The organism is Bradyrhizobium sp. UFLA01-814, from assembly GCF_046718885.1.
GTDB classification, from domain to species: domain Bacteria; phylum Pseudomonadota; class Alphaproteobacteria; order Rhizobiales; family Xanthobacteraceae; genus Bradyrhizobium; species Bradyrhizobium elkanii.
This window is the reverse complement of record NZ_JAQOSR010000028.1, coordinates 1-57,671: the sequence shown is the minus strand read 5'-3', so window position 1 is coordinate 57,671 and position 57,671 is coordinate 1. Positions and strand designations below refer to the sequence as shown.

36 protein-coding genes and 7 pseudogenes (1 of these 43 running past the window's edge) are annotated in these 57,671 nt (G+C 57.0%); 10 read left to right on the top strand and 33 right to left on the bottom strand.

What is annotated here, in order from left to right; all coding sequences use genetic code 11:
* Positions 1–70, bottom strand: partial view of an acyl-CoA thioesterase gene (locus PMN64_RS11460; protein WP_411780768.1) — the beginning only. Its footprint begins 842 nt before the window's first position; 70 of the gene's 912 nt are visible here — the first part of the coding sequence; it begins with the start codon at positions 68–70; the stop codon falls past the left edge of the window.
* A gap of 946 nt (positions 71–1,016) precedes the next feature.
* Between PMN64_RS11460 and PMN64_RS11455 the strand changes: the two genes are divergently transcribed.
* On the top strand, positions 1,017–2,228 hold the full coding sequence (locus PMN64_RS11455) for an aminotransferase class I/II-fold pyridoxal phosphate-dependent enzyme (protein WP_411780767.1): 1,212 nt from the start codon (positions 1,017–1,019) through the stop codon (positions 2,226–2,228).
* A 741-nt stretch (positions 2,229–2,969) separates the two neighbouring features.
* Here the strand turns inward: PMN64_RS11455 and ectB are convergent.
* The 5 genes and pseudogenes from ectB to PMN64_RS11430 form a co-directional block, all read right to left on the bottom strand.
* Positions 2,970–4,229 carry a diaminobutyrate--2-oxoglutarate transaminase gene (ectB, locus tag PMN64_RS11450; RefSeq protein WP_411780770.1) on the bottom strand — a complete coding sequence of 420 codons (1,260 nt, stop codon included), beginning with the start codon at positions 4,227–4,229 and terminating at the stop codon, positions 2,970–2,972.
* Positions 4,230–5,566: 1,337 nt separating this feature from the next.
* Positions 5,567–6,703: an aspartate kinase gene (locus PMN64_RS11445; RefSeq protein WP_411780766.1), complete on the bottom strand. Its 1,137-nt coding sequence runs from the start codon at positions 6,701–6,703 to the stop codon at positions 5,567–5,569.
* Positions 6,694–7,731 (bottom strand): aspartate-semialdehyde dehydrogenase, encoded by a 1,038-nt coding sequence (locus PMN64_RS11440; protein WP_411780765.1) that lies wholly within the window; start codon positions 7,729–7,731, stop codon positions 6,694–6,696. The genes PMN64_RS11445 and PMN64_RS11440 overlap by 10 nt, the downstream gene beginning before the upstream one ends.
* Entirely contained in the window at positions 7,728–8,195 is a 468-nt protein-coding gene (locus tag PMN64_RS11435) for a hypothetical protein (RefSeq protein ID WP_411780764.1), read from the bottom strand. The genes PMN64_RS11440 and PMN64_RS11435 overlap by 4 nt, the downstream gene beginning before the upstream one ends.
* A gap of 381 nt (positions 8,196–8,576) precedes the next feature.
* Positions 8,577–8,726: pseudogene (locus PMN64_RS11430) on the bottom strand (IS630 family transposase); the annotation flags it as partial.
* Between PMN64_RS11430 and tnpC (PMN64_RS11425) the strand changes: the two are divergent.
* A pseudogene (tnpC, locus tag PMN64_RS11425) lies at positions 8,722–9,612 on the top strand (IS66 family transposase); the annotation flags it as partial. The pseudogenes PMN64_RS11430 and tnpC (PMN64_RS11425) sit on opposite strands and share 5 nt — an antisense overlap.
* Before the next feature lie 71 nt (positions 9,613–9,683).
* On the opposite strand, the gene ltrA reads toward tnpC (PMN64_RS11425), so the two are convergent.
* Complete coding sequence (ltrA, locus tag PMN64_RS11420; protein WP_411780763.1) at positions 9,684–10,937, bottom strand: group II intron reverse transcriptase/maturase; 1,254 nt, start codon at positions 10,935–10,937, stop codon at positions 9,684–9,686.
* Between the two features lie 777 nt (positions 10,938–11,714).
* Here ltrA and tnpC (PMN64_RS11415) point away from each other — a divergent pair.
* Positions 11,715–13,027 (top strand): annotated as a pseudogene (tnpC, locus tag PMN64_RS11415) (IS66 family transposase); the annotation flags it as partial.
* 145 nt (positions 13,028–13,172) lie between these two features.
* Here the strand turns inward: tnpC (PMN64_RS11415) and PMN64_RS11410 are convergent.
* Positions 13,173–14,066: a LysR family transcriptional regulator gene (locus PMN64_RS11410; RefSeq protein ID WP_411780762.1), complete on the bottom strand. Its 894-nt coding sequence runs from the start codon at positions 14,064–14,066 to the stop codon at positions 13,173–13,175.
* Between the two features lie 1,376 nt (positions 14,067–15,442).
* The gene (locus PMN64_RS11405) at positions 15,443–16,285 is read right to left on the bottom strand and encodes a hypothetical protein (RefSeq protein ID WP_411780761.1); all 843 of its coding nucleotides are present in this window, start codon (positions 16,283–16,285) and stop codon (positions 15,443–15,445) included.
* Between the two features lie 724 nt (positions 16,286–17,009).
* On the opposite strand from PMN64_RS11405, the pseudogene PMN64_RS11400 reads away from it, so the two are divergent.
* Positions 17,010–17,993 (top strand): annotated as a pseudogene (locus PMN64_RS11400) (IS630 family transposase); the annotation flags it as partial.
* A gap of 335 nt (positions 17,994–18,328) precedes the next feature.
* On the opposite strand, the gene PMN64_RS11395 reads toward PMN64_RS11400, so the two are convergent.
* From PMN64_RS11395 to PMN64_RS11355, 9 genes and pseudogenes are all read right to left on the bottom strand, one after another.
* Positions 18,329–19,591 carry a methylaspartate ammonia-lyase gene (locus PMN64_RS11395; RefSeq protein ID WP_411780760.1) on the bottom strand — a complete coding sequence of 421 codons (1,263 nt, stop codon included), beginning with the start codon at positions 19,589–19,591 and terminating at the stop codon, positions 18,329–18,331.
* A 38-nt stretch (positions 19,592–19,629) separates the two neighbouring features.
* Complete coding sequence (locus PMN64_RS11390; RefSeq protein WP_411780759.1) at positions 19,630–21,060, bottom strand: aldehyde dehydrogenase family protein; 1,431 nt, start codon at positions 21,058–21,060, stop codon at positions 19,630–19,632.
* 691 nt (positions 21,061–21,751) lie between these two features.
* Positions 21,752–21,889 (bottom strand): hypothetical protein, encoded by a 138-nt coding sequence (locus tag PMN64_RS11385; protein WP_411780758.1) that lies wholly within the window; start codon positions 21,887–21,889, stop codon positions 21,752–21,754.
* A gap of 210 nt (positions 21,890–22,099) precedes the next feature.
* Positions 22,100–22,330 (bottom strand): annotated as a pseudogene (locus tag PMN64_RS11380) (ATP-binding protein); the annotation flags it as partial.
* Between the two features lie 461 nt (positions 22,331–22,791).
* The gene (locus tag PMN64_RS11375; protein WP_411780757.1) at positions 22,792–23,673 is read right to left on the bottom strand and encodes a 3-keto-5-aminohexanoate cleavage protein; all 882 of its coding nucleotides are present in this window, start codon (positions 23,671–23,673) and stop codon (positions 22,792–22,794) included.
* Between the two features lie 647 nt (positions 23,674–24,320).
* The gene (locus tag PMN64_RS11370; protein ID WP_411780756.1) at positions 24,321–25,973 is read right to left on the bottom strand and encodes an AMP-binding protein; all 1,653 of its coding nucleotides are present in this window, start codon (positions 25,971–25,973) and stop codon (positions 24,321–24,323) included.
* A 1,005-nt stretch (positions 25,974–26,978) separates the two neighbouring features.
* Positions 26,979–27,251 (bottom strand): DUF3551 domain-containing protein, encoded by a 273-nt coding sequence (locus tag PMN64_RS11365; protein ID WP_411780755.1) that lies wholly within the window; start codon positions 27,249–27,251, stop codon positions 26,979–26,981.
* Between the two features lie 251 nt (positions 27,252–27,502).
* The gene (locus tag PMN64_RS11360) at positions 27,503–27,823 is read right to left on the bottom strand and encodes a hypothetical protein (protein ID WP_411780754.1); all 321 of its coding nucleotides are present in this window, start codon (positions 27,821–27,823) and stop codon (positions 27,503–27,505) included.
* Positions 27,824–27,918: 95 nt separating this feature from the next.
* On the bottom strand, positions 27,919–28,692 hold the full coding sequence (locus PMN64_RS11355; protein ID WP_411780753.1) for an SDR family oxidoreductase: 774 nt from the start codon (positions 28,690–28,692) through the stop codon (positions 27,919–27,921).
* A 1,213-nt stretch (positions 28,693–29,905) separates the two neighbouring features.
* Between PMN64_RS11355 and PMN64_RS11350 the strand changes: the two genes are divergently transcribed.
* Positions 29,906–31,156 carry an aminotransferase class I/II-fold pyridoxal phosphate-dependent enzyme gene (locus PMN64_RS11350; RefSeq protein WP_411780752.1) on the top strand — a complete coding sequence of 417 codons (1,251 nt, stop codon included), beginning with the start codon at positions 29,906–29,908 and terminating at the stop codon, positions 31,154–31,156.
* A gap of 52 nt (positions 31,157–31,208) precedes the next feature.
* Positions 31,209–31,604: a helix-turn-helix transcriptional regulator gene (locus PMN64_RS11345; protein WP_411780751.1), complete on the top strand. Its 396-nt coding sequence runs from the start codon at positions 31,209–31,211 to the stop codon at positions 31,602–31,604.
* A gap of 78 nt (positions 31,605–31,682) precedes the next feature.
* Here PMN64_RS11345 and PMN64_RS11340 read toward each other — a convergent pair whose 3' ends face one another.
* From PMN64_RS11340 to PMN64_RS11315, 6 genes and pseudogenes are all read right to left on the bottom strand, one after another.
* Positions 31,683–32,543, bottom strand: a complete 861-nt coding sequence (locus tag PMN64_RS11340; protein WP_411780749.1) for a MaoC/PaaZ C-terminal domain-containing protein — start codon at positions 32,541–32,543, stop codon at positions 31,683–31,685.
* A gap of 778 nt (positions 32,544–33,321) precedes the next feature.
* Positions 33,322–34,143 (bottom strand): Crp/Fnr family transcriptional regulator, encoded by an 822-nt coding sequence (locus PMN64_RS11335; protein WP_411780748.1) that lies wholly within the window; start codon positions 34,141–34,143, stop codon positions 33,322–33,324.
* A gap of 233 nt (positions 34,144–34,376) precedes the next feature.
* On the bottom strand, positions 34,377–34,913 hold the full coding sequence (locus PMN64_RS11330; RefSeq protein ID WP_411780747.1) for a recombinase family protein: 537 nt from the start codon (positions 34,911–34,913) through the stop codon (positions 34,377–34,379).
* A gap of 113 nt (positions 34,914–35,026) precedes the next feature.
* Complete coding sequence (locus tag PMN64_RS11325; protein WP_411780746.1) at positions 35,027–35,221, bottom strand: hypothetical protein; 195 nt, start codon at positions 35,219–35,221, stop codon at positions 35,027–35,029.
* A gap of 66 nt (positions 35,222–35,287) precedes the next feature.
* A complete protein-coding gene (locus PMN64_RS11320) occupies positions 35,288–35,818 on the bottom strand; it encodes a helix-turn-helix transcriptional regulator (RefSeq protein WP_411780745.1) in 531 nt (176 codons plus the stop codon).
* Between the two features lie 607 nt (positions 35,819–36,425).
* A pseudogene (locus PMN64_RS11315) lies at positions 36,426–37,109 on the bottom strand (restriction endonuclease).
* A gap of 330 nt (positions 37,110–37,439) precedes the next feature.
* Between PMN64_RS11315 and PMN64_RS11310 the strand changes: the two are divergent.
* Positions 37,440–38,027, top strand: a complete 588-nt coding sequence (locus tag PMN64_RS11310) for a hypothetical protein (protein ID WP_411780744.1) — start codon at positions 37,440–37,442, stop codon at positions 38,025–38,027.
* A 627-nt stretch (positions 38,028–38,654) separates the two neighbouring features.
* On the opposite strand, the gene PMN64_RS11305 is transcribed toward PMN64_RS11310, so the two are convergent.
* The 5 genes and pseudogenes from PMN64_RS11305 to PMN64_RS11285 form a co-directional block, all read right to left on the bottom strand.
* Positions 38,655–39,578, bottom strand: coding sequence for a hypothetical protein (locus tag PMN64_RS11305; protein ID WP_411780743.1), 924 nt, complete (start codon positions 39,576–39,578; stop codon positions 38,655–38,657).
* A 729-nt stretch (positions 39,579–40,307) separates the two neighbouring features.
* Complete coding sequence (locus PMN64_RS11300; RefSeq protein WP_411780742.1) at positions 40,308–41,693, bottom strand: hypothetical protein; 1,386 nt, start codon at positions 41,691–41,693, stop codon at positions 40,308–40,310.
* A gap of 67 nt (positions 41,694–41,760) precedes the next feature.
* The gene (locus PMN64_RS11295; RefSeq protein WP_411780740.1) at positions 41,761–43,023 is read right to left on the bottom strand and encodes a hypothetical protein; all 1,263 of its coding nucleotides are present in this window, start codon (positions 43,021–43,023) and stop codon (positions 41,761–41,763) included.
* A gap of 629 nt (positions 43,024–43,652) precedes the next feature.
* Positions 43,653–43,892, bottom strand: a pseudogene (locus tag PMN64_RS11290) (sacsin N-terminal ATP-binding-like domain-containing protein); the annotation flags it as partial.
* 32 nt (positions 43,893–43,924) lie between these two features.
* Positions 43,925–44,104, bottom strand: a complete 180-nt coding sequence (locus PMN64_RS11285; RefSeq protein ID WP_411780739.1) for a hypothetical protein — start codon at positions 44,102–44,104, stop codon at positions 43,925–43,927.
* Positions 44,105–44,476: 372 nt separating this feature from the next.
* On the opposite strand from PMN64_RS11285, the gene PMN64_RS11280 reads away from it, so the two are divergent.
* Positions 44,477–45,673 carry a hypothetical protein gene (locus PMN64_RS11280; protein WP_411780738.1) on the top strand — a complete coding sequence of 399 codons (1,197 nt, stop codon included), beginning with the start codon at positions 44,477–44,479 and terminating at the stop codon, positions 45,671–45,673.
* 324 nt (positions 45,674–45,997) lie between these two features.
* Here the strand turns inward: PMN64_RS11280 and PMN64_RS11275 are convergent, their stop codons facing one another.
* Positions 45,998–46,453, bottom strand: a complete 456-nt coding sequence (locus PMN64_RS11275) for a hypothetical protein (protein ID WP_411780737.1) — start codon at positions 46,451–46,453, stop codon at positions 45,998–46,000.
* 701 nt (positions 46,454–47,154) lie between these two features.
* Here PMN64_RS11275 and PMN64_RS11270 point away from each other — a divergent pair.
* The gene (locus PMN64_RS11270) at positions 47,155–47,688 is read left to right on the top strand and encodes a hypothetical protein (protein WP_411780736.1); all 534 of its coding nucleotides are present in this window, start codon (positions 47,155–47,157) and stop codon (positions 47,686–47,688) included.
* A gap of 897 nt (positions 47,689–48,585) precedes the next feature.
* Here the strand turns inward: PMN64_RS11270 and PMN64_RS11265 are convergent.
* From PMN64_RS11265 to PMN64_RS11255, 3 genes are all read right to left on the bottom strand, one after another.
* Entirely contained in the window at positions 48,586–50,835 is a 2,250-nt protein-coding gene (locus PMN64_RS11265; protein ID WP_411780735.1) for a di-heme-cytochrome C peroxidase, read from the bottom strand.
* A 69-nt stretch (positions 50,836–50,904) separates the two neighbouring features.
* Entirely contained in the window at positions 50,905–52,275 is a 1,371-nt protein-coding gene (locus PMN64_RS11260; protein WP_411780734.1) for a hypothetical protein, read from the bottom strand.
* Positions 52,276–52,386: 111 nt separating this feature from the next.
* On the bottom strand, positions 52,387–55,584 hold the full coding sequence (locus tag PMN64_RS11255; protein WP_411780733.1) for a hypothetical protein: 3,198 nt from the start codon (positions 55,582–55,584) through the stop codon (positions 52,387–52,389).
* A gap of 913 nt (positions 55,585–56,497) precedes the next feature.
* On the opposite strand from PMN64_RS11255, the gene PMN64_RS11250 reads away from it, so the two are divergent.
* Positions 56,498–56,686, top strand: a complete 189-nt coding sequence (locus PMN64_RS11250) for a hypothetical protein (RefSeq protein WP_411780732.1) — start codon at positions 56,498–56,500, stop codon at positions 56,684–56,686.
* The last annotated feature ends 985 nt before the right edge of the window (positions 56,687–57,671 follow it).

Sequence of the window (57,671 nt, the reverse complement as noted above, 5' to 3'; positions counted from 1 at the left end):
GGTCGAGGACGTCAAGCAGATCGATCAGGCTGCTCGACGACATTACCGTGTTTCCGGCTTCTTTCGGCATCACTTCCCCGCCATGGCACGGTCTCGAAACCGAGATTCCAAATACTTCGAGTTTGGCATTAACCGGACCTCAATAACGTTATTGGCCTTTTGAGCTCAAGTTTCATCCGTCTTCTTCACCGCTCACGTCAGATAAACGCCAGTTGGCGGCGCCGCACTCAATCTAGTGCTGCTGTATCAAGGTACTGAGGTGGACAAATTGAGACGTTTCATTTGAACTTCCTGTTTAGGGGACGCATGGCTCGACGACAGATACCCGTTCAAACCGCTCGCTCAGATTGAGCGAGTTCTAGGAGGACGCATTCCGCCATCTGCCAACTGCGCGAATACCAAGTGGCCATTAGAACGATAGTGCCGCTCGATACGTTCGGAGAGCTCGTTCCGTTGATCTTGGATGTCCAGCTGAGGGCCACCCAGTGGGCTCATAAGTGTTTCTGTTCACCGCTCGAAGGTCGTCATCGATGAGATCGTGGCGCGACGGGCGACGGCCATCCAACTAAACGGCTTTCACCCTGGTCCGCATCGCCCGGCTGCGCCCTTTGCACCGAGATGCAAATATTCTGCGCCCCGATCAACTACCAACCCTAGCAATTGATCTAAAAGGGAGAGAAGTGTATCACGCATCGCTGACGTGCACCGGCCAGTCAAGCGCACCGGAAAGGAACCAGCATGCAAAAACAATCACAACCTATTCTCGTCAATGGCGCTGATCCACACGCTATTTCCTCACTCGTACGAAATGCTGCGTGCTCGGATCTGCTGCAGCAGCAAAACGCCTTTCTCGCAGACGGCCTCTCCGCCAGATCATCGAGCGTGCCTCGATGTTAGCTATCGCGACGGCCATACAGCCAACGGGGAAATGATTGGGTCTGCTTTAAGGATAATCCGGCAACCCTTGCGCCACAATGGCATCGATAACTCGGATTGTAGATCGGCGGAGAGCGCACGTGTTGGCCCAACGGACGTTCATGTTCAGGTCGTCGGACACCGCCGCGGCGAGGAGCGTCGCAAGAGCAGCTGCCGCGAGCGGCAACGAAATCATCGATCTGACTGCCGGAGAGATCTGGAGCGATCTCGCGCCATCTGTGCGTGAGGGCGCGATCGCCGCAATTAGATGTAATATCAACCGCTACACTGACACGCTCGGTCTGATGGAGTTGCGCCATGCGCTTGCCCGCAAGATTTCTGCGGAAACCGCCCAACCTTGGTCAGCTGACGAGGTCGCGGTGACGAGCGGCGCCAAACAGGCGCTCTACAATGCAGCCATGGTTCTTCTGAACCCCGGTGACGAAGTGCTGATTCCCTCTCCGTATTGGACTACTTTCCCAACCCAAATCGCCCTTGCCGGCGGCAAGCCCATCTTTGTTGATACCCGCCATAGCAACTATGTGCCTAGGGTTCCTGATCTCATTGCAGCCATCACACCAAAGACTAAGGCGATTGTGGTCAATACTCCGAACAATCCGACCGGTACGGTCTACGGTCGCGACACCCTTGCTGGCATCGCTACACTCGCCGTTGAGCGAAATCTCTGGATCATTTTCGATGAATGCTATGGGGCTTTCGCTCATGCCCCATATACCCATGACCCGATTGTCTCGGTGGCGCCACGGGCGCGCGACCGCATCTTGATTGTCAATTCGTTTTCAAAATCGTTGGCCCTGACCGGCTGGCGAATTGGCTATCTCGCTGGCCCGAGCGCTGTGATCGGTGCGGTTAAGGCGCTGCAAAGCCATACAACCTCTAATCCCAATGTCATCGCGCAGCATGCGCTGCTTCATCATCTGGAGACCAGGAGTCCAATCTTCGAATTGCGATTGCAACGCCACGTCGCCAATGCACGAGCGCTCGGGCTGTCGATCCTTTCAGCGCTGACATTGGTACCCCACCCGGCAGCGCAGGGCGGATTCTATTTCTATCTCGATCTCAGGGGTTTGCAGCAGCGCACCCAGGCCAATCGCTGCGAGCTTGACGCCGATAGCGTCGTCAACGCGCTGCTGATGGACGCTGGCGTTGCAACTGTCTCTGGCACAGCCTTTGGCGACCCCACCGGAATTCGCCTCTCCTACGGCATCGATCTCGAGTTACTCGACAAAGCCTTGCGGCGCTTGACCGCAACTCTGAACGAACTGACGTTCTGCTTTGCAAGATACTTGTAATTGAGCGAGGTATCATCGTGTCCGCCAAGCCAAACCGTCTATTGCCGTACCATTCGGCTCGAGCCTCGAGCGCGCGACTTCTTACCAAGCACAGGCAACGCTCCGCGGCCTTGCGCGATGCGCTTGTTCGCAAGATTTCCGCGCAGACTGCGCCATACTGGTCGACAGACTAAATCGCCATGACGAGCGCAAAACAGATGCGAGTGATATGTCGTCCAATACGGGGCATACCTGCCTCGCCGGGGATGACGCGTAGTGCGGCTTGGACACTAGGACCTGACGCTGACAAAGATACGTGGTGCGCTTTACGCAACCGCCGCCGAACACCACATGTCGATGCCCGGATAGTTCGCGCCTTGCATCTCCGAGTACCATCACGAGTGACACCGCGCTACCACGATATGAGTCACACGCATCGTAGGCACTATGCGGTTCTCGCGCCCGACAGCACTTGGAGCCAGTAGCGGTGATCAAACGATGCGCGATCTCTCCGCCGCAGGCTCGATCGACTACACGCAGCACGCCAGGAACGGCGGATGACTGAAACGTACTTGGCGAAGCCATCTATCGTCAGCACCACGCCAGTTCCGTCCGACGAGGCGGATTGCGCTCTCCGTGCCGCGCGAATGCAGCGCCGCCGCCGCGACACGCGGCGCGCAGAGTTTACTTCTCTGCGGCTATCTGTCGCGCGACCGCGCGCAACTCGTCTCATCTGGATGAAATACCACGCAAGCCAATTCATCACGGATCGACTTTTTTCAATGTTTCCGTCAACGACTCTTCGAATATATCAATTCCTCGAATTAGTGTTTCGGAGTCGATCGTGAGTGCGGGCAGAAATTTTATTACCTCATCAGTGGATCCGCATCGTTCAATAATTAACCCCTTCTCGAACGCCTTTCGTGCCGTGGACGCTGCTATCTCTGCCGTTTGACAATCAAATCCCAACACCATGCCTCGCCCTCGAACAGCAAATCTGTTGCAGTGACCGGATGCAATACACTCGAGTCGGCGCCGCATAAATTTTCCCATCCGCTCCACTTCCTGCGATAATTTCTTGCTTCGCCAATATATATCTACAGCGGCGGTCGCAGTCACAAGTGCGAGATTGTTTCCTCGAAACGTACCGGAGTGTTCTCCCGGCTGCCACGCGTCGAACTCCTCCTTGATCAATAACATTGACAATGGGAGACCATACCCGCTCAGTGATTTCGATAGTACGACAATATCTGGCGATAACCCTGCGAACTCGAAGCTAAAGAATTCGCCTGTCCGACCACAGCCCATCTGGATATCGTCAACGATGAAAAGGGCATCAATATCTTTTGCCGTGGCCTGAATTGCTTCCAACCATTCCTTGCGAGCAACATTTATCCCCCCTTCTCCCTGCACAGTTTCGACGAGAATGGCAGCGGGATGATCGACGCCACTGCTCTCGTCCGTTAATACCTTTCGCAGATAGCCCACCGTATCAACGCCAGGCCCAAGATAGCCATCATAGGGCATGAAAGTTGCACCAAACAACGGAGCGCCGCTGGCCGCGCGATAAAATCGATTACCGCTTACAGCAATCGCGCCCAAACTCGCACCATGATATCCATGCGTGAATGAAATGATATTTTGGCGTCCGGTGATTTTGCGTGAGAGCTTCAATGCCGCTTCGACAGCATTGGCACCAGTTGGCCCAGTGAATTGGAAACGATATTGCATCCCTCGTTCGCGAAGTATGACGGAGCTGAACGTCTCCATGAACTCAATCTTGGCGGGAGTTGCCATGTCGAGCAAGTGGACCACGGCATCCGACGCTAGATACTCAGTAAGAGCAGCTTTGATCTCGTGATTGTTGTGGCCGTAGTTCAACGCTCCGGCGCCGGAGAGGAAGTCAATGACCTTTCGGCCAACCTCCGTCTCTATGATGGAGCCGCGCGCTCGACTGAAAATGGCCGGAAATGTACGCGAGTATGAGCGAACATTTGATTCCAGGTCTTCCAAAGACTGCATACCAAGCGACTCGCTAGTCATTTGATCCATGGTCGCCTTCCTCCAAGTAATTTATTCAAAGCAAGCCTGCTGCTCGCGGATTTCGCCGGGTGTGGACTCGGTGGTCGGAGCGTGCGCACATTTCGGCGCAGCTCGTGTGGCATTAACCAGTCTTCCTGAGATTGCTCCACTCACTTACCTGAGAACCAGGAGCGAGGAACCTACCAATGCCCGTAGTCTTCTGTCGTTCACAGTATTCAAGTGCGTCTTGGTGCTCCGGCCACTCGCCGCAGAGCTGGAATCACTTAGTTATCCATCAAACTCTGCAAGAGTGCCTCACCGTGATAGCGCGGCTCTGGGATGAATACCGCTCTTTCGCTGAGGGTGCCGAAGGGATACTCGCACTTCAATCACGCTCGCCATTATGGTGAGCCGCGCGCAATCGTCCATTACGGCCGAGAACGATGCCAGGTTCGCGCAACCGTTTACGGAATCGGCGAACAGACTTTCCTCGGCGTTTCCTCAATCTTGGGGACCTCGATGGTCGGCCCCGGCATAAGCTGTGATAGTGATGATCCTTCGGTACTTGCCACGATCGATCAAGTTGAAATGCGTTCGCCAAGAAAGGCGGACTATTACAAGTCTGGCGAGCGCCGTATGGAACGATGGCGTTGCTGGACTGACGGGCCTCGTAAGAGGGGATGGTCAGCGTCGGTGGGACTCTCGGCGTGAGTGACAACGGAAGGCGCTCGACATCCATTCATCGCCGACAAGATCCGCTCATTGAGATGGCTTTCTGGCGCCAGGCCAAGCTGCCATCAATGAGTAGACAAGAAGCGGCGGGATCCGGCCGCATTGCGGGCTAAACGAGCCCACAGCTCCGGCCGGCCCCCGCCCAGGTACCGCAAATCAATCACTCCCGCGCCTGCCGGTGACCACGTCCTTCGCTCGCTGGAACTTCTTCGCTTCGCAACCCGGGACGTCGCCTGATAAGAGTATAATCCGTTCTCGGACACATCAAGGCAAGTCCTGTCGGCAAGATGATGCGCGCCGGAAATCACTGATGTAGTCTGACGATACCGAACGCGACAAGATCCGATCCAACCGAAACGATTGATGCTTGCCGATGAATTCGCGATGCCTGAATGCGAGCTGGCGCTATGGTTCGAGTTAGTGGCCAACGATGGTGAATAGTTGCGCATTACGAGTTTGCGGGCCTAAGGCGGCATGAGCACCGGGCGGGTGAGTAAGCGAACTTGAGCGTCTTCGCTTCCGCGAACCCGGACAGGAATCGAACGATTCGGCCTTGGCCGCAGAGATCACTGGACAGCTGAAGCCAGTACACACCCTCAAAACGGTCAGGAACTGAGAAGCAAAGAACTATAAGGCGAACGCTGCTTATTGGCTTTGGCGATGAACTTTGTGTCTTCTTCGGGATATAGTGTCCCGTGAATACGCTTGGCCAAGTCGACCGCCCTTTCAAATTCGTGCTCAAGGTGATGACGTGGCTCTCCAGGTCCAATCTCGCTTACTAAAGTGGCTGATTCAATTGAACTCGGAAGTGGGCCGGTCCGTTCAAGTCTTTGGATTGCGAAATCAGCGTCGCTGGTGAGGCACACACAAGCATCCCCGCCTTGAGTCGTCAGCGGGATAGCGCCAACTTCAATTTGATCTAAGTTCGAACAAGCTAGATCACGGTCGCTCACCTCATTGTAGCAGAGCAGCGTCGCATCACGAGCCACCACAACGGAGTGAGCCTCTCGCCCGTGGCCCACCCGCGTGCCAGCGAACTCCCCATCGCCTTGCAACGACTTGCAAATGATCGAGACGCCATGTCGTTCCGCGTACTCCACCGCGCGGTGATGCAGCACCTTTGCGCCATGTTGAGACATCTGAGCAGTAGCCCGATATGTCAGTTCGGGGATCAATCGCGCACCAGGAATGATATAGGGATCTGCAGTGTACACGCCGCATACATCTGAGTAAATTTCACAAGATGGACAATTCAATGCGGCAGCAATGACCACTGCCGTCAAATCAGAACTGTTTCTTCCCAACATGGTCAGTCTTCCCGACCGATCAATTGCTTGACCGCCCGTGACTATGACAATGTCATTATTTTTAAGCGCCCTGAAAACAGGCGTTGAATCTACTTCTTCGATTGAAGCACGACCGAAATCAGAATTCGTGCTAATTCCCAATGAATAGCCGCACAGTGACGCGACAGGGATGTCAAGCCGGCTGATAGCAGCCTCCAGCAAACATGCGCTTAGCATCTCTCCCGTGGCAAGCGCTGCATCCAAAGCTGATGGTGGCGCGCGATTGTTGACATCAAGCATCACTGCTTTTAGTTTGCCCGTCGTGCCGGACATTGCACTGACTACGGCGACGATTTTGCCCGCACCTCGTCGCCTCGCTATCTGCGAAGCCACTCGGCCATAGTCATCGGGCTCTAGGAAGGACGCCCCACCGAACTTCAGGACCGTTACGTGCATTTTTCACCTACAAGCCGGTTACGAACCGCTAGTTCTGCAATCTGAACTGCGTTGAGTGCGGCTCCTACCTGCAGATTGTTCGCAACCACCCACATCCAAAGCCCTCGGCCATCATCGGGATTTACTCGGATGCGGCCGACATGAACATCGCCATGATGTTCCAGCAGACGTGGTGTCGGATAGGGGCGGCAACTTGCGTGATCATAAAGCTGGATACCTTGCTCGCGCGACAGGAGTTCACGCACGTAATTCAGCGAAACGCACTCGCTAGACTCGATGTAGACGGCTTCCGAGTGCCCGTTTGTTACGGGAACGCGTACGCAGGTTGCGGTCAGCTTCAGTTCCGGCAAACTAAATATTTTGCGCGATTCCTGGATCAGCTTCCGCTCCTCGAGCGTCACCCCGTCGTCGGACAACTCGCCCACTTGAGGTATCACGTTGAAAGCAAGCGAGACCGGGAAACGCTGGCTGGATGACTCATCGGTTCCATCCAGTACGCTTTTTGAACCGGTCAGCAATTCGTTGATGCCCCTCAAACCTCCCCCGGAGGCCGCTTGGTACGTAGTCAACACTATCTGACGAATGGCGAGTGCTTGGACCAGCGGACGAATGGCTCGCACCAACTGTATTGTGGAACAGTTTGGATTTGCCACTATCCCACGATTTGGCCGCGAGGTCAGCGCGCAGGAGTTCACTTGTGGGACAATGAGCGGCACATCGGGATTCATTCTAAACGCGTTTGAGTTGTCTATCACCAGTGCGCCGCTTGCTGCGAACCGCGGAGCCCATTCCAGGCTGATCGCTCCGCCCGCCGAGAAGAAGACCAAATCGAAAGTAGCATTACTCGCGCCCTCGATCACGTCCACAGGCCAAGCGCCTCCCCGAAACGTTATTTGACGCCCGGCTGAGCGCGATGACGCAATTAGCCCTAGCTGCGAAACAGGGATGCGGGACTCCTCCAACAGCTTGATCAGCTCTGCGCCGACGGCGCCGGTTGCTCCTACAATGGCAATCTTAAGCGGGCTCATGATGCGATGCTCCACCCTGGCGACACCGCGAAAGATCTTCGCCTTGTCAGACCAGCAAGAGTAGAAAACAGTTCGGACACTTGGTCGAAAACATGGCCCTCGCCCATTGAGGGCACCGTTTGCCTAGTGCGAACTTCTTCTTCTCTGGTGATCTCCAGGTTGGAGCCACCGATCACTGGATACCTAATAAGATGTCTCCTGGCCTCTTGCAGCCTATTCAAATCCTCGTATCCATTCAGACTTCCGATAATGCTCGCGTCCGCATCAGGATTCTTCGACATATATAGACGAATTCCTCGATCGGCTTGTGGCCGCTCTCGGTTAATGACCTTACAGCGAACGAAACGCAGTTCATACTCGCTAAGCTTATTTGCCACGATATGGACATCACACTCGGCCATGCCGAGCAAAACAGGTCCATTGTTTGAAGCTTTCTCAAGAACTATGGCCGGCATCTCGGACACTGGGACTCCTCGAACGTCTTCTCATGGATGTTCATAGGTGGCGCGACGCAAACTATCTGGAAGGCCGAGTTTTGAAACTGCCGAAATTGATAGTTGAATATCGTTGTCCCGGAACGACATCGCTTGCTCAAAGAGTCCAAGCGAGATTATCGCCACGGACGATTCAACCTGCCAAAATGGACCGGGGCGAGTAGAAGGTCTAGCCGGGAGCATTCCCGACCGATCCGGCCCTAACCGAGAATGCCACGAACGAAAGGCGTGGCGCGCCGATAAGGACGCTCGATGACATGATCTTGCAAAAGCGCTCGGTGCGTACTGAGAAGGAGCAAGTGTCTTAGCTTAGAATGTGTACGCCCGTCTCGTGGACTACCGGTCTCAGACAATGCGCTCTGCCTTGGGGAAGTGAACGTCGGCGAGTTCACGCATACACGCGGCAAAGTCGACTGCGGCGCGGCTGTCGGTGACCTTGACCTTGCGCCAAGGCCGATGCGCGTCGAGGAAGATGAACAGGCTCGTCGTGCCATAGCGCTTGCTCAAGCTTGCAAAAGATGCGCAGTTCGGTCGATCGTCGGAAAAGCTTGACGCTGATCAGCTCCAGCTTGTTCTGGAGGATATCGATCAGGCTGTCGCGGCTCTCGAAGCAGCCGAGGACCGCGCCAATCCCAAAACACGCGAGAAGAGAGCTGCCGAGCGCAGGGCCAATCATGGCAAGCTGCCGGAGCATTTGCCACGCATCGTCGAAACGCTGATGCCGACTGCAACCTGCTGCCCGTCCTGCAAAGGCGATCTCGTTGAGATTGGCCGCGATGAGAGCCTGAGGCTGGACGTCGTACCGGCGCAGTATCGCGTCATCGTCACCTGCCGGCCCAAACTGGCCTGCCGCGCCTGCCAGGGGGTCGTTCTCCAGCACGCTGCTCCCGAGCGACTGATCAGGGGTGGATTGCCGACCGAGCGGCTCGTCGCACATGTGATCGACGCCAAGTATCATTGGCATTTGCCGCTTTACCGCCAGGCACAGATGCTGGCGACCCACGGTATCGCCATCGACCGTTCCACGCTCGCCTTTTGGGTCGGCTATGCCGCCCAGGAATTGAAGCCCTTGTGGCATCGTCTGCGCAAGCTTCTACTCGAGTCCCCCAAGCTCTGTGTCGATGAGACCCCGGCGCCGGTGCTGGATCCGGGGCGCGGCAGGACCAAAACGGGCTACTTCTGGGCGCTCTCGCGCGATGACCGGCCGTGGGCCGGACCTGACCCGCCTGGCGTGGTTTACGCCTATGCACCCGGCCGCGGCGCCGTTCATGGCTTGAGGCTGCTCGAAGGCTACCGCGGCATTATCCATTGCGATGGCTATCAGGCTTACAAGACCATGACCCGAGAGACGCGTGCGGACGCCCTGTCCGGCACGCTCGCGTTCTGCCGAGTAGGCGGGGGTGTTGCCATCCCCGCCCCTCACAGACCCGGACGAGCGGATTACCCGCATCCGGTTCTTCACGCGCAAGCTTCGCTCACGAGACGGCATATTGGTGGACGATCTTGGCTGTTGGCAGCGGGTATCGCGCGAGCATGGCTCGGAAGCGCGTCCACGGCAGATTGCTGTGGCGGCCACGCCGTGCGAGCCATTTCCTCCATATCCGCGTGACTTGGTGGTGGTACCATCTGATGCGTCGGCCGTTTCCGGAGATGCCGTAGTAGGCGCAGTGCCCCCGGATCACCCGCGACAGATGGGCGTGCTGCTCCCGGAATGGACAGTGCAGGTTTTGCCGACACCATTCCATCACAGAAGCCAGCGCGCGTGCGGTCTTTTGCCGTTATCTGACGGACGACATTCTTGCCTTGCCTCGACAGACCCCACACGTGGGTGAAGCCAAGGAAGTTGAACGTGGTCCCCGCCGTCGCAGGATGACGCCCGCCGAGGCGTTTGAACCGGAAGTCTACGAAGCGGGTCTTGGTCGGATGGAGTTGAAGCCCATACCGATCAAGCCGCTTGGCCAACACGTTCAGCAATCGCTTGCCGGACAGGTGGTCCTCAAAGGCAATCACCGCATCATCAGCGTATCGAACCAGTTGGCACCGCCCCTTGAGCCGCGGTCGCGCCACATACTCGAACCATTCGTCCAGCACATAGTGCAGGTAGACGTTTGCAAGCAGTGGCGAGATCACGCCGCCTTGGGGTGTTCCACCAGTCGTGCGGCGCAGGATGCCCTTTTCGACCACCCCCGCCTTCAGCCATTTATCAATCATCCTCCGGACGACACCGTCCGTGACTCGCTGGTCGAGGAATCGGCGCAAGTGTGCGTGGTCGATGGTGTCGAAGTATTTCGAGATATCGACGTCCACCACCCAGCGCAGCCCTTGTTCCATGAACCCTGTACGTAGGGCGTGCAGAGCGTCATGGGCCGATCGTCCCGATCGGAACCCGTACGAGCACGGCAAGAAGTCCGTCTCGTAGATCGGCTCCAGCAGCAGGAGAATCGCCCGCTGCGCCACCTTGTCTTCCAGTGTCGGGATGCCCAGCGGCCGTTCGGTGCCATCCGCCTTGGGGATGTAGTGCCGTCGCACCGGCGGCGCGATGTAGCGGCCGGATTTGATGCGCGCCAGGAGATCATCAAGATTGACGTCCAAGTTCGCCTCATAGTCCGTCGCCATCATGCCGTCGACGCCGGGCGCGCCATCCTTGCGCGTCAGACGATAGGCCTCGAGCATCCATTCACGATCGATCAGGTGATGCAGCGAGGTCAGCACCCGCTCAGGATGTTGCCTCGCCAGATCGGCTATCCATTGTCGTTTCGTGGACAGGTTTGTGGGACTCAGCGTTCCCTCCCGTGTTTCTCGTCAATGGGTCTTAACGCGTGGCGGCTCCCTTCCCTCCAGCGGGTCCCGGTGAGCCCAGTTCCCCGCCTTCCTCGGTACTACGAAGCCGCTACGACTTCCCGCCGCGCGTGTCCCTCAGCTTATGTCTTCGCCTCGGGATTCCACATGCCTTGGCGTTTCGTGTTCGCGTCTGCGCTCCCGATGTTCGCCAAGTCGGTCATCGGGCCCGGAGCATTGTTCAGGCCGGTGCTCCTGTCCGGCCGATTCATGTGGACACAAACGGGACCTCTCAGGTTTCCTGGTGGCCCATCCCGTACCTTTGCCCTGCTCTGAGACCCCGGCCGAACCGGTAAGCCTGACCATAACGGCTTTTCCAGTGCTGCCCCCGGATCCAACACGGCGAAGGCTTCAGCACGACCATGATTTCGAGGCTGCCACAGGGCTTCAGTACCCGCTGTCTACGCTTCACGAATGACGTTGCCGCCACCCATGCAAGACTCGCTTCCGGCTGGCGGGCTCCGCCTTTGCCGTGAGGGCGTCGATCCCTCTGGGTCACGTTGAAAGGTTTCAGATCACATTCTTCCTCCTTTCCAGGACTTATCCTGACGCAAGCTGGTCGCATCTGCGCGGCGCCAGTTTGTGAAGATCGAGCGCGAAGCTTCGCCGGCGCCCGCTCCGGTTGCGGCCTGTACGGAAGCCAGCCAAGACGCGACAGCTCCGGAGGGCCGGGCGGAGCGCGCACGCAAGCGCCGCAACAATCGCGGAGCACTACCGGCGCATCTGCCGCGGATCGAGGTCGTGGTCGATATCGACGACAAGACCTGTCCCTGCTGCAAGGGCGCCTGCATCAGATCGGCGAAGACAAGAGCGAGCGGCTGGACATGGTGTCGGCGCAGTTCCGCGTTGTCGTCACCCGACGTCCCAAATACGCCTGCCGAGCCTGCGAAGATGGCGTCCTGCAGGCCGAGGCTCCGGCCCGGCTGATCGAGGGCGGCATGCCGACGGAGGCAACCGTCGCCCAGGTTCTGGTGTCCAAATATGCCGATCATCTGCCGCTCTACCGGCAGGCCCAGATCTATACCCGCCAGGGCATCGCTCTCGATCGATCGACACTGGCGGACTGGGTTGGGCATGCCGCCTTCCATCTGCGCCCGCTGCATGAGCGCCTTCTCACGGTGCTTCGCGCGAGGTTCAAGCTGTTCGCCGACGAGACGACGGTGCCGGTGCTCGATCCCGGTCGAGGGCGCACCAAGACCGGCCAGCTCTGGGCCTATGCCGCCGACGACAGGCCCTGGGGCGGCCTCGATCCGCCCGGCATCGCCTATGTTTATGCACCCGACCGCAAAGCCGAGCGGCTGTTCAGCCATCTTGCCGGCTTCAAGGGCGTCCTGCAGGTCGATGGCTACAACGCTTATCCAAAGCTTGCCGAACGTGGCGAGGTCGAGCTCGCCTTCTGCTGGGTGCACATGCGGCGCAACTTCTACGAACTCGCGACAGCCGGACCCGCTCCAATCGCGAGCGAGGCGCTGAAGCACATCGCCGCATTCTACGCGATCGAGAAGGAGATCCGCGGCCGCAGCGCGGAGGAGCGTCGCCTCGTGCGGCAGCAGAAGAGCCAACCACTGGCCGACGCCTTCGAGGTATGGCTGCGCGCCAAGCTGGCTCTCATCAGCCAGAAGATCAAGCTCGCCGAGGCCATCCGCTACGCCCTCTCGCGCTGGCAAGGCTTAACGCGCTTCATTGATGACGGCCGCATCGAACTCGACAACAACACGGTCGAACGATCAATCCGTGGCATCAAGCTCAGTCGCAAGAACGCGCTGTTTGCCGGATCCGACGGGGGCGCCGAACATTGGGCCGTCGTCGCAACCTTGGTCGAGACTTGCAAGATCAACAACGTCGATCCGCTCGCCTATCTCACCGACGTCCTGGCAAGGATCGTCAACGGGCATCCAAACCGCGACATCGACCAGCTACTGCCCTGGGCCTACCGAGCTCAAGCCTTCAAAGCCGTGGCCTGAGAACGACGCTTACCCTCCACCGGTCTTCGCGAGATCAGATCTACACTTGCGTCCGTGCATTCGCATTTTGGTGTGAAGAAGAGCCTCTGGATGTCTTGAGCACGAACTGGCTGCGCTGCGCGGTTCGCCTGCATCCATGTCGGGATCAGCTTTGACTGCCGCCCTCACTGTTGGACCAACCGGCAACAAACGTTCGGATATGTTGGTGCATCACTTTGGCCGCAGGCGCTAGGCTTTCTTGGCATAGCGAGGCGAGCACAATGACTCGACTTTCTAGTGGGTATAGCGGAAACACTTGGACCGCACTCTTATAGCTGATGAGTGCCAGTTGAGGCATGACGCCTATTCCAAGCCCGCTCTCGACAATTGCAAGGATGGCGGCATCGTCGATTGCCCGCGCGCCGGATCGAATCGGGATTTTGTGCTTAGCTAGAACCTGCTCGGCTTCCTTTCCATAGTCTTGTAGCACGACATTGTGGTCGGCCAACTCAGGAACCGTGAAATATGCTTTACCCTTTGGCGCGAAGCCCAATGGCGCGATACACATAAGCGGGTCCGCATACAGTGGCGTTGCGTCTAACCCGGGCGGCACAGGGAATATAGTAAAGCCCAGATCAACCTGGCTGTTCGTGATCCATTTGGCAACATCGTCGTACCCGCCTTGCTCGATGGACACCTCTATCTTGGGGTAGCGGGCAGCGAACGAGCGGATGATTTTCGGCAGCCACGCGACGCTGACGCAAGTGAACGCGCCGATGCGCACAGTCCCCGACTCAAACCCGAGAAGATTCGCTGCCTGCTGTCTCAACTTATCCTTGCACTGCAGCACCTCTCTCACTGTCGGCAGCAGGGCTTTACCTCCAGCGGTTAGGCGAGTGCCGCTGCGATTTCTGCCAAAGAGTGTAAAGCCGAGTTCTTGCTCGAACGACGCAAGCGCATGGCTAACCGCTGACGGCGATAGATTCAGCTGATTCGCAGCTGAGGCAAAGCTACCGCGGTCCGCGATCGCAACAAAAACCTCGTAAGCATTTAGCGACATGGTACCTCATCTAGGGACGAATAATTAGCGCTTTAAGGCCCGCAAGATCTACGCGCGATGAAACGTTCGAACCGCGTCTTAAGATTGAGTAGCGCGCCGGAGGTGACGCGGCGTTCGGACTCGCTCTCGGCAGACGCTGCGTTTGTTAAAAACGGTTGCATCCACATACAAAACCCAATTCGTCTTTTGTTCATACAACACAGGCCTGCGGGTGTAGACGACCGTACTAGTCATCGATACTGCCTAACACAAGCCGCTCTTCGCCGACGAAGCGAAATGAGCTGAGCAGCTGTCTCGCGGCCGACGCCCCCGCAGTTCGCGCAAGATCGATGCTCTCAAGTTCTCTGACAGAGAATGGTCACGAAGTTATGGTACGCAGATAAAGTCTGGTCTTACCTTATCACACCCCACGCGCATAGGTACCGGCGGCAGTGATGACAGAGCCGCGCCACCAATCTGCTTGTGGTATCGACGTTCCAGCGTGAACCGTTGTTGCTGGAGGCGAGAGCATCACTCTGGTCCAACGTCCACGTCCCCGCCGCGAGCGCGACGCCATAAGCTAAGGGCTGAATCGTGTCGGCGCGCGTATCCAGGAGCGCACCGGCCTGGTCGCTGGGACCAACCTTTGAGGCGCGCTTCTCTCGGGATGAGGACCTCGACGGGAGCACCACGGCGCTGCGACTGTTTGGCATAGCCTAGATCTCCAATTCCCTACGCGCGAGCCCAACTATCCACATGCTCGGGTCAGCATCCAATTCTGTACCTCTCGATTAGATCGAACGCCTTTGTGGCCCGCGACCGAGCAACTCGATCAGGCATTTATCAAACGCCTACTCAAGCGAATGGTGAGGAATGTCCGGCGTACCCACATGCTCGCGTTGGTAGACCGACCTTGCAACCGAACCACCAAATTCGATTTCAGGCTGCCGCGGCGACGTGTGCACCGTCCTCCGCGAGATGGAGCGCCGGGAAAGGTACGTATGTCCTCCACCGAGGACAAGAACATCGAGCTCCACTTCGCGTGGCATGCCCGCCTGGCGCTGTCATTTTCCCTTAGTTCGTGCGAACTCGGACCGCACTGCATCAGGCACAATCCCTCAACCGCACTTGGTACGTCGCGTCGGCAACTCGCCGACGGGCTTGAGTTCCCAGGCTGACGTGAGATGGAAATGCCGAGGTACCGAACAAGTTCAAATGCCAAGTCCAGCATCACAGGAGTTCCTTAGCTACACAGAAGACATACGACAAAATCGACGTCGCTCCACCTGCACGGGTCTTTGTGCGCGGTTCCACCGACAACTCCTGCGCAACGCAGAAAGGTGTACTGCGCTCCCTTTGAGACGGCGGGTAATACCCAGTCACAACGATGTCCGAGTTTAAGTCCACCAAAGAACGAGATCCGGCCGCGCAAACCCAAAAAAGCTGTTCAGCAGGAGGCGACGCTTTCCGTTGCCAAATTGTCGAGTGACTCCGTGAATGAAACCACCGTCGATCAGCGCGGCATCCCCGACGTTGAGCTTAAAATCGTGGGAAGGTACAGCCTTGAGATAATCTGTCGAATAGGGGTAGCCCGTGGTTTCAACACTCTGCGACTTTCGGTCCGCGACCGTCGGCTTATGGCTCCAGATCCGCAGGTTGCCACCTTCCTCGGGCATACTGGGATAGAAGTTGAGCGCTACGACGATGTTGTTCGCCACCGCAGCAAGTTCGTAACCGTTCCCGGCACACAGGACTTGAGCGACATCGTCGTGGGGCTCCAAAGCATACGTTCCGGTTCCAGACCACCAAAGCGCACGGCAAACATTGGCCTGACCGTGCTCTGAACGAGCCAGCCGCAACTCAATGCCATGACCGCTAAGCTCGCGTTTCAACGCGTCGAATAGTCCGCGCACCGGATCAACTAAATTGCCAAAAAGGGCGTCGACGAACGGTCGCGCAGTTTCCGACTCAGCGAAATAGGTGGCTGCATCCTTCTTGTAGTGAGATGCGCCGATATACTGTCCGGGAACGCCATCTTTGCGCTCCTTGCGACCGGGATTGCGAATAAAATTCGCGGAGATCTCCTCAGCGACTTCGATGCTGAAGGCTCGCTTGATGTGTAGACCGGTGATCTCCCCTTTCAACATTGAGACTATCTCCGCGGTGCTAATCGATCCGGTTCGCTCCCTGAGTGCGACTGGCGCGATTGACGACACTTGAGATGCATGGGCAGTTTCCATTGGCGTGATCCTGTCGTGCGTGATTGAGGATGAAGATGCAATGATGAGTTGGCAATGGCTATCGGGGGAGTATCCGTCACAAAAAGCCGTGATGCGATTAGGAGGATTGTCTCGTAAAGGCAGCATTATGCACGCAAGCTGCGTTGTTCGATGCATTTGGATTCCGCTACGAGGCAGATGTTTTGCGACGAGGCGATCGTAGTGTCTTGGAGTTTGGCTGCCTTTTGCTCGAACACTTTCCGCAAATCGCCAGTCAGACCACATTTGCTTGACGCATGTATTCCGGAATGCCTTCCCTCGCTTACCTGAGAAACGCGAAAAGCGAACCTACTAAGGCTGGTAGCCTTTGATCCAGGGGTCTGTCTGCATACCGACGTGTAGATGCGCGTCGTCGGTGTCGGGAAACTGAATACCTTCAGTGCTTCGAATAGTCCCTAGTTTGCGACCGACCGCGCTGTCCTCACACGTACGGGGCCGCTACGCTGATGCCGAAAGGCATCGCAAATAAGATTGCGGAGACCGGGAGCCGCGATTGTTGATGAGCGACGAGCGCGCTCGTGTTGATCAGACTCGCCAGCAGCTCTGCAATCGCATTTTGGTACCACTTGGTCTTAATACCGCAACAAATCAGCCTAGTGAGCGAGCTGACCTAGTGTCCTGTTCTGCAAGTTCGTAGCATGGTTATTGCATTGGTTTCGAGTATTCTGATCGAGGGGGATACCCGATGCGCACCGGACGGCCGAAGGCGACGCTGACAATTTCGAGCGCCAAACGCACGCAGCTCACGGCCATAACACCGTCGCGCTCGCTCCCTGCGACGCTGACGCTGCGGACATAGATCGTGCTGGCCTAGGAACGTGAGCCGAGCAATGCCATCGTAACGACGCGGCCTGATGTTGACTCTTATACGATCGCCAAATGGCGCAATCGCTTCATCGGAGATCGGATCGAGGGGCTCTGCAACGAGATGCGTACTGGCAGGCCCCGCACGGTTGAGGATAAGGCTGCGGCCGATCACCTAGACACTCGCTCGCAAGCCCAAAGCCCCAACCCATTGGAGCGTGCGCGCCATTCCAAGGAGACGGGCATTGCCAAAACCACCGTTCATCGCCTGTTCCAATTCTTCGGGCTGCAGCCTCACCGTACCCGCAGCTTCAAACTCTCAACCGGTCCCTTCTTTGTCGAGAAGCTGCGCGACACTATCTCAATCCGCGGCCGTGGTGCTTTGCGTCGATGCGAAAAGCTAAATTCAGGTCCTCGAACGAACCCAGCCCACGCTTCCTATGGAGTTCGGCTACATCGAAGGCGTCACCCACGACTACCAGCGTCATGGCACGACCACCGTGCTCGCCGCCTTTTGCGCGCTCGATGGCGCAATCATCATCTCATTGCAAACCCCGCCATCGTCACCAGGAGTTCCTCGCCTTGCACCACATCGAAGTAAGTGCCGCCCCAACTGGACATCCTGGACATCCATCTCGTCGTCGATAACTACGCCACCCACACGCATCCCAAGGCTTGCCCGACGCCCGCGTTGGCACATTCACCCACACCAACCTAGGCCTCCTGACTTAACCAGGTCGAACGCCTCTTCGCACTCATCACCCAACGCGCGATCGGGCGGGCATCGTTCGAATCTACCGCCGGCCTGGTAAAAAAAATGTACCCATTTATCCGCACCCACAATGCAGATGCTCGCCCCTTCGTCTAGACTGCTACTGCCGACTTTATTCTCCAGAAACTCACGCAACCCGGCGAATTTTTAGGACAGGACACTAGCGACCAAGTGCAAAACGTCCTCCATCGAGATACGCTATCGACCGAGCTCGACAGCGATCCGACCGACTTCCCCGATCGACGAGCCAGGATCACACCCGCCTAATTCGTGGGCCGTCGCCGCCTTACCATGCCGGTAAATCGAGAGTTTCTACTTCTACGCTACTAAGAACAGGAACAGTGGCAATCCGCGAGAGTTCACACGAGTTGTGGGCGTCGTCACGGGCGGATGTGCATCTATTGACACCGCTCATGATCGTTACCCATTCAGTCGATCAGACTGAGCATCTGCGCGACGCGCAATACGCGATGCATTTCGTTGAAAACAATGCTGAAACCTTCATCAAAACCCATGCCTGGCTTGGCCAGTACCTGCGTGACCGTGGTGGCAATGCCGACGTTGGCGGTAGCGCGCGCGGACAAATCCGTTTCTGTGCAGCTACCGCCCAAAAATGGCCCGACGCCGTGTTTATGACAATCCAGTATGGCGTCGATGGTGTTGTGAAGGGACCCGAGATCCGGCGTCTTAATGTGCACCATATCTGCCGCTCCAGCCTCTGCAAACAGATGCACGTCATCAGCAGTGTTCGCCCACTCGTCGGCGACGATGACCACCTTACAGCCGCGACTTCTGAGGGCGCGGCGCAGGGTACCTAATGCTTCGATCTGCGCGTCCCGGCCACCAGCATCCAAGGGATGTTCGATGCGTAGCTGATGCGGATAGGCCGCGGATTCGAGCCGCTGGATGATCTTCGCAGTCAAGTCTATCGAACCGGCAGCGCACGCGCCGATCAGGCCGTAAACGTCAATGTGGATTGCTGGATGATAGTGATCCGAATTGCGCAATTGCGCAATTCGTCTATTCACCCAACGAATGTATTCTTCAAGCTTTTCTCCATCGACACCAACCAGGTCTGGCGTGTTGATCAAGCCGTGCGGCAAGACCGGGACGTTCTTGGGAATCATCTTGTCGACATTCCTGTAACGCTCGTCGCCGCACTGGCCGTATATCGGCACGATCGCTAACGGCCTCTTGATCTGCCATTCGTCCTTGATTACTTGCGCCATCAGATGATGACCCGCAACGTGAGCGGCAGCATCGAGCAGCGCCTGTGACATTCCATACGCGGCTGCACGTGGGGATTGCAACGATTCATCAATAATCTTTTCGGCAAGTATCGCCATTTGACGAAAAGATCGGACTTCCAAGCCCTTCAAACGTGGCGCCAATTGTTGTTCCATCTGGGTCGCCAATTGATCCGCGTGGAAACGCGGCTCACGGCCGCCGACCCCTGTGTATTGCACGCTTGCGCAATCGCCCTTCGCTACATATCCGTCGCTTAGCACAAGCATGACGGACACTGACTCGGAGGGCTCACGAATTGCCCTGAAGCCGGGCGTTTGTGCTTGACCAATGTAGGCTGCCCCCTCGCTCTGTGCGCCGGCCTTAATTGCTGCTTGGTCGTCGAAAAAGAATGAGCCAAGGCCTGGACTCGCGAGCACTTCTCGGATTGTTATCAAGTTTGACATGAGCGTTAGGGATTTTCCGGATTTTTCACATTGGAAGGTCAGCTCGGTGACTGGCTGATCAATCGAAGATGCATATAAGCAAGTACGCCTTCCGTCCCGCCTTCGTATCCGTATCCGCTGTTGCCAAGTCCCCCTAAGGGAACATCGGGTTGAGAAAATGCAGTTTGATTGACGCCAATGTTCGATGCATTTAGACGACGCACCAAGTGGTCACGTATACCGATCGAATCGGTGAAGACGTACGCGGCAAAAGAATATTCTCCGGCATTTGCCAATTCGACAGCGTCATCGATCGTCCCAACAGACTGGACCGTAGCAACAGGGCCGAATGGTTCTTCGAGCAGGATCTCGGCGTCCTGTGACACGGACGAAAGTACCGTCGGCTCAACATAGAAGCCAGAACGATCGAGCCTCTTGCCACCGGTGTTGATCACGGCGCCTTTGGCGACGGCATCCTCAACGAGATGTAGAAAAGACGCTACACGTCCAGCGTGGGCCACGGGCCCGAGCGTCGTGCTGTGCTCCCCGCCATGCCCAAGCTTGTAGGTCCTTGCTTTCGCGACAAGCGCATCAACCAGTGCATCGTGAATCGAATAATGCGCGAGGAAGCGCGTGGGCGCCACACATGACTGGCCCGCCGACCCAAATTTCGCGGGAGCTATGACTCGCACGACGTTCTCAATATCTGCATCGTTCCAAACGATTACCGGCGCGTGCCCACCCAACTCAAAAATCGGGCGAATGAGGTTTAGCGCGGCTAGTGCTGCGAGCTGCTTGCCAACGCTCGTGGAGCCGGTGAAAGAAACTGCCTTAACCAGAGGGGACGCCATCAGTTGCCTGCTGACGGCCGCTGGCTCACCGAAAATCAGATTGACGACGCCATCCGGCATGCCAGCGTCCACCAGCGCTTGAACGATCGATCGTGCAGTGTAGGGTGTGAATTCAGAAGCCTTTAGAACTACCGTGCAACCCGCGGCCAACGCGGCGCCCAATTTGCGACCGATCACCACAGCGGGAAAGTTCCACGGCGTAATCGCGACGACTACCCCCAAAGGGGTGGGTACAGACAACCGGGTGCTGCCAAGGACGAGGCCTTGATGGACCTTCCCGCTAATCCGGCTCGCCTCCTCGCCATTCCACGCCAGCGTTTCGATCGTGCGTCGAAGCTCACCTATGGCGTCGGCCTGCGTCTTGCCAGATTCTTGGACAAGCCCCGTCGCAACGTCTTCGATCCGCTCCGCCAGCAGGGCTGATGCTTCCTTCAGTATTGCCCCTCGTGCTTGGCCCATCTGCATGCTCCACGCTGGGAAAGCGCGCTGTGCAGACTTCAGGGCGGCCTGGACCTGAGCCGCATCTGCCAATGTCACGACACCGACCGCCTGACCGGTTCCTGGATCGATGTTAGGTTGTGAACCGGATTTGCCCACCTCCCATTGACCGTTAATAAGAAGATGCACATCAATGCTCATCTTGAGTCACTAGTCGTTTCGTCCGAATCCAGAAATCCATCAAAAAGGCGTCGGACCAGACGCGGGCAGTTAGTGCGTAAGGCGGGCAAGCGCGCAAGCGCGAGACTTTCTTCAATACGTGCGGGCGCCTTACCTGCAAGCGTCATGGCATCTCCCGTCGACCGGCAACGGTAGCCATCCAGTGCGCCCCGCCCGGGCGGTAATGGTTCGGCCTCGCCTCGTGATCTGTTCCACAAGTGACTCCCAGGACTCGCTACCCCAAGGCCCCATGTCCTTACGAATCCGTCACCGCATCAAAGCAAGCGGCGTGCCGTTATCGACCTCGTTACGAGACTTGCTTGGAGAAGGTAAAACTGCATGCTTCGAGCCGTGCCCGCGGAATTCTTGCAGCATGGTGTCCGCTTCCGGACATAGACATCTGGAATCGAACATGGCGGACACGACAAGACGGAACGTCGAATGACGACCGGGGCCTCTCGTGCCAAACGCTAGCACAATGTCCCCAAGTATAGGACAAACATCGCCAGTGCGACGGACACTTCGGAGGGCTCACCATATCAGTGAGGGTGCCGCAGGCTCGCGTTGATGAGTTGCGTTCGCGGCCGTACGGACAGATCACAGCTCCCAAACAGCGGGCCCGCCGCCCGTTGCCTGTTCACTATTCGCAGCCCGCGAACCGCATGGTCGGCTGCTACGCCGCTTCGCAGATCGCCTCGGCATCGATCGGGGCGTTCTTTTTTCGCTTCTCGAACAGTTTTACATAGGCGGCCGGGATCAGCCGAACTTCATGGCCGAGCTGAGTGAGCTGACGGCTTAGTGATGTACTCAACCACAAGCCTCGAGGTTACCGTGCAACTTGGCTGCGCTGCGGAGAACTCCAGCAATCTGCAGGGCATCGTACTCGGCCACGCGTCTGCAACCGTGCAAAGTTGCACATATCATCCAAAATAGGCTTGGAAGGAACCAACCCGACGCGCGACCGGGATCGCGTCGCAAAGGATTTCGATCGCGCTGTCGAGCACTGCGGCCTATCCCGCGGCTACATAAGGAAGCAAACCCCTATTGCTTTGCTCGAACTGAAGCAAGCAGCCCGCAAAGCGCGCCCCTCACAGTGCTGTAACAAGCGGCTTGCGTTCTTCTCCGATTTGGCATGTAATGCGGCTGGCTTTTGCAGAAACCCACTGCGACGCTTCTCATTCAACCGATAACTGTGGCTGCGGATTGAGATGACGTGGCTGTGGTGCATCAACCGATCGACGATCGCCGTGGCGTTATGCGCGCCTCGCGCCATTGCCTCCTGCAGCCAGTTTTATGTGAACCAGTCCACCCCTTTGCGGACGCGTTGAACTGGTGGGCGTCGTCCATCTTCGACTGTAGCAGTGTCCGCCGAAACCCGAAGATCGACGAACAGATCAGCCCCCCGTGGCGCCGCCCGCAGCCGCTGCTTGAACTCCAGACGTTTGACTCCCGCATAAGATCCATCTCGAGCACCTCGTCCACGCTCCGCTCTACCCCGGACAGCGCCCCTCGGCCTAGCGGCACCATCGGGGGCGATACGACCCCGTTGAAGATAGACCGTGCAGGCCACGCGTGGCCTGCTGAGCGCACGCGAAGATGGTGGTCAAGACGCGGCGGTATGTCGGTAGCTGACGCCGATAGTCCTCACTCCCCAAAGTCCGACCGATCGCGGTCGCCTCTCAGATGCGAACTTTGAAATGAGCTTTGGATATTTCAAGATACTTTGAGCGCGAGCTTCTCGCGCATCTCATCCGGACTCATCACGCGTACGCCGATCCTCTCAAGAATCTCGACTGCCCTCTGCACGAGCTCGGAGTTGGTCGCTAGCCGACCGCAGGAGAGATACAGATTGTCCTCCAATCCCACCCGCACGTTGGCGCCAACCAAGGGCGCTAAGGCCACGTATGGAAGCTGCTTCCGACCGATCGAGAAGGCCGAGTACATGGCGCCCGGCGGAAGCTGATGCACCAGCGCCATCAGAGTGCTGAGATCGTCGGGCGCTCCGTAGCGAATGCCCAAGCAAAGTTGGATTAGCGGTGGATTGTCGATAACCCCTTCCTTGATCAAGTCGTGCACCTGGACCAGATGACCAGTATCGAACACTTCTAGCTCAGGGCGGATCCCAAGCTCTTGTACGCGCGCACATATCGCGCTCAGCATTCCCGGCGTGTTGGCCATGATGAATTCACCAGAGCCGAAGTTCATCGAACCACAGTCCACCGTGCAAATCTCGGGGCGCAGCTCTTCCACATGTACCAGCCGCTCGATCGCACCCGGCATATCCGTCCGCGGCTCCGGCGGCAGAGGAGAGTCCGGCCCGCCCAACACGAGGTCACTGCCCATGCCGGCAGTTAGGTTGAGCACCGGGTTTACGTTTGACTTGCGGATCCGCAGCACCACTTCCCGAAAAAGCGTCGGATCCCGCGAACCTTTTCCGGTTTCAGGATTCCGTACGTGGATGTGCACCGCCGCTGCTCCCGCCCGCGTCGCCTCGATCGCCGCCTGCGCAATCTGCTCTGGGGTTATCGGCACATTCGGCTGCTTCGCGGGTGCAGCCCCCGTGACTGCACAGGTGATGAATACCTCGGAAATCATGCAATCTCTCCTTTCGATGATAGTTTGATCTGTCCAAAAGCCAGATCGGCGGTTTTCTCGATTTTTTGTAGTCGGCAACTCCATTGTGTATAACGCTCGCGCCCTAAGGTGTGATTGCCCCGGCGACGGCATGTGGCCAATGAAGGCGTCCGAATCCGATCGCATGATGCCGGTTGCTCGGCACACGTGGTATCAGGTCTCGACCTTGGCTCCTGTGCAAGTGCTCTATCCGACTCGCGGATGTCCATTCAGACTATCTCTTCAGGCCGGGCACGTACTCACGAGTCCAGCTTTCGTTCATGGCTCTCGTGACGAGCAACGCGTTATTTCAGTTCTCGCATTGTAGCCGCCGCAGAACTTGCTGCGCTGGGTGGCCGTATTTTTCGCTTGGGAAGGTGTGTTGATTTTATGACCGCTGAATGGATCGCATAACGGCCGATCTGCGTGAAGGCATGCTCAAAGCCACAGACGCTTTCAAGATTCGCTAGATTAACATTATCGATTCATGCAGCTAGCTTGGCTAATCAGAAACAGGCTGGTTTGAGTGCCCCAATAGCGGAACATCAGCGGCGTCATGGGCTCCCTTTATCGCTTGAAGTATCGAACCGGCAACTTCGCGTTTGCGCGAACAAGGATAACAAGTCGCTTCAGCGCCAACGCTTCTCTTCAGTGTCGTAGGCGCCGGCAAGCGGATCTCCCACGGCCATCAGCTCACGTTTGAGCACTTTATTGCTAGTGATGGTTCTAGGAAGCATTGGAGTAAAGGCAATGTAACGTGGGACCTTGAACGCAGCAAGATTCGCACGAGCATGCTCAAGAACGCGCTCCACCGTTTGATTGTCTGGCGTGACGCCTTCTCTCATTTGGACGTGAATCTTCACCTCCTCGCCGCGCTTCGCATCAGGAACGGGAACGGCGGCCACATCCACAATCTCGGGAATTTCGCGAATGACCGTCTCCACCTCGCGTGCAGCGATGTTCTCGCTCGAGCGTCTTATCATGTCCTTTGTGCGCCCCACCAGCCAATGAAAGCCGAGTTGATCGCGATGCATAAGATCACCGGTTTTGAACCATTCGCCTTCAAACAATGCGGCATTTGCGTCCGGCTTATCCCAATACCCCTTGAAGATCCCGCGCCCCCTCACCCACAGTTCGCCGACGTCGCCAACTGGCGTGGGGCTGCCATCCTCGTTCATCAGCCGCAGCGCCCGAAAGGGTGCGCAAATCCCCACCGAACCCGAGTCGGCAAGCTCGTCGAAATCGTTCGCCATTCGTGTACCAAAGCCGATCTCGGTCATCCCGTAAGCCTCCTGGGTGCCCACTCGAAACCGCTTCCGAAATTTGCGTACCGTATCGGGACTCCATCCCCAATTAAGGGTCTGTTTCAGGCATGTTGCACCGTCTTCGTTGGCCGCCTCGGCCTGGCGTGCTACTAGTTGGGGAACCTGGCACCACTCGATCCGGTGCTGCTTGACCCAACCGATGAAGCGCGTTGAGCTGAGTTGCGGGCCAAGGTAGAGCGTCCCGCCCTGTCGATACGAGTTTAGAAGATGCGTTGGCGGATCAATATAGAAGAAGGGCTGCGCTGACAGATATCTCCGGTAAGACTGCACGTCCCAACACGCCCCCTGGAACGAAAACACGCCAAAGTAATCGTGCGTCAACATGCATCCCTTCGGAAAGCCCGTTGTCCCCGAGGTATATTGAATGTTCAATAGGTCATCGGGCTGGATATCCTCCTCCACCGGAGAGTCATCGACGCCGTTGAGCAATTGATTGAGGTTAGTGGTTGTCCCGCCGGAGAGCTGTCCAACGGAGATTACTCGCTCTTTGTCGAGCTCTTGCGGCCAAGGTTCCATAGCCGAAAACACTGACCAGGCGGACTCATCGACCACGGCGAACTTGGCCTGGGTATCGCTGAGAACGTATTCGATCTCCCTCGGCGTGTAGCGCATATTGATCGGGATCATCACCGCACCGAGCTTGGCGATCGCGAACCATAAGACCGGAAATTCGATGCGATTGGGCAGCATCACCCCAATGTGATCGCCCTTGCGTATGCCGAATTCATGCAACGCACGTGCATACCTGTTGGACGATCGATCCATTTCGGAGTACGTCGCGCGCTCGCCGCGGTCGAACACGTCAATTGCCGTCGTGGAGTCGTGCGTCCTCGCCCGCCTTGAAACCAGCTCTCCGATCGTGATGGTTTCGTATGCTGATTCCAGCGCCTCGGTTCTGCGCAACACGTTTGCGACACGCTCTTGCAGTTCGGATTTTGTCAATTTTGTAGGAGTCATCCTGGAAAACCTTAGGATTGATGGGACATCGGCAGGTCGAAAACGAGCACAACGTTTCCATATGACGCTCGGGGTTACCGAACAGGAGCCAGCGCCACGGGCGCGGATTTCCGGCCCTCTGCCTACCCCTCAGGATGTGCATGCCCGAGACACTAATGTTGATCAGTGCCCCTCACCGGCTCGAACGTGCCAACGCGGGCCTCAACCGCATCGATGTCGAGCGACACTAACGCAGGGGGATGCGGTACTCACCTTGGTGACTCGGTGTGGCTCCTGTGATCATCCGAAGTTTGGTGATCTTTTTTTGGATAGTGGCGTTTATCCTGCACTTGAACGAAGCATAAGTCATGCAACGGATTAACTGCCCTTGCCATCGCTTCACCTTGTCCTATGACGATGAGCTGCTTCATAGCCTATATTCTATATTGCCCGTTAGTAGTCGTCGGTACATCATCAACCGCAATCGAGCTACTCCCCACTCTGGTGGGGTTGGCCGTTTGAAGACGCGGTGTTGACAGGCATCGGCATTCAACGGCGGCAAAGCAATCGGAGGCGCGTGAACGATCGCGGTTAGGCAATCCACATCGGCGCGTAGCCCTCCGCATCGCATTGAGTCGAAGGTCGGTCGGTTGCGGCCTAACAGGCAGGGATAAACCCAGCTCGGCACAGGTCTGAAAGCTGTCGCCATCGGTCGGTCCCTTGATGGACCACCGCATCGATCCGGTCACAGCGCAGGACCGCCAGATCGGTCATGGTCTTTCAGCGGCCGCCAGGAGCGTTGGCGGGAAGTCTCGCCGCGCAGCGCCCATTCCCGCAAGGTAGCCATATCGTCCTGGTCCCTCCCAGCCGAGCAGTATTCGACTAAAGCAATGCTGCTGGTCCTTCGACCGGTTGCCCTGCTCATCGCTCCACCACCCTGTTCGAGGGCCAATTGGTCGGCATGCCCCCATCAATCGCCGTTACCGGGCCCATCTCTCAGCTTTCCGGTTTCAGTGACCTGCCGCACTAACGCGATTGCCACCAACGTTGCGCAAAAGCGTACACTGGATTGATATTGCAATAACCACCTGTACCGGACGCACTGGCCATGCACTGGCTATAGGTCGAGAACTGGCAAGTGCCCGGATATCCCCCCCAGGCACGTCCTTGCAAACAATAAATGTCCTGTCGAGCCGGAAGCGCGTATCCCGCTCGATCTCGTGCAGCGGCGGTCGAATGCGATCCAAAGCTAACTAGGACGGAAACTGCGATCGCAACGATGAACAGAAGGTAGCGCATGACACTCTCCATACCTTAAATCCAATTTTCTATAACTTTGTTGAAGTCTAAAGGATCCAAATTGCATGTTCTTGCGAATCACCGACCGCGGTTCGGTGGCGGCAGATTCCGTAAAATGAAGGTAAGCGTGGGGCTGGTTTCCGGAAGCGAAGCGAACGAGCGCATTCAAGTGGAGACCTCGGGCAGAGCAGCGCGAAAGCAGCCGCAATCAGCGCCACGAAGCTGCGACAACGTCAGCAGGGTTCGGTGCATTATTCCTGCCCGATGGATAATCCTGCCACACTGATGGAAATAACGCATTTTTCCAGCAGCTCAAACGCTTGAGGTGCAGGCTTGCTGCGATCGTGATCCGTCAGGGGCGTTTCCGCGACTGCAAGTGTTTTTCCCAGATCAAGATTTAGCCGGCTAAGCCCCCTCATCTCCTCGACTGTGATGCCAGCAGTCAAACAAGCAATGTGGCCGCGCGACACGGCTTGCGGCTGCGGCCATCGCGGCGGACCTCTCGCAAGATAGCTATGCGAAATTCTTGCGACATCATTCCTAGGCGGATCCGGATCACTGGTGAGGGTCACCTGAGAATCGGTCTCAATAGCGCGTGGTCCGGACGAGTGTCGACCGTCGCTGACGCCGTGCTTCTGTGGTCAAGACTCAGCCACTCGGCGGCACCTCACATCGCGTCGGCGTCCACAACGAAGACGTGACCTGACATCCGCGTACCCAGATCCGACACCAGGAAGAGGAGCATGGCGGCGATATCATCGGGTCGCACGGGTATGCCCATAGACGAAGCGGCGAGCAAGCGGGCGCGAACCTCCCCAGGCTTGACTGCCTTCTGCGCCGCTGTCTCGGCGATGACGCGCTCCATACGGTCCCCTTCGACGAAGCCGGGGCAGATGACGTTGACACGGATTCGTGAAGGGCCCAATTCCTTCGCGAGGCTTTTGGTCAGACCAATGACGCCCCATTTCGACGCATTGTAGGGCGAACGCCGCGCGTTGCCTTCGAGCCCTGATGTCGATGAGATGTTGACGATCGCGCCGCCACCCGCATTGCGCATAAAAGGCGCGGCGAGGCGGGCGAGGAGAAAGTGGCTCGTCAGGTTGATCGCCAGCGTACGGTTCCATGCCTCAAGCGCGATCGTTTCGGCGGGCTCGATGGGGCCTGCTATGCCTGCATTGTTGATCAGGATGTCGAGCCCGCCCAGCCGCTCGACGGCGCCGGCAAAGAAGCGCTCGGTAGCGGCCGCATCAGCAAGATCACAAGAGGATGCGCCAATGGTGGCATGATGTCGTTCCAACTCCGCGACCTTCGCCTGATCCATGCCACACACTTCCACCCGGGCTCCCGCTTCCGACAGAGTCTCGGCAATAACTCGCCCAATACCGGATGTCGCCGCGGAAACGATCGCTCGCCGGCCGGCGAGGGAGAGAGAAAGAGCCATGGCCCTGCTCCAAGTTAGGTGAGAGATAGGATGTTAGGCGATGTCATAGAGGAGTTGCAGCCGCAGCTTGAAGTCGTTCTCTAAGCCGGCCTGCTGGCCTAACCAGCCCCCGTGGCGGCAACCGTCCGCTCTGACGTCTCCCGAGACCTAAGCCTCCTTTTTCCCGGCCACTTTGCGGCGTTTGCTGTTTGCCAGTGCGCTCGTTTCGCGCCAACTTCGCCATGTAGAAAAGGCGACTGAAGTGGAGCCAGCGCCCGATTACACCAGATCTTGACCTGCGCGTCCGGCCCCCGCGTGACGGAGACAACCGTTGATCAAGCATCTCACCATAATGGGAAGCTCGAACGTCGCAGCGCGCAGCTCCTCATTCGCAGCGCGAGTCGAATGGAGGTGCGCACACAGAAACAACTCGGTGCACAAATTCTCGGTCATGCCTATCCAAGATTTTAGTTGTCCTCTTTGTTAGTGGCACAGAGACGTGTAATGGACTGGTTTTCGCCATTTTTACAGTTTGTCTCCTATCGAGATGAACTACGTTCGAGCCCACGGCAAATTGCTGAACTGTTGGTACCTCACAAGAGGCTCGAGACAACTACCTACTCTGATGAGGAAGACGTCGGTAGCAAGCGTTGCTTCCTGCCGGCGCGCAAAGCCTTGCCAACGAGGTGATCGACGCGTGCATTGCGGACTGCACCGCGGCACCTACTCCGGTCAACCGGTGGGCGGCGGATCTTTGGCGAAGTCCCTGGCGGAGGAGCCAAGTGGTGCCCTTCCCCGTCGTCCTCTCCTCAATCGACAATCACCGGGTCACGGCGATTTCACATCCGCCAGCGTTATGCCAGGACGTGCGCCTCGAGCGTGGTTGGCGCATCGCTGGTAACTTCAAGATCGCTAAAGCGCAGATGATCGGATTCGGCCGACACACGCTACTGACAATACCATGGGCGGTTCTCAACATCGTCCAAACTGCGTTCAGCCGGAAGCCAAGAGCTATCGGTGGGACGCGGCTACAGCAGCGCTTCTCACGCTCACCAGGCAGGCCTATTTGATTTGGTAGCTGCCCAAGCGGGTAACTAATGGTTTAGCTCGATGGTGAACTGATCGAACTGCCCGTACGATTTCTACAGAATCTCCAGTCGGCCCAATCTCGCTAGGCGTCGCTGTTGAGTGGGGCGCAGCTGAGCGGTCGGCTGCACATCCTTGAGAGGTCAGAATGGCGAATGAAATGCACCATCGGATCGCTCCATCCGATGGTGGTCGGCCGATTGAGCACGGTCGGATCAAAGCCCGGTATTTTGATGCAGCTCGAACATCCGGCCTCATGACTATCCATGGACGTGGACGCACGAGTCCCCAGGACGACAGCCCGCTTGACAGTTGCCCGCAGGTAATTGATTGCGTGCGAAGCTCTTATCTAGGTCTCGACAATCATCCGGTGATCATCGCTGGGGCGATCGAAGCCATCGAGGCGCAGCGTTCATTGCACTGGTCCTGGGCCCGAGCCCAACTCAATTGCGATCTTCTGCGAGAACTTGAAGAACGCCTTTCCGAGATGTTCTGCGCGCGCGCGCTTGCCTTATCCAGTGTCACGCTAGCCAATCTGGTGGCGATGCCCATCCTTGCTTCGGGCCAATTGACGGGCGGAACGAAGCCAGTCCTGGTGTTTGATAGCTTTGCACACATCTCGCTCGCCTGCCAGGCGATGGCCGATGAAACGCGCGTGGAAATCGCCCACAATGATATCGACGCTCTCGAACGCCTGTGCCGTGAAAATCCCGTGGTCGCCTATATATGCCACGGTGTTTATTGTATGGGAGGCTATTCGCCCCTCAAGGAATTGCGCCGCCTCCAGGAACGTTATGGGCTCTATCTCTATATCGACGATGCTCACGGCTTATCGATCTTCGGGCGCCATGGCGAAGGATTCGCGCGCTCTCAATTTCCGCAAGAGCTCGGTGAACGGACGATCATAGCAGCCTCGCTGGCCAAGGGCTTCGGTGCATCGGGCGGTATTTTGATGCTTGGAACCGCCGACGGCGAGTCGCTGTTTCGACGTTATTCCATTCCTGGTGTGTGTTCGCTGGCACCCAACGTGGCGGCGATTGGCGCGGCGCTCGGGTCGTGCAAAATTCACTGCTCGGCAGAACTCGGTCAGCGGCAAGAGCGACTGGCGCAACGCATCGAGCACTTTGACCGTCGTATCGCAACCCCCGGGCAAGGCAATTCACTGCCGATCAGAACAATCGCCATCGGATCGGAGGCCAATGCGATCGCAATCGCAAGAGGGCTTCTCGATGGCGGATTCTATACCTTGGGGACGCTCTCCCCACTGGTCGGGCAGCGGAAGGCGGGGATTCGAGTGTGCATTACGGCGGAGCACGAGGCCCGCGACATAGAGCGGCTATGCAAGTGCATCTTGGAAAAAGTAACAGAAACAACCGGAAAACCCTACCCTTTGAGATGATCGCTGATTTTGCCAGCGAATTCATGGAGTCGCCCAAACGGGGGGCGTATTAATGCACGGTAGTCGCATACGGCAGTCCCTCGAGGTCCTGGTAACTGGACAACGAAGCATCTCAACTGCTGAAGACCGGATGAGCCGGATTATTCAGTTCATCTGCAGCAACCTCGCCAGGGATAGACTTCGTGCTCTGCATGCAGCGAAGGAGTTCAAGTGCTCCTCGCGCACGATTCACAGAACCTGCGCTGACAATGGAACGACTTTCAGAAAGTTGCTTATGGAGAGCCGCCTGTCCGTTGCCGCCTATAGGTTGTCCATGGAAGAGGAACGCATCTCCGAGGTCGCTTACTCGTCCGGGTTCGCAAGCTTGCCTCACTTCTCTCGGCTGTTCAAAGCCCGCTTTGGCCTCACTCCAAGCGACTACCGAAGGATATCTGCAAGGAAGACGTGAGCTGGCAGGCTCAATCGTTCGGATCGTTATGCCTCTGAGGCGATAACGCACGTCGCGGTTCTAGCGGGCTCGAAACGTTTAGCCCAGCACCGTCTGCCCGTTCCTGACAACGGTAACCCGGCGCTCTCGAACATGACCTTCAAACGAAATCGAATTGCCGTCCTTCCATAGATTGATTGTGACGGTCTCGCCCGGGAACACCGGAGCCGAAAAGCGGACGCGATGAAGACGGAAAGCAGAAGGATCGTAGTCGGCATACGTTTGCAGAACGGCCCTGCAGGTCAGGCCATATGTGCACATCCCATGGAGAATTGGCCTGGGAAAACCAGCCTGACGCGCGAATTCCGGATCGCTGTGCAAGGGATTTCGATCACCGGACAGACGGTAGATCAGGGCTTGGTCGGGCCGTGTCGGAATATCGACTGACTTGTCGGGCGCTCGGCGGGGTACCTGGTGCGGCTCTGGTATTCCTTCCGATGGTCCGCCGAAACCGCCGTCGCCCCTCGCAAAGGTCGAAGAAAGAATTGTGACGATCTTGTCATCATCGCGATCCCTGACGACGATTTCGCTCTGAATGATGGCGCCTTTCTCCTTGCCCTTGTCGTACACGCCGCGCACGCGCGCATCCGCAGTTACGCTGGCCATGACAGGGATTGGCTTGTGAAACGTGATATCGCGGCCGGCATCAACGATCATGACGCGGTTGAGGTCGATGACTCCGGGTCGCGCCCCCCATACACACACCGAAGCAAAGGTCGGAACCACCTTCAGGGGCTTGGATGTTGCAAATGCCTCGTTGACAAATTGCAGCTCCGCTTTGTTCAGAGGATCAGATCCCATGCCTATACCAAGCGCATAGAGCATTACCTCACGATCACTCCACGAATAGGGAGCGGCATCGTTTTTGAGATCGAGTACGACTGGATAGTTGATTGGCATCAGCCCTTCCTTATTGCTTTTCTCGGCCGACCAGCAACGGCGGCAACGCTTTTCCCATCACCGTACCGAAGGCGTTACAGTCTCGAGGTTCGACGCCAGAGACGTTCCGCCATTCAGTATCTCTCAAGTATAGCTGCTGCTCGACTGGTTGTTTGTCTGAGAAGGACAAGAAGTCCAATTTCGTCGCATGTCAGCGCCAATCCTTCCTTCCCCATCGGGGCGTCCTCGGCGCCTACATGATACTGTCCTCGCAAGCATGGCTGGCGCATTTGGCTCGCCGGGTAATAGGATCCGGAACTCGCAGGACGGATTCCAACCCATCACTTCGATCCTCGCCAGTCTGGCGTAACTCGCGCTGGCGGCAGGGACATGTCTTGTCCTCGATATCGATATCGATGTCGATGAAGAGCTCGATCCGAGGTCGGTCCTACCGCTACATCGACGCGCGACGAATGAAGCGCTCGATCCGCGGTCGTAAAATCACCATCAGCTTGCCGCATTGAAGAGAGCGTCTAAGGGCGGCTTACCCAGGGCCACGTGATTGCGGAATTATTCGTCACGAGCCCCCTCCAACTCAGTCGCGAGTGCCTGCATGAATTGACACGCCGGAACAACGGAGGGCGGAATATTTTTGTTCAGATGCGATTCAACTGCCTGGAAATGTCCACCGATGCATGCGACTGCACAGACCAATGCTCCCCGCGCAGGTGGTACTGCGGTTGGCAGTTTGTCTCCAGATTAAACAGGAGAATGAAGCAGGGCGCTAGAAGCGGTGTGTTTAGCAATTTGTCCGTTCCGCCGACCCCCGGGATTCACGACAGGCATAAGCGTCCGAAATAAGCTTGTAACAGCCACATGCCCTTTGCTCGAGCCCCTTGCGTTCATCGATCTGCAAGACACCGCGTCTCTTGCGAATCAATCCTTGTTCTTCAAACCTGCTCAAGGTCTCCGTAACCCCAGCGCGGCGCAATCCCAAGACGGACGAAAGGTATTCATGGGTAATTGGAAGCACCTGAGCGTCGACAGCGTCACTCGCCAGACACAGCCAGCTGGCGAGCCGTTTTTCGCGACCGTGGCGGACCCCGCACAAACCTGTCTGAGCGCAATGCAAGGCGAGCGCTCGATCATACCGGGAAAGATGTTCTCCGATTTCAGGACGCTCGTTCATCACGAGACGCAAATCCGCTACACGGATCCTGTGCGCGCTTCCGGAAAAGAGCACCATAGATTGATAGGTCGAAAGGTACCCTCCCACTAAGAGCGAAGCGCCAATAGCACCGCGATATCCTATTACCGCCGTTTCTAGAATGCTTCCCGCCGCGACAATCCTTAGCGAGACGAGGCCCGACTCGATAAAATAGATGTGTTCAAGTTTCCTTTTCGGCTCTTGCAGCACCATGCGTTCTCTGAGGATGATCGGCTCGAGGAACTCCCCTATCGCCGCGAGATCTTGAAGAGAAACTCTCGCCAGAATCGCGTTTTTGACAAAGGAATGCGTATTGGGACGGCGAAGCATTTGCTGTGTGCCGGACACTCGCTTGAGAGCAGCATCTCCGGAGCTGTCAAGCGCCTCCAGGGCGGCGGTGACGTGGTCGGTCATAGTGCGGTCCGCCTCCCGGCGATCTGGATTTCTCCGGTCAAAACGCCACTTAGTCTAACAGCGGCTTACATCTTAATTAATGCATTGGGTCGCGTGTGGACGCTCAAATCCCGCGTTCGATAGGCGCTGTGCGACGGCTCCAACCGCCCAGGACATGAGCACATCGAGTTTAGCGATCGGTCAGCCTTGCGCATCCGCCCGCGAGTTTGCGAGCAAGGCGTCGGGCTGCCGTATCAAATTCTGTTCGCGATCACAGCGAGAGCAGCGCAAAATTTCGCAGTGTGGTTTGCCGGTAAACTCCGGATTTCCAAGAATTCCACAAACGTTGCGAGGAGCTTGCCATCCTCGATGGTCCTCGACTCGACGAGGCTTTTGGCCGCTTCGTTTCCGCGCTGGAAGGGCTGGCTGACTGCACTGGACCAGTGCTCAGATCGTCGCAACTCACCCCCGATCCGCGAGCAACAAGAAGAGCGATAGCTGGTGCGGCCGTTACCCTCGCGGAACGCGACGCGTGTGACGATGAGCACGTCACCGGGGTCGAGAGCAGCAATCGCCGGCTTAAGTTGGTCGCGGTCTGACTTGGTGCCGGTGACTTTCTCGGCGAAGACTTTCTGGGCTCCCGCCTCCGTAAGCTGGGCGTCGTAGTCCTGCTTGGCGGTCGAGACGCGGATTCTGCACCGCGATTTTGTACCAGTCGAGAGCCCGGGAAACATTGGCGCCTTTTTCGGGGCAGAACGCATGGATTGCGCACCACGCTCAATGCGCAGCAATCGGCGTGTCTCTCTCGAAGGTGAAACCGGTAAGGCCAATATGAAAGCGATAGCCGCTCGTTGCCGCAATCACGACGATGACTGGGAGCGCAACAAGCCCAGCAAGATGATTCCTATTCAGCTTGCCCGGGTCGCTTGAACCGTTCGGGGTCATAGTGAAGTTCCGCCTTTCCTGACATGATTTCGGGAATCAGCCGCAACGCACTGTCGATGACCTGCGAACGGTTCATGCCGAGCTTGCGGCAAACGCCGTCGAGCTGGTCGAGGCGTTCTCGGGAGAGGCGCACCGAAATTACACGTTTCGTCATGCCCACACCCTACGCCCAGATAGTTAAGCGTTCCTTAAGGATGTAATACGCCAGCCGCTGCCCTAGCTAGAAGGTGCCAACCGGAAAGTCTTCCCACACGAGTCTTATTTCAGCGGGCACAGCAGCGGTCTGGCTCAACCTGCTTTCAACCGCCTTCAAAAACTCGGGCAAGCGGCTCTGCACGACCTTCACCTGCTCGGCGGTGGTCGGAAAGTTGCCGCGGGCAATATCGTCGATGATCTCGCGGGGAATCGTGACCTGGCAGGCCTGCCCCTTGTAGCGGACTGGAAAAACTAGATCCCAGCCGGCGCCACGGATCACGGTGCGCAGCGCGCTGGAATACTCGAGCTCCAGCTTCCGAAGTCGAACACCCGCGCCTAGCCCACGCTCGACGTCCTCGGGGATGAACATCACGCCCTTCTGCTCGAGCGACGCCACGATGGAGAGCAGGTTCCTTTGCGACGGCTCTATGCGCGTGTTGCTCTCAAAGTTGGCGATCGTCGCGCGCGACACCTGCGCAGCCAGCGCTAACTCATCTTGCGACCAGCCGACCAGCGCACGGGCGGCGGCGCACTGACTTGCGGATATCGAGTTCATAGGCACCTAGTTAGCCAATCCGCAAACATTGTCATTTTACATAGTTATACACAATGTAGAACAAAAATATTATTCGACGGCTTTCTGCCGGTAGCGTTGGCGCAAATTTGGCGACGCCATCTGCTGTCGTCAGGCGGCGCAAAAGCGCTGGCAAAGTGTGTTGTCCATGCTGGCGCCGCTCCTTAACGGCTCTCCTGCTAACACTGGGTGCTGTTGTTCGGCTTACAAGGCGAGCAACCACGAGATCCGCCTGATTGAATCGCTCGCGGTACCCTCCTAGCGGCAACCCGTCAGCGCTTCCAAGAACAGGTCGCCAACAAAGATGCCGGGGTCGCGAGAAAGATCCAAGCGCTCCAGCAATAGAGCAGGTCTACCGATACCTGACTGGTCAGCGGACAAATCACGGATCCTTCTGAGACAGCGGCGGCGTCTTCTCCATACAATCGATCAGTACCCGCAGTGCATCATAGTCCGCTTCACTTACCTTGGTATCAAACATAGCGGGAGCCCTTCCCTCGATACGATCATACGGCACCACCACGCGGCTACTTCCGGCGCTGTCACGTCCGAGCGCGCTGCACCGGTGCACGTTGCCTTCGCATTCACCTCATAGAAGCGTTGGAAGCTCAGCGTGCCATGCCACGAGCGTATCCATGTCAACCAAGAACAGTTTTTTCGATAGCTCGGCCGACTCTCTCGCTTCGTCGGTAAATGCGGATGTCGTCACGACATAACCACGAAACGCGTTCTGCTCCTCAACAACGTCCTTGAACTGCTGGATAGCCGGACGGCCTATCTTGTTATCCGTCGCGTTTCACTTGCATTGAACGATCATCAGACCCTCAGGATGGATCGCAAAGCCATCAACACCAAAGTCATTCGACTTCCGTGTCGCCCAATCCTCGAAACCCGCTGCGTCGAAGAAACTCATGGTATGACGTTCGAATAGGAACGGGTCCATGCCGAGCAAGTATCCCCGCAGCGCCAACTCATCTGGGGGTACAGCAAAGCGAGTCGGATCCATTGGCTGATCCTTCATCGCGGTCTTCATTTGCGCGCTAGCCCGACGCAAGCGCTCGTCCTGTACTATGGCGTCAATGATTTCAGCGATGTGAGGGCGCGTCTCAGGTGAGGTAACCACAGCCTCGATTATTGAAGTGATGCCTGCCGCCCCGAGAAAGACTAGCAGCAAAACGGGAACGCCCAGAGCTCCACCGAAAGCCGCTATACCAGCGGCTTGTCCCCCAACCAAAGGAATGGCAGCCAACGTCGCCGGCAGCGCGATTTTCATTGGCAACGGAAGGTCTGAGTTACGATAATTTGAAACGGCCTCAGAAATACTCTTGGCAATCACTACAATTGCCGTCCGCGAGCTAATCAGCTCGTTTAGCTTCCTAAACTTCTCGGCGGGGCGCAGATCACTAGCAACGACCGCACGCGAGTCGCTCAACCATTGTATGGCGAGGACTCGATCTTCCTCCCGTGTCGTGCGTCTAATAGCTGATGCGAAGCGATCAACAAGCCACTTCCTTATGCCGTCTGTAATTGCGTTGAACATAGCTGCGTCCTAAGGTCGTCTTTTCATACAACAGCACTTGACGCACTTGCGAGGGAAATCCGGATGAAAACGGCATTTGTATTGGCGCTCCTGGTCATTGCCCCCACGACCGTTCGCTCAGAGGAATCCTCAGCTAGCCGCATCGACCGCATAACTAAGTCGGCGCGCGACATGATGCCCGGTATTCCCTCGATGCCATCCGTATCACTCCCATCAATGCCTGATCTCTCTTTGCCCGACTTTTCCGATGCGACGAGCAAGATGATGACGGAGTTCATCGCATTCACGCAACAAGTTGGGGATGCCCTGCCCTTACTCGAACAGATGGGTTACGAAGTCACGACGTTTAAGGTGACTTGGGCTTTGCCACCCAAAGCCCGTCTGCGTCTAAAGTCGAACGGAGACGCCGACATACAGAAAGTGAATGCAGTCGCGGCGAAGGCGACGGGCGGCGGAGTATTGGTATCCGCCCTCATAACGAGTGCCGCGACTGCGAAGCGCATCCAGAACACGATGCATCTGGGCACCGCGTATCTCGACGTAGATTTCGCGGTTCCACCGCGGGTCAACATGAAGTTTCTGAGCGCCAAGGCCAGCGAAAAGGACGAGACGATCCGAGATGCGGACGAGCTAGAAATAGCTTGCAGGTAACCGTTAGGTCTCCACGTCAATCGAACCCAGAAGTAAAAGTGAGGTCGAATTAGGTTGCCCGTGACAAATGCAACACCCGATGGGCTGACCTGGGCTGGTCTTCTCACATCCGCAAATGTTGCGGTTCGCGCAACGCTGTGGCGTATGGCTTGGTGTGTCGCCCCGAGCCCAATCAGGGGAGGCGAATTTGTAATTGGTGAGAGCTACAGATCGATGAAGGTTTGGCAGTGCCGATCGAGCAGGCCAGCTGGAGCGTTACCCGAGCCCGGCGGCCGCAATGGTTTGCACGCGGCGGCATGGATTGTACGCACCCATCTTTGATGCTCTATCATGTACTGGATAGCGCGGCCGACTAATCGCCGCGCCTCAGCTGAGTCCTAAGAATCGCTACATACCCAAAGGCCGGTCTTGGGGTCAAAATGACAAAATCGCGTTGGCGCACCGCTTTTCGCGTCAAAACTGACCATCACCATCTTGCGCTTCTGGTCGATACTCAGACCCCTCAGCGGATGTCGCTTCTCGGTTCGCTTGTGAAAGCCAAGCCGCTTCGCCGCTTGGGGACTTCGTGGGATTGAATGAGATTTCTGTTTCACAGGCATAGAGTTGCTCCTCCGATCAACTTCAGCCTCACTTCAGAGACTGACTAACTGCGAGGCCTATCTGAGCAGCAAGGTGCGCGTTCTCTGCTGGTGTAGAAAGCTCGAGGCTCCGTGCTGTCCGGACGGGCCTGCCTGTATGACTAACCGCCACCTTCGGTTTCGCGCCGTCAGCCAAAGGCCCGAACGTTATTGTCAAATCCTGTGTTCGGTCTCGTCCAGCCGTAAGAAACGATCCCGAAGTGTTCGCCGTGAATTCGACGAGCTTCCACGAAGGCGTGGCACTACCATTCGATACTATTTGGAATTTCACTTCGTGCTGAATTACATTCGTAGGGTTCTTGCTGTTTTGATACGCGATGATGTTGGTTGTATTGGGCAGCAAAGCCGCGTGCAGCCAGTCGTAAAGTTTCAAATCGCTTACGACGAACAAGCTCGCCTTGGGCAGATCGTCAGTAATGCACGTCAGCTTCATCGAATTGTACGCGTCCGCCAGCTCTTGCACCGTAAAAAACATATTGAGTTTGTCGGTTCGCGTCGCGGTGCTGGACAGGCTGCCCCCGAGCCCTGCCGTAAACGACTGGGAGTTGCTCCAATTCCTAATGAATGAAACTCCGGGAGCCACGCCAGAATTTTCGGCAATATTCAGATTCAAAGTAACCTGAACGCCCCATGTTTGCTCGAACCAATCGAGATGCTGAACCGGCGGAGGTGGCGGGGCCGAACTGTTTGGGATAAAGACAGTTTGTCGATGCCGGCCTTCCCACAGCACTCTTTGAACAGCGCGCCGAAGTTCGCACACCACCTGAGCCGAAATCTGCTCAACCTTGTTGGCGGCGTCTTTGGGCGTGCCCCAGAATTCTTGAATGTCGGGCACGACAGTCCCGCAGCCTGACAGGGCGATTCCGATTAACGCTAGAATCCAGCCATTGTTGAATATCGATTTCGCAAGCATTGAACGCCCCCGTTCAAACGTCGCAAACGTATTAAGTATCCGCGGTCATCACACAACATCGGAGCGCGGCTCACAATACCCAGAGTTGCTGTCGGATCGCAATAAACTCATATGTTGCATTAAGGTTACAGTTCGGCATTGAGAACGCTGCCCTCCTTCGCTTCCGTTTTGACTTCGCCCGACGAGACGCAGTTAAAAACAACCGGGATCTACCTACGGTCATTCATGATCGACTCATGGCAGAGTTCGAGGCTGCAACCTACTCGCTAGTGAACACAAATTGTCTTGGCCAAAGGCTTGTGGTGGCCAACATCGAATAGATCGAGCAAAAACATACCTTGCCGAGATCAGTGCGCGCCAACCTCATGCGCATCGTCGCCTTGAAGATCGCATTGATGGAGCTACCGCTGCGCTCACCGAACCCTGGCGCAACATGCGCGCTAGCCGGTTCGGCAGCGTCGCTGAGTTTTCGCCCCAGCACCGCCCTTAGCAAGTGCCGGCCATATCGCCTTCAACGCGCTCGCTTGCCGCCATCACCCCTCTCGAACCGATACCTGATGGAGCCGCTCCGAACGACGCGAAACCTATTCCTCGTACCCGCGCCGACCGGGTTACTCAGAGGCAGGACGTGCCGGCGTGACGGATCGAACACGAATGGCACATACAAGATCCTGAAGCGTCGCTTGCCTTCACGGCTAGCGCTACCGGCGATCTCAAGCTCCCGGGCGCTCAGTTCGAATTCGCCCCCCCCTCCACACCTCCGCGCGTTGCGGAGAAGTGGTCCCGGACAACGCCAATGTCACGACGAATCGCACGCGCCAGCATGCCCTCGCCTGGAGCCAAGGAGGCATCCGAGTAGCCCGCCCGGAGCAGGCGTCCCAAAATGGGCTCCAACGTATTTCGGCGTGAGCCGAGGAGCTTGGTTATCGCCGGCGCGGCCTCGAGTAGGAGATCGATGCGGATCGGATCATCGCCGCTGACCAGGAGCGTTGGGATTCGGGCATGTCGGATCGCCTGGACGCGATCGTCGCCCCGAGCCGTAATTTCCTGACCATCGATCAGGAGCGCGAACCGATTGCACCGCCTCAGGCGAATTTGTCGTAAGCGGCGATCGAGCTCATCAGTCGGCAGCGTGCGAAGCTCAAGGGCGTCGCCGAGATGTTCGTGGGCGAGGACAGCCACGTCACTCAGCCATGCGAGGCCGCCGGCAACGAGGTGAGGATCGGTCGGCCTGGCCTGGAATGCCTCTCCGTCGACAAGAAGCTGAACATCTCCAGAATCGGCGAGACTTGGCTTAAAGCCGCCAGTAGTCGCTAGCAGGTCCCGAACAGCCGCGCCGTCTGTCTCGCCTACATCGAGAACGGGCTCGCCGCGGTCGGCAAGCGCTCGCGACGCGAAGCCCTGTCGCTCGGTAGTCACGTGAACTACGGGCGGCACATCGGGATTAGGTTCAAGCAGCTCGAGGCCACCCGCGCGCTCGACAACAAGTACCAACGAATTTCCGAGCGCCAGCCGCCGTTCTGCGACATCACTCCACGCACGGCGGAGCTGCTCGCGCAAGTCACGCCGTTCGGCTGCCGACAAATCGGAGAGTGCGTCGGCCAGCGATGCGAGGCGGCCCGGAGCAGACTCTGCCGCAGCCCAGTCGCGAAGCCCAACCCGTTCGTCGAAAAGGATTGCAGGCAGCGCGGCACGGCTACCGGGTTCTGCGATAAATCGTGGGACCATGCGAGGCGGTAGCTGACGCGCGACTGTCGTTGACCAACTCTCGCTGGGCGTCTCGAAGGTTGTCTCGTCACGCCGCGTACTTGCCGGCCAGCGGCCTTCCCGGAGAAACACTTGAAGCGGCGTTGGTAACTCAATCCTCTGCCAGCTGCGCCAATGCTCAATAGTGAATGTGAAGTGCGCTCCACCATTCTCGCGTAGATATGCAACGACAAGGTCGGAAAGCGCCTCTCGCGCGAGGTGCGACAGCGACGAATGCTCCAGTTGCCTAGGTAGACGCCAGACTTCGCCTTCGAGGCGATTGTCGGTCTGCGGATAAGCAAAGCTCTTCTTCCGCGCATGTGATGTCCAATGCGCGTCGAGGCCCAGGCTCGCTACACCCAGAAGCAAGATGCTGTTCCAATAGTTCGAGGGCGTCCCGTTTCGACGAAGAGCGCCGGCGATTGGCTGTAGTCCGTCACGTACTCCTAGTACGCCAAGGAAGCGCAACCAGTCTTCCCGTCGATCGTCTGATCCGGCGCGCGGCCAGTTCGCAAAACTGACAAACGAGCTTGCCCTTTTGCTCGTTGGCATCGGCGGACTGAGGCGACGCCTCGTGCAGATACAGTTCGAGCGTCCGGCCGATCGTAGTCCAGGACGCCGAGAAAAAGGAATCTGACGCGGGAAACCAGCCTGCGAGACAGGGAATAGACAAGCCTGCTTCACGGAGCCCATCCTCGACCGCTTTGCTGCCGGTATTTCGCCAGACGCGATATGCCCAAATCAAAGCCTCGCGCCGCTGGTTGTCGATTGGCGAGCTACCAAGAACCCCGTTAAGGCCGTTAAGCACCTCCAGTGGGTCATACCGTCTCAACAAGCCCGCCTTCTCGAAAACACGCAAGCTGGGCTCGGATATCTCGATCGATTGGCTGAGAAAGCGAAACTTGCGGGAGAGTGACGAAGGCGGGCTTGGCGGCCCTTCGCCGCGCCGGCCTGCATCCTTTCCAATGCGATGGAACACCGGCGGGGCACCTGCGAGGCCCCCGGCCGTCGCGCGGAGCAACTTGCCATCACCGTCCGGAAACAGCCTTTTGCCCTCGAGGCTTGAGAGGGGGATGGAAGTCGCCGCGTAGACCGCCACAACGTCATCGTAAAAATCTCGCCAGAGGCGCTGCGAATGCCGGCCCTTCGCGGCAAGATGTGTGACGATCGCTTCACTCCAGTAGGAAAGCGTGTCTTCGCTCGGTGAAAGCGGTAGCGACACCGCAGCGGCAAGCGCGCGAACGCGCCCGAGACGCGCTTCACCAATCGAGGGGGGCAAGATCGCAGCATTAGCGACGTTGGCAAGTTTAGCCGGCGTCAGCTGGTGCGTGTGAGCACCGGGCCAAGCATACAGATCGCTAAAGCTGACCCGCGGCGCAGAGCTGCCCTCGACAACCGGCCAGATGCCGGCATCTGCCAAAGGGCGGCCGAGACCGGCGAAGGCCTCTATGAGCTTCGCCATATGTGGGTCCGACCACGAAGCAAGGTCGACGATCGCGTTTTCTGGCAATGCCAGGTCACCATCGACGATCGCTAGCGCAGCTTGCGCGGCCGTCCTCGCTGCCACCTCCAACAGATACTTGTCAAGTGGCAGGTCCGGCTTGATCGACCGCCGGTCGATGTCTGCGAAAAAGGGGGCGTCGATATGCCCCGCCATTGGCGAGACCGCGCGATCGTCCATTGGCAGGAAATTGAACATTCGTGGAGCCGCCAGCATCCGCGAGCCGAGCGGGACCGCCACCGACGCGACGGCATCCCCCTTCCAGGATAGCCAGCGCGCTTCAACGGAGGCGCGGCACTGACGCTGGCGCGAACCGCATCAAGTACCTCCCGCTTTGGCAGAACTTGCCGGACGACTAGAAAATCGTTTGTGTCGTCGAGGGTTACGCGCTCCATCCTGAGCCCATCGGGAAGTTCGGCCTCGATCGGCGTGACCTTTCGCGTCAATCGTATGCGTCTGGGTGCCTCCCCGAACGCGACGACGATGGCTTCCAGCGAGGCCAATCGATCCAGGGAAAGCAGAACCGGTGCGGGTGAGTCGAGGACTGCCGTCACCTGCTTGCTGGCTAGCTGGGTAGCCTCAGACGTGGCCAGCGGAAGAGCAACCACTGTGGCATACCCTTCCTCGGCCAGTCGGCGCACTTCGGCGGACTGCTCGCGAGCCGCAACGGGGACGAGATAGCGAGGCACGTTTGACGCAACTTTTGACGGAACTTCTGTGGATGCCCTCAGGTCAACGAGCCGAGCCTCTATCTCATTGGCCGTGGCGAACCGGAAGCAATAGCCGTCGAACTCGCGAGCCCGTGCGTGCCCACCGACCGAAAAGACGTGAACATCATCCGTAAGTGCTTCAACGCTCCGAAAGCCAAGACCTTTGTTGCCAATTCCCTCGCCAATCTCTTTATCACTCGTCCCGATGTTACGAATTGCCTCGAGGTTGGAGTCCGTAAACGGACGTCCCTTGTTCGCGACGAGCAGCTCGCCGCGGTCAGGAGCATCGATTACAAGGCGGATCGCAATCTCTCCTTTATCCTCGGGAGGGTGAGCGTCGTGCGCATTCTGGAGCAACTCGAAAAGAACACGGTCGCCGTACTGTGTTCCTATGACGTCGTTGAGGCTCTCAGGCTCTCGTAGACCTTGAGCTTTCGATCGTGCGCGTCGAGCACGTGTTGCAGCTGCGAGCGTGTCAGTGCTTCTATCGCGTCGGCAGCGGTCGACGCCGACGGAAGGACCTGTGGCCGGCCAGCCAACTCATCAGGAGAATCGTCCAGATAGGTCATATGGTTATGTCAGATCCAAGCTATTGTCCTGCTAACGTGTTCATGCGAGCGCCCGTTGCATAGGGCGCGCTGCGCCCATCATGGCTAGATCCGACGATCTATTGAGCCCGCTAGACAGATCTCTGATCAATAATTTGCGTTTGGCCGAGAGCAATCTTAAGGTGCTTCTATCCCGCGATCTCAATTATTGACTGCATACCATGAGTTCAACTCCGGAGTGAAGCGACTAGCGACGCAAGAACCCAAAAAGCTACTGATCATCGAAATCTTGCGATCAGTCCCTTGCCGCAGATCTTACTTGGCGCTCCTGCGGCGACCATTTCGGTTTGCTCAGCGAGCGCTCAGATCTATTTTAACGATTGAACTGCAGATATGACGAGCTTTTTTCAGTCCATACGGCAGTTTTTCCAGCAGCAGTACGATGGCAGATACTTTTCGATAGTGCTGCTTGAGCTCTTCCGTACGGAGCCGGAATCTTTCCTCGCGATTCTCAATAATATTGAGGGTTTGAAGTTCTGGACTCGATTTGCGGGTCAAATCAGAAGAGGCGAGCTGAACGCCGCATGCGAGCAACCGTTTCCCGGACAGGGCGGGATCCGACGAAGGGCTGATCTCTTGTTTGGCCTGGGCAAGCGCCCCGTGCTGCTTGTTGAGGTGAAGGAATACGACAACAAAACTCCAACCAACGGAGCTCAGCTGAACGATTACTTGAAAGTCGTGAACAATGAAGTCGGATTTCTTTACGTATACCGTTTTCGTCCCAGACCGGCTGACCTTCAAAAGCTGACCGCTGCGCGCTCGAAGGGAAGACCGGTGGCGCTCATGCGGTACGACGACATTTATAAAGCGCTGAACAATGGCGATCGAGGACCGCTGGCGAACCTCGTCTGTCGCTATCTGGAGGACATTGGTGTGGGCGTATATCAACCTATCAATCTGAACGGACAAGACAGCTCAACCGCAAAATTTCTTCTCGTTCAAATGCTGGGAATACGGCACAAAACTGGCTTGGGGCGACTTCAAAGTGCGGCATCAGTGATAGCCGGACCGCAGTTGTTGAACAAACTCTTGGCCAACATGGAAGTGATCGGCGAGAGGATCCGAGATTCAAACCCCCGTTTAATTCCGGCGCGTTTCCAAAGGCGTTTCTACGTCAATCACTCTTTCGACGTTAACAAACTTCGACGCGACATCCGCGATGTTGCGACAGATGGTGAGTTACCGGAGGGCACCGAAGCTTACGTCAATGGTGGAAACATCTACTTCTGCGCAACCGGCACGCTGAGAAATTCCGGCAGCGCAAAGGGCCGGAGCAACGTCGTGCTCGAGGTGGGATTCACGCTGGAACTCGAGCTGCAGAAGCGATCCATCAGACTCTACGCGTACGCGGAATTAAGGGGCGACGGTTGGGAGCTCTACCGCTACCGACCCTTAAAGGATTTTCCAAGTGAGCAGGCTGCCCTGCAGGTGATTTCAGGCCTGCTGAAGACGCTCGTATCCGACGCAGAAGCGAAGGCGCCTTCGTCTGCCTGGGCGATTGTGAAACGCTTGAATCCTGCTTGCGATTGATCCGCCGCTTGGGCTCATGGTGCACCACGTAAACTCCCAGAACACACCGACGCAAAGCAAAGACTGGACGATGCCTTGAGATAGGAAATCTTCGATGCGGCTTTACGGGGTAGCATTAGACAGCACCAATCCCTTTCCAGCATCCACGTAAGGACGTCGGTGACGAGTGCCATGCGCTCCTTGACAACTAGAACCTTTTCAAGAGCACGTGTGTCGTCGTTGTGAGCGACTAAGCCGGCGGGAGAAACGTAGCGACGAGGCGTCTGACCTTCGCCATGTGTCGGTCTACCGCGCTCTCGCTCTGACTGTCCTTTTTCCTCCCTGTCATTTGAATGGCCACTGTGCTGTCACGCCCCAGTCCAAGATAACTTCGTCATACTCCTTTGCCTCTAGTCGATCTTTTCCTCGGACGATTGCGAGGCTGGCCCATGCTCGCCGAGTTTCCGTTACCCGGACGTCTGGGCCTTGGGAATACGTTCGAGGGGTTGGATCGGTATCGTAGATTTCGACTATCATAATCTCGTCGGCCAGCCGCGGATTGTGCGCGCTTGGCGGACGCTTGGCGAGAGGACAGAGCAGGCGCTCCGCGTCGGTGTCATCCCGATCATCTTTGCTCGCAACATTTTTCAGAGAAAGCCAAGGTACGCCTTCCACGTCGATTACTTCGGCCTCTTGTGCGACTTGTCCGCGGCTCTTTTCGAGCCACGCAAGAATGGCTTGAAGACACGGTTCGGGAGCAAACTCGACCTTTCGTGGTGGGACGACAAACGTTGAAGACATCGGTTCAACTCGGAAAATCGTTTAGGTGCTACGTCCCATACAATCGCAACCAGAGTTCGAGCGAAAGCCGGACTATTGTATCAAAAGTATTTCGGAATTGATTATGCGGGTGTGGAACACTTTGCAAGTCGCCAATCCGTTTTGAACATATGATGGGAGGGCTGCTGCGACGCATTGCGGTGATGAAAGCAGCGCCTGCAACTCTAGAGGCTCTATTGTTTTGGGGGCCGGCGCAGCTCTTCAATCTTGGCGCCATAACCGGCTGCCGCAGATGCGTTCGGAGCTACGGCCTCGGGTCTACATCGATTTTCGGGCGGCGTGCCGCATATGCGGCCCATCTCAGCCGACCCGACGCATTTACCGTTCGGGCCACGATAACCAGGGCCGCCTCTTTCTCCGCATTGCGCTGCGCTCGGTGCGCGATAACGAAGCATGGCGCTCCTCTCGCCGGCGACGCCTCCACTGGCGAGTGAGCGTCCTTCCCTGCTCGCAGGCTGGCGCCAGGCATCTCGTACAAAACGGACATTAGTGTCGTCCCAGCGCCACAACATTTACAATTTTTCTGAGCTGACTAATTCGCGATTTCCATCGATGTGGCGTTAATCCGATACTCGCTTGCATTGCGATGCTCGACGTCTACCCGCACGCCGGGTAAGTGCCCGAGCGAGGAAAATTCGTGTCTTAATCGTCTGGAGGTCACTGTGGCAAAGGAATTGAAATCACGTCGCGTAAGCTCTCCGAAAACCGGGCTCCATCGTGGCACCACAGGATACGCGATCAACTTCTTCCGTTCGGATATCTTGGTCAACCTTCAGCTGGATCTAAAGAGGCTCGAAAAATCAGGCATTGATGAAGACGTCTGCAGCAAGATTAGAGAGCTGCTCAGTGCGCTTGTCAGTGCGGCTTCGGCCGAACCAAAGGGCTCCTTTTGGGGAAGAGCCGTGCACAAAGTATTGCGGGATTACGAGCTCACATATCGAGAATGGAACAACGTAAAGGGAACCGATACTGAAGCAGCGCGGAAACGAGATGAATTGCTTTCCAGCCTGCAAGACATAAGGCACGCCATTGCGAACGTCTGCCGCCGTAACGCTCATAGCCTATCCGAGGCCCACGATCTCGAACTGATTACTGCGATCAACGAAGCTCTCAAAGAGGCGATCAAGGCCGTCCCCGGAACATTTTCTGCTCTCACCAGGAGCGCCGAGCGGTTTGCGGCCCGCGCTCTGACGTGAACGCTGCGTTAATCAGGTTGTTCGAATCCAAACAGATGCATTTGACTCACCGCTGATCTGTGAGAGAATTCTTGACGGTTGTGGTTCGAGCCGCCTCGAATACGTCCCCCTCGACGGGAGAATGCGCAAGCAGCCACACCTCCGGCAAAAGAGCCGCCACGTGCGGCCTCCCTTGCTTTTCATGAAGGCCGATAGGTTGCTTTGGTGTGCTTTCCTGGACCATGTTGAAGCGAACTCTGTAGAACCTTGTGAGAGCATAAGGATCCTGTCCACCCTTGGAGGAGACGATTGCTCTTTGTTACCGCGCAGAGGCGATACCACTTCAGCCATCATTTGCAGCCGATAGTCGACTGTCAAATCATCGGGTGCACACCCAGATCACGTTCCGAGGAGATGTTTGCGTAACCTGCATGCACCCTCAGCGATCGCGCGGCACGCAGGATCAAAGGATCTGCGAGTTCGACGTCGCACGCGATGCTGCCCAGCTCAGTCGCGGGAGCACCTCCGGGGTTAGCAGGATCAAGAACGTCAGAGCGTTTTCGAGCGAAGTGGATACCGGTTCGTGTGAAGAACAAACGCGTCAAAACAGCAATCTAGAGCCCCCGTTCCGATTCAATCGGAACGGAAAAGGCTATAGCGCTCTACTCCAGGCGGCCAAGGCTGCAGCCTCGCCTGATTGACCCGATGAGGGAAGCGAGGTGTCGCTCGGAATGACTGGCAATTGGACCGACGGCCGGCGCCGTCATCCGATCCGCAGGACGAAGTCCGGCAACTTCCTTCCAGGGGACTGAGTGACATTTCCTCAATCCATGCGAGAGTCTACGTCGACTGTCTATTTCCTGCCGGTTTGCTCCTGCAGTCGCGTGACGAGCGTTGGGCTTCCAGACTACGCTCTCCTTACAGCGTCTTCAGATACTCGAGAAGTGCTCGCCGTTCGATGTCGGTCAATTCTGGTCCGATGACCCCGGACGGCAGCTTCGTTATATCGGTTTCCTTGCCCTCGAATGAATGCCCGCGATTGCTGTTCCCAAGCAGCGATACGTTAAAATCCGTCAGGCCGGCCGCACAGGTGTCGCCCGCTCGCGTTTTCGTAACAAGCCCAACATTGACTGGATCGAATTTACGGCTGCCAACGCAAAAAGAGCTCGGCCGCTGGCTCTGCGGCAATAGCATGTCCTTCAGCGTCGGCACGGAGCCGTTGTGCAGGTACGGAGCCGTTGCCCAAACACCGTCCAGCGGACGCGCCCGGTAATGAGGTTCAAGAGCAAGGACCTCTTCGTCCTTACCGTTACGGCTTGCCCGCGCGCCAACATAGACACGTGGGTTCTGGCAGTTTTTCCTCGGCCCCCACATCTGCTGCTTGGCCTTTTCGGACGAGTCGTTCGCAACATTCCATTGATCGATCGTCTTGCCCACTACGTCCATCAGCGCGAGCACAAATAAGGGATCTGCCGCCCGATCGGCGGGAAGCCCGCAACCCCACGCCTTGTTCAGGTCGTCGACCGGACTGAGGCCGAGCGAGGCGGGCAAGTGAACGCGCCGCGTCGTCAGGACGTTGGATTGTTGACGATCAGTGCCGATTGCATCCACCGGCAACTGAACGACGTTGAAATAGTGGCGTCCCCCGATCTCTACCCAATTCTTCTCGCCCTTGGCAGAGCGATCCGGGTTCTCCGGCTTCCAGAACGAATCGTCCGGCCATTTTGCATCGAATGCGGGATCATTGACCGGTCCCCGGTGGCATTCAAAGCAATGCGAGCGATAAAGATCGCGACCTTTCTCAACGAATTTTTCGTCAATGGCCCAGGCCGGGTCCCCTCGGAATTTCTCCTGCGCGTCCTTCCATCGCGGCGCGACAAGCCCGCTGAATTTTCTGCTGCTTGCGTCGACCGACGAAAATGGATCGGTGCCACGCAAAAGCTCCTCGAAATGCGCGATATCAGATAGATGGATGGATGATTGAAAAAGCGGCCGTCCCGGCGCGGGTGCGCGCATATTGATTTTCGCGCTGACGCCCAGCGCCTCGCCGGAATTGCGAACGAGCTCATTGAGAACAGAGGCGTCATACTGCGCCCAAAGGAAGTACGGCGTGTCCCAGATCGGCGGAAAACTCACAGGCGCGTCGTTGCGGGCGAAGTTGCCCTTGAGAAGGGGATCGCTCAGTTTTCCGGTCGCCGGGTCGAGAAAATTGGCATAGAAAACCTGGTTGCCGATCCGGTTCAACGCGTCGAGCCGGCCGAACCCCTCGTCGAGATTTGCGACGCCCTGCCCGGTCAAAAGACTGTCGCTCAGGGCCTTTTGTTTCTTGATCTTTTGAAGGGCGAGCTCCAGATCACTCCGAAGCCTTTTGCGATCGATACTGCGGCCTTCTATGTTTTCCAGCCGGCTGGCGAAGCGTTCGAACCGCCACGGCAGGATCAGCGTATAGCCTATTGACAGCCCAATGACCCGTTCAACTTCGCCGAGATTGACCATTGCTGGCCCGCCATCATAGCGAATACTGACATTCTTGTACTCAAGATGACCGGTATGACAGGCGGCGCAGGTTAGTCCGATCTGATCTTCGTAGAGAGCCCCCGTCGTCGGGTCGACGCCCCCCTTCAGGATTGCGAAGCCCACAGGCAAACCATTTGGATTGTCGGGCGTGCCTGGTGTCCAGGTCGAGGTCACGTCGTTCGAGGTATCCTCGTGGTAGCCGTATGAGGGTGCGTTACCGGCAAAGTCCTTTGAGCTCGGACTTGGGATAAAACCAAGCCGTCGCAGATAATCGTCGTCCGTCAAGCTCGTGTAATGGATGGACAACTCAGGACGTTCCAGAGCCAGGAACCATCGGTATGGGACGGGAATGGTCGCCGTGCCCTGCGATGTATGGTGAAACCAGTAACGCTGCCGCGACTGCCAGTTCTGCGGCAGCCAGTATGCGCTTTCGATCTTCGACGGCGCGGGCAGTGTAGCAGGCAGCAATTGGGCAACGAGATTTGCTTCATTTTTGATCTTAAGCGCCACATCGCGAAGCTTCTCCGGCATGAAATAGGCCATGCCGATCGACGCCACCGCAGCGAACACAATCGCAAAGAAGAGACTGGTAATATGAGGCCACCGCCTCACCCCGCCGCGCACCCAAGAAGAGAACGGACGACCTCCCATGGCAAACTCCTCAATCCATCAAGATAGCGCTTTCGGCGGCGCGAGCGCGCCGGCTGACAATGGCGCTCATTACTTGTTCAGCAACTGGCTATTGATGAAGGCCACCACGTCAGCTGTCTCGGCTGCCGCGCGGCGCGTGATGGTCGCGGCCGCCGGGCCACCGTGCAAGAACGATGGAAACCAACCGAAATTGCGAACATTCCAGTCTTCCTTGGGCAAAACAGCCCGGTTCACGCCGGGCACTGCGAAGCTTTGCACTTTCCTGACAAGCGGCTGCGCCGTCTCGGTGTGACAGCTCACGCAGTCCGTATTGAAGAAATGACTCTTCTTGGGATCGGCAATGATATTGACGATCTCGCGCACGCGGCTATTCGGGACACTGGCATCGATAAAATCGGCTGTCGAAACGCCCTTACGATTGGCATTAGGCAACGGAGGATTCTGCAGCGTCGCGTGACGACACGTCACCGGATTTTGGTTGTTCGTGGCAGGCCGCGGGACGACGTGCGTTCCGCCGACGATGCTGAACATCTGTGCGGCATGCTGACCATCGAGCGTCGGACCAGGCACCGGTATCAGCCCGGCTTGCGGGACCCTCAGCATCGAGACGAAAACCCAGGGTTCAGGCGGTGAAATGCCCATGACAGCCATGGTGTTGAGGCGCTGCGGCGAGAGATGCTTTTCGAGCAAGGCTTTGAGCGCATCACGAAACGGCTTGGCAGATGCACCTACAAGGCCCGGATGCACGTTCATGTCACCGGCAGTCGAGACTTTGACATTGCCGAACTTTGCCGCCGCAAGTTGATCACGCAGAGATGCAACGTCGCGAACGATCGCCTTGAAGGCTTCGTCGTCAGGTTTGAACCGCGGAAATGGCGCACAACCATCAAGAGGTGGATCGGGTTCGAGGTTGAAGCTGAAGATAAGGTGACCGGCAGTGTCATGGACCTTGAGTCCTTCGGGTCCATTGGTTACCGGCTGGATGATCAGGCGGATTTGCGGCTGCCGACCAAACTGGGCGATGACATCAGCAGATAATCCCGGTGCTCCCGGGTCGATCCGGATGCCGGCAACAAACCAGGCATCGATCTTTTTCACAAGATCAGGCAGCTCAATGTGGCGCGCGCCGGAGTCCGGCACGCCTGGACGTTCAGGATTTTCGGCGTTTGCGATAAAACGTGCGAAATCCCCATCGGACAACAGCCGCTGCGGAGCCCGCGTGGGGCCAGCGAGATCGGCCACCGCGATCAGATTGACGAGGTCACCCGGCGATCTGGGTGCAGGAAACAGGATGGACACGTCGTTGGCTGACAGCGGCTTTGATAGCGTCTCGGCTGGGGCCGTTCCCACTCCCGAAGCAACGGCGAACATCAGGCCCGCTGCGAAGAGTTTTGCAAAAAACCGACGAAGCTTCGACTGGCGAATATTACCTTTTGCCATCGTTGGCAATTCTCCTGTACGTCTCACGGCTCGAATGTATCAGGTGTAGAGAGCGCCGCCTTCAGCGTCCGGCTCTTACGCATCACGGAGCGCACCGGCGGATCAGACTTCTTACTCACTACCGTAAAATTTGCTCTGCAGCGTTTTGAGTTGAGTGGGATGCAACGCCTCTTCAATGCAGCCAAGGAACATCTGGCTTCTGGCGTTGACATGCTCCCTATCAGCCGGGGCATGCTCCATGTCCGTTTGTAACGCCCGCACAGCGATCCAGTCCTTCGACGGATCCTTGAGCAGCTCAAACAGCGTTCGGTTCTGATAGGGATGCAGCCGGAAGTGAGCGAACGCAACCTTGGCTGAAATCTTCGCATCCCGCAGTGCGTCGGGAAGCGTGAGAAGATCAAGCCCCGCCAGGTCTCCGACCTGCTGCATGTGGTTCTGCGCTTCCTGATATTGCTCCCGTCCGACCAGTTGATACATTCCTCGCGGACGAAATTGCCAACCATCATCCGTTCCGGGCTGGTTGCCGAATGCGTTGCCCTCGTAGCCGAGAACAAAGTTTGCCAGTTCCTTGGGATGGTTAAGCAATGCGTCCATGCCGACGGGCGGTTTGGTCGCGGCCGCCAGGTCGGCATTGTTCTTGGCGATCCGATCGCGCCATTTGCTCGGCAGTTGCGAGACCGCGCTGTAAGAGAAATCTTCGCTGCTTCGGGTAAAATCGGCGCTGTCATAGGAGATTGACCCCAGGATGTAGGCCAGGATGCGCGGATCGGTCTCCTCGACGCGGTCCCATTCCTGCAACAAGGCCTTGACCCGCTCAGCCTGAAAATAGGCCATATAGCTCTTTCGATATGGCGGTATGGGTGGCGGAGCCGACGAATGGTCCTTGATCGATTCCGCCAGCTTGTGCTGGTACGCAGCCACCATATCCTGGTATTTCTGATAGCCATGCTCCTGCAACCACTTGCTCTCATAACAAGCAAGTAACGGCTGCGGTTTGATCTTTGGAGTTGGCCGATATTCCTTGTCCAACTCGTCGGCGTAAGCGGCCTGGGCAAGCTTGGCATCCTTGAGCGTTTCAAAGGCGGACGCGACAGATCCGTTCAAAAGATGAAATAACTTGACTTGCAAGCAATCAGCGTTGCTCTGCTTCTCGCGCGATTGATCGAAATCATCCTTGGGCACACAATCCCAAAAGCGACCGCTGCTCAACGAGATGATATCTTCGGTTTTCGAAGATAGCGTCCAGCCAAGCGGCAGGCTGTAAAACAAGCCGGTAATGTCCGTTCGGCCGAATGTTGGGAACCGTTGCACGCTGGGAGTTACATCGTTCTCCCCCCGGCGATCGATAGTGGTCGCGTGATTGAGCGCAACGTAGGTCCGAGAGCTTCGCGTGCTCAAGAGCGCGCGCACCGGCTCCATGAGTTCACCGAACATGAAGGAACCGTGATCTCCGAACTGACCGCTGACCAGCGACAACAGATAGATCCGGAATTTTGGCGCGTCGGAGGTGCCCCTGATGCTATTGAGTCGCTCAATCAAATCGAGGGCGGTCTCGATTCCGGAATTCTCGACATATCCGCCGTCCACCAAGCGCGCCTGCGGATTGGCGGTAATGCAATCATTCTTCAAGGAGATCGTCGCTGCCGGCGTCACCCACGGGAACCGCGCGCTCGCAAATGCCGCTGTGCTCAGCGGAATACGCAGTGAGCGGCTCGTGACGGTTTGACTGCTTCCCATGCCGGCGCGATCAAGTGTCGCGAGAATACACAGGTCTTTGTCTTTCGAGTGTAGCGGATCGATATCGAAGGGAGAGATGACAACGCGTTTGCCGCTCCCGGCATCTGTCGTATTCAACAACAGCGCTGGCATATTGTTGGAAGGTGTCCAGTGTGACTGAAAGTCGGCCTTGAGCAGATTGGATTGATCGCCGGTGCCCTTGTGGGTCTTGAGCATTCTGTCTGCCGCATTTTCCAGCGTGTATTCCAGAAAACGCGCGCGATCGAAACTTGGAATAGCGAGCGGAGAAAACAACTGGGTGAAATCGGTAAACAGAAAACCGGCAACCAACGGCGAGAGAAAATCCGTCTCCAAGGCGCTTGCAACTTGTTGTTCCACCGGTCCAGAAGCGTCGATATCCTCGGCCCGGCCGACGCCGGCCAGAAAGTCTGCGATTTTCGGGCATGTCTTTGCGTCGGGAGCGATCGCATCAAGTGGCGCATTGTCAGCATGAAGCGCGGCCGCGAAGATTGCCGAACCAACGCTTCCCCCGGAGACGCCGCTTATCGCAAACAGATGCTGACGAAATGCCGGACAGAGATCCTGCATCCTGGCTAGAAACCGCGCCGCATTGTTGGCTGCGTAGATGCCTCCGCCCTGGGCGGCCACAATGAATACGGGATACTCTCCGAGCCTCTTGGCCTCGGCCACCCGCGGTTTTTGCAGAAGCCACTCACGAAATGCTTCGACTGCAGAAATGCGCTTCTGTTCCGGTTGGCCAGCTGCTCCGGCCACGGTGCGCAGCCCATGGTCGTCGCTTCCAAACAAGGAGGCAACCAGGAACAAGCCCCCAAAGACGAGCGGTATAAATGGAAAATTCAACCTGATCGTCAGGAGTGCAAAGTGGATGGTGAGACCAACCACGCAGATCGTAAAGAGAGCCATCACGCCGAACGATCCGACGAATTGTGCAAGTCTATCGGGAACCAAAACGAACGCCGCTGTCAAAAGGGCGATGAGCCCGATCGTGAGCGCGAGAAATCTGTAGCGGATGAAATAGGCGTTGTTCGCCCGGCTCGCGAGCTCGGTAGAGCGGTCTCTTGATCCCATCCGCCAAGTGAATGTGACGAAACAGACGAGCAGGATCAACATGGCGAACGCGAGGATGAGCAGCATGTTTCGCTCGAAGGCGAGCGCCTGGTCCTGAATGCGGGAGATACTTCCGACTTCATCGCCCCCACTGATCTTTTCAGCCGGCCGCGAGGCGAGTTGACCTGCCGCCGCGGCGACTATCGGCAGCGCTCCGAGCACCACGGGCGCAAGTTTTATATAGAGGGCCAGCCGTCCGGTAGCGTGCGGGATATGAGGCAGGGTTGCAGTGGTAAGCTGAAAAGCGGCCGCCCAGATTGTTAGCGCGATCACGCCAAGGGCGATAAACTCCCTGACGGTTACCCACCCAATATCGTCAGCGGCGATCCGGTACAGCTCCTGAATCTGATCTGGCAGGTATAGCAATATTGAGAGGGCCACCGAGAGAACAACGATCCACCGGAGGTTGCGCAAAAAAGTAAAGAGTTGCTCGCGCACAGTCATCGCGTCATGTCCCCCATATGATCTGCGGACATAGTCCTGAGCGAGTCAAATAGGCTTGGATTCCAGGAATGCGTACCAGCTCCAACCGAAAGCATGACGCCGGAGATTACAGACGGCCCGCAACGAATTGACGAGGCATACGCTATCGGGCAGCGCGTCGAAAATTGACAACTTAACCTACAGTAGTGAAGCGACTTATCGATGTATTCTGTTGGACGGTCAAGAGATTTTCGATGCGGATGTCCAGAACCGTGACGTCGATGTTTTGCGCCACAGGTTAACCCACTCACGCATTTTTTCTTCACTCATTCGCTTACAACGCAAGAAACGTGCACCGCAGCCATGCTGCTCTATGTTGTTGTCGATCCTGATCGGAGATCGTCATCGATGGATGATTCCGAACGCTGAGAGGGAGAACTTCGATGCGTACGATCCGTTATATAATCTGCTCCACAATACCGATGGTTATCACAGTCCTCATTGCGACCACGTCCACTGTACGTGCCGAGGATTGCCGAACCAGCAATTCGCAGTTCTGTCAAAATATGAGGAATGCCGACGAAGTGTCTAGACGGCAACAAGCTGAACGTGATCGGCAGAATACGCAGCAGCGAGGCGCCAGCCAGTATACTGGCCCGAATTGTTGGTCCTCGGGTGCAAGTGGCACCACAGCATGCGGCTATCAAAGATCGACAAGATAACACCCAGTTTGTTGGATCGGGACCACGTTAGCGCCGTACGGTGAGCGCGCCATCAGATGCATCTGCTGATCTGGTGGTCGCACTCTCAGTGAGCAATGAATATTCGGCGTTTTCGTCTGAACGGGTTCAGGCGCGCGCTTTGAAGCCTGCGCATGTTTCCGAGTAGGGACAGAAGACAATGCACGGACTCCACAATGCACGGACTCCGCGGCGTGACGATCGTGTTCTGGATGGTGGCCGGGCCGCTCCAAATGCCCGTTGGGGAAAAAGCGCAAACAAAAGCTTCTTTCGAAATCGGTTGGACAACATTACCCACGCATTACCCACGCAAACCAAAATTGAAAATTTTCAACTCTACTGCAGAGACGCTCGGATCGTTGCGTACAGCAAGATTGATCTGAAGAATGTCAGATTTGAAACTGAAGCCCTCAATATAGTAAAATCTTGCGGCAGCGTATCTGCTGGAAAGATTGGATTAGTGAAAATTATTACCAATCCTTCTTCAATGGTTGGTGACTTCACATCTCACTTTTCCGATTGCGCGAAGGACACGATCGCTGCAAGGGCCGACGCGGTTGGTCTTGATACCCAAAACGAGCATGGAGATTGGCGACGCTGCGACCCAGGCGACGTCCTTAGGTAGCCTTGTGTCTTAGGTGAGACTGAGATGCTTGATGTTTTGACGCACTAGCACCCTGCCGAAGCACTTAGCGATAGGCAATCGATAGTCCTGGGAAACTCGTTGCTGGGCTGTCGGCTAAATCGGTCTGGAGGAAAAGCACCATGCACGCGTCACTGAAGATATACGCTACGAGCTTGGCGGCCAGCTTCGCAATGACCTTGTCTGCTTACGCACAGCAGCCAAGAAATCTGGATGCTCCAACTCTCAATACCGTAATCTACAACGTAACTGAGCTTAGGTTGCCCGTTCCCACTGGAGTATTGAGGATCTCGGGAGAGAGGAGATGGGATGGTTTTTTCCTTTCAGCCGAGAAAGTGGAGTTTGAACCGAATTCTAAACTGATATTTACGCAGCGCGCCCTCTCGCAACGCGGTCAACTGTTTATGTTATTGAAAGAGGTGACTTCGTTGTCGCAAGAAGCGCCTGGCCTTATTACGTGGGAGGAACCACAGTTGGGCGTCCCTCCGGACCGGGGCAACGCGGCGGGCGCTCCTGGAGGACGCCCCGATGATACAGGGGGACTAGGTGGTCCCACCGGCGATCCAGGTCATCCGGGAGCGAGGGGCGGCGACGCTCCGGTGCTGACCTTTGTCGTTGGGAAGATGTCGAGCCCTCTCTTGATAGATGTAAGTGGTCAATCCGGCGGACAAGGTGGTCCTGGCCCTGTCTCTTATACACATCTCCGAGCCCACGAGACTTAGGAT

Bases quoted from the DNA above. Each gene is read 5' to 3' on its own strand.
- ectB (WP_411780770.1), bottom strand. From the start codon at position 4,229: ATGCAGTCTTTGGAAGACCTGGAATCAAATGTTCGCTCATACTCGCGT.
- PMN64_RS11445 (WP_411780766.1), bottom strand. From the start codon at position 6,703: ATGCACGTAACGGTCCTGAAGTTCGGTGGGGCGTCCTTCCTAGAGCCC.
- PMN64_RS11440 (WP_411780765.1), bottom strand. From the start codon at position 7,731: ATGAGCCCGCTTAAGATTGCCATTGTAGGAGCAACCGGCGCCGTCGGC.
- PMN64_RS11410 (WP_411780762.1), bottom strand. From the start codon at position 14,066: ATGTCGCTAAATGCTTACGAGGTTTTTGTTGCGATCGCGGACCGCGGT.
- PMN64_RS11405 (WP_411780761.1), bottom strand. From the start codon at position 16,285: ATGGAAACTGCCCATGCATCTCAAGTGTCGTCAATCGCGCCAGTCGCA.
- PMN64_RS11395 (WP_411780760.1), bottom strand. From the start codon at position 19,591: ATGTCAAACTTGATAACAATCCGAGAAGTGCTCGCGAGTCCAGGCCTT.
- PMN64_RS11390 (WP_411780759.1), bottom strand. From the start codon at position 21,060: ATGAGCATTGATGTGCATCTTCTTATTAACGGTCAATGGGAGGTGGGC.
- PMN64_RS11375 (WP_411780757.1), bottom strand. From the start codon at position 23,673: ATGATTTCCGAGGTATTCATCACCTGTGCAGTCACGGGGGCTGCACCC.
- PMN64_RS11370 (WP_411780756.1), bottom strand. From the start codon at position 25,973: ATGACTCCTACAAAATTGACAAAATCCGAACTGCAAGAGCGTGTCGCA.
- PMN64_RS11365 (WP_411780755.1), bottom strand. From the start codon at position 27,251: ATGCGCTACCTTCTGTTCATCGTTGCGATCGCAGTTTCCGTCCTAGTT.
- PMN64_RS11355 (WP_411780753.1), bottom strand. From the start codon at position 28,692: ATGGCTCTTTCTCTCTCCCTCGCCGGCCGGCGAGCGATCGTTTCCGCG.
- PMN64_RS11350 (WP_411780752.1), top strand. From the start codon at position 29,906: ATGGCGAATGAAATGCACCATCGGATCGCTCCATCCGATGGTGGTCGG.
- PMN64_RS11345 (WP_411780751.1), top strand. From the start codon at position 31,209: ATGCACGGTAGTCGCATACGGCAGTCCCTCGAGGTCCTGGTAACTGGA.
- PMN64_RS11340 (WP_411780749.1), bottom strand. From the start codon at position 32,543: ATGCCAATCAACTATCCAGTCGTACTCGATCTCAAAAACGATGCCGCT.
- PMN64_RS11335 (WP_411780748.1), bottom strand. From the start codon at position 34,143: ATGACCGACCACGTCACCGCCGCCCTGGAGGCGCTTGACAGCTCCGGA.
- PMN64_RS11325 (WP_411780746.1), bottom strand. From the start codon at position 35,221: ATGACGAAACGTGTAATTTCGGTGCGCCTCTCCCGAGAACGCCTCGAC.
- PMN64_RS11320 (WP_411780745.1), bottom strand. From the start codon at position 35,818: ATGAACTCGATATCCGCAAGTCAGTGCGCCGCCGCCCGTGCGCTGGTC.
- PMN64_RS11310 (WP_411780744.1), top strand. From the start codon at position 37,440: ATGAAAACGGCATTTGTATTGGCGCTCCTGGTCATTGCCCCCACGACC.
- PMN64_RS11305 (WP_411780743.1), bottom strand. From the start codon at position 39,578: ATGCTTGCGAAATCGATATTCAACAATGGCTGGATTCTAGCGTTAATC.
- PMN64_RS11295 (WP_411780740.1), bottom strand. From the start codon at position 43,023: ATGTTCAATTTCCTGCCAATGGACGATCGCGCGGTCTCGCCAATGGCG.
- PMN64_RS11285 (WP_411780739.1), bottom strand. From the start codon at position 44,104: ATGACCTATCTGGACGATTCTCCTGATGAGTTGGCTGGCCGGCCACAG.
- PMN64_RS11280 (WP_411780738.1), top strand. From the start codon at position 44,477: ATGACGAGCTTTTTTCAGTCCATACGGCAGTTTTTCCAGCAGCAGTAC.
- PMN64_RS11275 (WP_411780737.1), bottom strand. From the start codon at position 46,453: ATGTCTTCAACGTTTGTCGTCCCACCACGAAAGGTCGAGTTTGCTCCC.
- PMN64_RS11265 (WP_411780735.1), bottom strand. From the start codon at position 50,835: ATGGGAGGTCGTCCGTTCTCTTCTTGGGTGCGCGGCGGGGTGAGGCGG.
- PMN64_RS11260 (WP_411780734.1), bottom strand. From the start codon at position 52,275: ATGGCAAAAGGTAATATTCGCCAGTCGAAGCTTCGTCGGTTTTTTGCA.
- PMN64_RS11255 (WP_411780733.1), bottom strand. From the start codon at position 55,584: ATGACTGTGCGCGAGCAACTCTTTACTTTTTTGCGCAACCTCCGGTGG.